Source organism: Skermanella sp. TT6 (genome assembly GCF_016653635.2).
Taxonomy (GTDB): Bacteria; Pseudomonadota; Alphaproteobacteria; order Azospirillales; family Azospirillaceae; genus Skermanella; species Skermanella cutis.
The window spans coordinates 115,343-170,266 of sequence record NZ_CP067423.1 but is presented as its reverse complement, the minus strand read 5'-3'; the positions used below and the strand labels follow the sequence as shown (position 1 = coordinate 170,266).

59 protein-coding genes and 2 pseudogenes (1 of these 61 running past the window's edge) are annotated in these 54,924 nt (G+C 62.8%); 48 read left to right on the top strand and 13 right to left on the bottom strand.

All coding sequences use genetic code 11. The features are described 5' to 3' along the window. Window positions 1–769: 769 nt before the first annotated feature. Entirely contained in the window at window positions 770–1,963 is a 1,194-nt protein-coding gene (locus tag IGS68_RS34450; RefSeq protein WP_201083629.1) for a hypothetical protein, read from the top strand. A gap of 182 nt (window positions 1,964–2,145) precedes the next feature. Continuing rightward, window positions 2,146–2,319, top strand: coding sequence for a hypothetical protein (locus tag IGS68_RS34445; protein ID WP_201083627.1), 174 nt, complete (start codon window positions 2,146–2,148; stop codon window positions 2,317–2,319). 83 nt (window positions 2,320–2,402) lie between these two features. Here IGS68_RS34445 and IGS68_RS34440 read toward each other — a convergent pair whose 3' ends face one another. Then, window positions 2,403–2,924: a MarR family winged helix-turn-helix transcriptional regulator gene (locus tag IGS68_RS34440; RefSeq protein ID WP_201083624.1), complete on the bottom strand. Its 522-nt coding sequence runs from the start codon at window positions 2,922–2,924 to the stop codon at window positions 2,403–2,405. Window positions 2,925–3,088: 164 nt separating this feature from the next. Between IGS68_RS34440 and IGS68_RS34435 the strand changes: the two genes are divergently transcribed. Then, window positions 3,089–4,183 carry an IS630 family transposase gene (locus IGS68_RS34435; RefSeq protein WP_201083622.1) on the top strand — a complete coding sequence of 365 codons (1,095 nt, stop codon included), beginning with the start codon at window positions 3,089–3,091 and terminating at the stop codon, window positions 4,181–4,183. Window positions 4,184–4,204: 21 nt separating this feature from the next. Continuing rightward, window positions 4,205–4,732 (top strand): DUF417 family protein, encoded by a 528-nt coding sequence (locus IGS68_RS34430; protein ID WP_201083619.1) that lies wholly within the window; start codon window positions 4,205–4,207, stop codon window positions 4,730–4,732. Between the two features lie 106 nt (window positions 4,733–4,838). On the opposite strand, the gene IGS68_RS34425 is transcribed toward IGS68_RS34430, so the two are convergent. Beyond that, a complete protein-coding gene (locus IGS68_RS34425; RefSeq protein ID WP_201083617.1) occupies window positions 4,839–6,002 on the bottom strand; it encodes a PEP-CTERM sorting domain-containing protein in 1,164 nt (387 codons plus the stop codon). A gap of 475 nt (window positions 6,003–6,477) precedes the next feature. Here IGS68_RS34425 and IGS68_RS34420 point away from each other — a divergent pair, with 475 nt between their 5' ends. Continuing rightward, the gene (locus IGS68_RS34420) at window positions 6,478–7,491 is read left to right on the top strand and encodes a calcium-binding protein (RefSeq protein ID WP_201083614.1); all 1,014 of its coding nucleotides are present in this window, start codon (window positions 6,478–6,480) and stop codon (window positions 7,489–7,491) included. 117 nt (window positions 7,492–7,608) lie between these two features. Here the strand turns inward: IGS68_RS34420 and IGS68_RS34415 are convergent, their stop codons facing one another. The 3 genes from IGS68_RS34415 to IGS68_RS34405 all read right to left on the bottom strand — a co-directional run bounded on the left by IGS68_RS34415 (window position 7,609) and on the right by IGS68_RS34405 (window position 8,874). Beyond that, window positions 7,609–7,887: an HU family DNA-binding protein gene (locus IGS68_RS34415; RefSeq protein WP_201083611.1), complete on the bottom strand. Its 279-nt coding sequence runs from the start codon at window positions 7,885–7,887 to the stop codon at window positions 7,609–7,611. Window positions 7,888–8,096: 209 nt separating this feature from the next. Next, window positions 8,097–8,507, bottom strand: coding sequence for a hypothetical protein (locus tag IGS68_RS34410; RefSeq protein ID WP_201083609.1), 411 nt, complete (start codon window positions 8,505–8,507; stop codon window positions 8,097–8,099). A gap of 85 nt (window positions 8,508–8,592) precedes the next feature. Beyond that, window positions 8,593–8,874, bottom strand: a complete 282-nt coding sequence (locus IGS68_RS34405; protein WP_201083606.1) for a DUF4167 domain-containing protein — start codon at window positions 8,872–8,874, stop codon at window positions 8,593–8,595. A gap of 215 nt (window positions 8,875–9,089) precedes the next feature. Here IGS68_RS34405 and IGS68_RS34400 point away from each other — a divergent pair, with 215 nt between their 5' ends. Further along, window positions 9,090–10,040, top strand: coding sequence for an Rpn family recombination-promoting nuclease/putative transposase (locus IGS68_RS34400; protein WP_201083603.1), 951 nt, complete (start codon window positions 9,090–9,092; stop codon window positions 10,038–10,040). Between the two features lie 76 nt (window positions 10,041–10,116). Here the strand turns inward: IGS68_RS34400 and IGS68_RS34395 are convergent, their stop codons facing one another. Continuing rightward, window positions 10,117–10,443, bottom strand: coding sequence for a hypothetical protein (locus tag IGS68_RS34395; protein ID WP_201083600.1), 327 nt, complete (start codon window positions 10,441–10,443; stop codon window positions 10,117–10,119). Between the two features lie 766 nt (window positions 10,444–11,209). On the opposite strand from IGS68_RS34395, the gene IGS68_RS34390 reads away from it, so the two are divergent. From IGS68_RS34390 to IGS68_RS34315, 16 genes are all read left to right on the top strand, one after another. Then, a complete protein-coding gene (locus IGS68_RS34390) occupies window positions 11,210–12,040 on the top strand; it encodes a relaxase/mobilization nuclease domain-containing protein (RefSeq protein ID WP_201083597.1) in 831 nt (276 codons plus the stop codon). Next, window positions 12,037–12,312 carry a hypothetical protein gene (locus IGS68_RS34385; RefSeq protein WP_201083594.1) on the top strand — a complete coding sequence of 92 codons (276 nt, stop codon included), beginning with the start codon at window positions 12,037–12,039 and terminating at the stop codon, window positions 12,310–12,312. The genes IGS68_RS34390 and IGS68_RS34385 overlap by 4 nt, the downstream gene beginning before the upstream one ends. After that, window positions 12,288–13,892 (top strand): type IV secretory system conjugative DNA transfer family protein, encoded by a 1,605-nt coding sequence (locus IGS68_RS34380; protein WP_201083593.1) that lies wholly within the window; start codon window positions 12,288–12,290, stop codon window positions 13,890–13,892. Before IGS68_RS34385 ends, IGS68_RS34380 begins: the two co-directional genes overlap by 25 nt. Before the next feature lie 4 nt (window positions 13,893–13,896). Further along, entirely contained in the window at window positions 13,897–14,310 is a 414-nt protein-coding gene (locus IGS68_RS34375; protein ID WP_201083591.1) for an ATP-binding protein, read from the top strand. After that, window positions 14,307–15,386, top strand: a complete 1,080-nt coding sequence (locus tag IGS68_RS34370; RefSeq protein ID WP_201083589.1) for an ATPase, T2SS/T4P/T4SS family — start codon at window positions 14,307–14,309, stop codon at window positions 15,384–15,386. Before IGS68_RS34375 ends, IGS68_RS34370 begins: the two co-directional genes overlap by 4 nt. Next, on the top strand, window positions 15,383–15,685 hold the full coding sequence (locus tag IGS68_RS34365; protein WP_201083585.1) for a hypothetical protein: 303 nt from the start codon (window positions 15,383–15,385) through the stop codon (window positions 15,683–15,685). The genes IGS68_RS34370 and IGS68_RS34365 overlap by 4 nt, the downstream gene beginning before the upstream one ends. Further along, a complete protein-coding gene (locus tag IGS68_RS34360; RefSeq protein ID WP_201083584.1) occupies window positions 15,685–15,990 on the top strand; it encodes a hypothetical protein in 306 nt (101 codons plus the stop codon). Before IGS68_RS34365 ends, IGS68_RS34360 begins: the two co-directional genes overlap by 1 nt. 1 nt (window position 15,991) lies before the next feature. Next, the gene (locus tag IGS68_RS34355; protein ID WP_201083583.1) at window positions 15,992–18,445 is read left to right on the top strand and encodes a hypothetical protein; all 2,454 of its coding nucleotides are present in this window, start codon (window positions 15,992–15,994) and stop codon (window positions 18,443–18,445) included. Beyond that, window positions 18,442–18,723 (top strand): hypothetical protein, encoded by a 282-nt coding sequence (locus IGS68_RS34350; RefSeq protein ID WP_201083582.1) that lies wholly within the window; start codon window positions 18,442–18,444, stop codon window positions 18,721–18,723. The genes IGS68_RS34355 and IGS68_RS34350 overlap by 4 nt, the downstream gene beginning before the upstream one ends. Next, the gene (locus IGS68_RS34345; protein ID WP_201083580.1) at window positions 18,723–20,666 is read left to right on the top strand and encodes a right-handed parallel beta-helix repeat-containing protein; all 1,944 of its coding nucleotides are present in this window, start codon (window positions 18,723–18,725) and stop codon (window positions 20,664–20,666) included. Before IGS68_RS34350 ends, IGS68_RS34345 begins: the two co-directional genes overlap by 1 nt. A 9-nt stretch (window positions 20,667–20,675) precedes the next feature. After that, window positions 20,676–20,903, top strand: a complete 228-nt coding sequence (locus IGS68_RS34340; protein WP_201083579.1) for a hypothetical protein — start codon at window positions 20,676–20,678, stop codon at window positions 20,901–20,903. Next, complete coding sequence (locus tag IGS68_RS34335; RefSeq protein WP_201083578.1) at window positions 20,900–21,940, top strand: type IV secretion system protein; 1,041 nt, start codon at window positions 20,900–20,902, stop codon at window positions 21,938–21,940. The genes IGS68_RS34340 and IGS68_RS34335 overlap by 4 nt, the downstream gene beginning before the upstream one ends. A gap of 2 nt (window positions 21,941–21,942) precedes the next feature. Beyond that, window positions 21,943–22,638: a hypothetical protein gene (locus IGS68_RS34330; protein ID WP_201083577.1), complete on the top strand. Its 696-nt coding sequence runs from the start codon at window positions 21,943–21,945 to the stop codon at window positions 22,636–22,638. A 65-nt stretch (window positions 22,639–22,703) separates the two neighbouring features. Beyond that, complete coding sequence (locus tag IGS68_RS34325) at window positions 22,704–23,708, top strand: TrbG/VirB9 family P-type conjugative transfer protein (protein ID WP_201083576.1); 1,005 nt, start codon at window positions 22,704–22,706, stop codon at window positions 23,706–23,708. After that, window positions 23,705–24,838 carry a TrbI/VirB10 family protein gene (locus IGS68_RS34320; protein ID WP_201083575.1) on the top strand — a complete coding sequence of 378 codons (1,134 nt, stop codon included), beginning with the start codon at window positions 23,705–23,707 and terminating at the stop codon, window positions 24,836–24,838. The genes IGS68_RS34325 and IGS68_RS34320 overlap by 4 nt, the downstream gene beginning before the upstream one ends. Before the next feature lie 7 nt (window positions 24,839–24,845). Beyond that, window positions 24,846–25,205, top strand: a complete 360-nt coding sequence (locus IGS68_RS34315) for a hypothetical protein (RefSeq protein ID WP_201083574.1) — start codon at window positions 24,846–24,848, stop codon at window positions 25,203–25,205. Here IGS68_RS34315 and IGS68_RS34310 read toward each other — a convergent pair. Continuing rightward, window positions 25,169–25,414: a hypothetical protein gene (locus IGS68_RS34310; protein ID WP_201083573.1), complete on the bottom strand. Its 246-nt coding sequence runs from the start codon at window positions 25,412–25,414 to the stop codon at window positions 25,169–25,171. The genes IGS68_RS34315 and IGS68_RS34310 overlap by 37 nt on opposite strands. Before the next feature lie 620 nt (window positions 25,415–26,034). Between IGS68_RS34310 and IGS68_RS36475 the strand changes: the two are divergent. After that, window positions 26,035–26,698 (top strand): annotated as a pseudogene (locus IGS68_RS36475) (IS1634 family transposase); the annotation flags it as partial. Between the two features lie 424 nt (window positions 26,699–27,122). Here the strand turns inward: IGS68_RS36475 and IGS68_RS34295 are convergent. Further along, window positions 27,123–28,055 carry a replication initiator protein A gene (locus tag IGS68_RS34295; RefSeq protein ID WP_201083570.1) on the bottom strand — a complete coding sequence of 311 codons (933 nt, stop codon included), beginning with the start codon at window positions 28,053–28,055 and terminating at the stop codon, window positions 27,123–27,125. A 559-nt stretch (window positions 28,056–28,614) separates the two neighbouring features. On the opposite strand from IGS68_RS34295, the gene IGS68_RS34290 reads away from it, so the two are divergent. The 4 genes and pseudogenes from IGS68_RS34290 (at window position 28,615) to IGS68_RS34275 (ending at window position 31,834) form a co-directional block, all read left to right on the top strand. Then, a complete protein-coding gene (locus IGS68_RS34290) occupies window positions 28,615–29,247 on the top strand; it encodes a ParA family protein (RefSeq protein WP_201083569.1) in 633 nt (210 codons plus the stop codon). A gap of 19 nt (window positions 29,248–29,266) precedes the next feature. Beyond that, a complete protein-coding gene (locus IGS68_RS34285) occupies window positions 29,267–29,872 on the top strand; it encodes a DUF3102 domain-containing protein (RefSeq protein WP_201083568.1) in 606 nt (201 codons plus the stop codon). A gap of 111 nt (window positions 29,873–29,983) precedes the next feature. After that, a pseudogene (locus IGS68_RS34280) lies at window positions 29,984–30,775 on the top strand (IS110 family RNA-guided transposase); the annotation flags it as partial. A gap of 90 nt (window positions 30,776–30,865) precedes the next feature. Further along, window positions 30,866–31,834, top strand: a complete 969-nt coding sequence (locus IGS68_RS34275) for an IS5 family transposase (RefSeq protein ID WP_201083566.1) — start codon at window positions 30,866–30,868, stop codon at window positions 31,832–31,834. A gap of 292 nt (window positions 31,835–32,126) precedes the next feature. On the opposite strand, the gene repC is transcribed toward IGS68_RS34275, so the two are convergent. The 3 genes from repC to repA all read right to left on the bottom strand — a co-directional run bounded on the left by repC (window position 32,127) and on the right by repA (window position 35,883). Beyond that, a complete protein-coding gene (gene repC, locus IGS68_RS34265) occupies window positions 32,127–33,443 on the bottom strand; it encodes a plasmid replication protein RepC (RefSeq protein ID WP_154386551.1) in 1,317 nt (438 codons plus the stop codon). 166 nt (window positions 33,444–33,609) lie between these two features. Next, the gene (repB, locus tag IGS68_RS34260) at window positions 33,610–34,620 is read right to left on the bottom strand and encodes a plasmid partitioning protein RepB (RefSeq protein ID WP_154386552.1); all 1,011 of its coding nucleotides are present in this window, start codon (window positions 34,618–34,620) and stop codon (window positions 33,610–33,612) included. Window positions 34,621–34,695: 75 nt separating this feature from the next. Beyond that, entirely contained in the window at window positions 34,696–35,883 is a 1,188-nt protein-coding gene (gene repA, locus IGS68_RS34255; protein WP_154386553.1) for a plasmid partitioning protein RepA, read from the bottom strand. A gap of 615 nt (window positions 35,884–36,498) precedes the next feature. Between repA and IGS68_RS34250 the strand changes: the two genes are divergently transcribed. After that, complete coding sequence (locus tag IGS68_RS34250; RefSeq protein WP_154386554.1) at window positions 36,499–36,759, top strand: WGR domain-containing protein; 261 nt, start codon at window positions 36,499–36,501, stop codon at window positions 36,757–36,759. A 160-nt stretch (window positions 36,760–36,919) separates the two neighbouring features. Here the strand turns inward: IGS68_RS34250 and IGS68_RS34245 are convergent, their stop codons facing one another. Further along, entirely contained in the window at window positions 36,920–38,149 is a 1,230-nt protein-coding gene (locus IGS68_RS34245) for a Fic family protein (RefSeq protein ID WP_154386555.1), read from the bottom strand. Window positions 38,150–38,401: 252 nt separating this feature from the next. Then, window positions 38,402–39,106 carry an autoinducer binding domain-containing protein gene (locus tag IGS68_RS34240; RefSeq protein WP_185910480.1) on the bottom strand — a complete coding sequence of 235 codons (705 nt, stop codon included), beginning with the start codon at window positions 39,104–39,106 and terminating at the stop codon, window positions 38,402–38,404. Window positions 39,107–39,316: 210 nt separating this feature from the next. On the opposite strand from IGS68_RS34240, the gene traI reads away from it, so the two are divergent. The 20 genes from traI to IGS68_RS34140 all read left to right on the top strand — a co-directional run. Next, window positions 39,317–39,946, top strand: a complete 630-nt coding sequence (gene traI, locus IGS68_RS34235) for an acyl-homoserine-lactone synthase (RefSeq protein ID WP_154386557.1) — start codon at window positions 39,317–39,319, stop codon at window positions 39,944–39,946. Window positions 39,947–39,974: 28 nt separating this feature from the next. Next, complete coding sequence (gene trbB / locus IGS68_RS34230; RefSeq protein ID WP_154386558.1) at window positions 39,975–40,958, top strand: P-type conjugative transfer ATPase TrbB; 984 nt, start codon at window positions 39,975–39,977, stop codon at window positions 40,956–40,958. Beyond that, on the top strand, window positions 40,948–41,319 hold the full coding sequence (locus IGS68_RS34225; RefSeq protein WP_154386559.1) for a TrbC/VirB2 family protein: 372 nt from the start codon (window positions 40,948–40,950) through the stop codon (window positions 41,317–41,319). The genes trbB and IGS68_RS34225 overlap by 11 nt, the downstream gene beginning before the upstream one ends. Beyond that, window positions 41,312–41,611, top strand: a complete 300-nt coding sequence (locus tag IGS68_RS34220; protein ID WP_154386560.1) for a conjugal transfer protein TrbD — start codon at window positions 41,312–41,314, stop codon at window positions 41,609–41,611. The genes IGS68_RS34225 and IGS68_RS34220 overlap by 8 nt, the downstream gene beginning before the upstream one ends. Window positions 41,612–41,614: 3 nt before the next feature. Beyond that, the gene (locus IGS68_RS34215; protein ID WP_154386561.1) at window positions 41,615–44,050 is read left to right on the top strand and encodes a conjugal transfer protein TrbE; all 2,436 of its coding nucleotides are present in this window, start codon (window positions 41,615–41,617) and stop codon (window positions 44,048–44,050) included. Then, the gene (gene trbJ, locus IGS68_RS34210) at window positions 44,028–44,816 is read left to right on the top strand and encodes a P-type conjugative transfer protein TrbJ (protein ID WP_154386562.1); all 789 of its coding nucleotides are present in this window, start codon (window positions 44,028–44,030) and stop codon (window positions 44,814–44,816) included. Before IGS68_RS34215 ends, trbJ begins: the two co-directional genes overlap by 23 nt. 4 nt (window positions 44,817–44,820) lie before the next feature. Further along, window positions 44,821–45,081: a DUF2749 domain-containing protein gene (locus IGS68_RS34205; RefSeq protein WP_154386563.1), complete on the top strand. Its 261-nt coding sequence runs from the start codon at window positions 44,821–44,823 to the stop codon at window positions 45,079–45,081. A 3-nt stretch (window positions 45,082–45,084) separates the two neighbouring features. Continuing rightward, window positions 45,085–46,260, top strand: coding sequence for a P-type conjugative transfer protein TrbL (gene trbL / locus IGS68_RS34200; RefSeq protein WP_154386564.1), 1,176 nt, complete (start codon window positions 45,085–45,087; stop codon window positions 46,258–46,260). 29 nt (window positions 46,261–46,289) lie between these two features. Then, complete coding sequence (gene trbF / locus IGS68_RS34195) at window positions 46,290–46,952, top strand: conjugal transfer protein TrbF (protein WP_154386565.1); 663 nt, start codon at window positions 46,290–46,292, stop codon at window positions 46,950–46,952. Window positions 46,953–46,993: 41 nt separating this feature from the next. After that, on the top strand, window positions 46,994–47,815 hold the full coding sequence (gene trbG, locus IGS68_RS34190) for a P-type conjugative transfer protein TrbG (protein WP_246188832.1): 822 nt from the start codon (window positions 46,994–46,996) through the stop codon (window positions 47,813–47,815). Window positions 47,816–47,817: 2 nt separating this feature from the next. Beyond that, window positions 47,818–48,279 carry a conjugal transfer protein TrbH gene (gene trbH, locus IGS68_RS34185; protein WP_154386567.1) on the top strand — a complete coding sequence of 154 codons (462 nt, stop codon included), beginning with the start codon at window positions 47,818–47,820 and terminating at the stop codon, window positions 48,277–48,279. Window positions 48,280–48,289: 10 nt separating this feature from the next. Further along, window positions 48,290–49,597, top strand: a complete 1,308-nt coding sequence (gene trbI, locus IGS68_RS34180) for an IncP-type conjugal transfer protein TrbI (RefSeq protein WP_154386568.1) — start codon at window positions 48,290–48,292, stop codon at window positions 49,595–49,597. Further along, the gene (locus IGS68_RS34175) at window positions 49,597–50,223 is read left to right on the top strand and encodes a hypothetical protein (RefSeq protein WP_154386569.1); all 627 of its coding nucleotides are present in this window, start codon (window positions 49,597–49,599) and stop codon (window positions 50,221–50,223) included. Before trbI ends, IGS68_RS34175 begins: the two co-directional genes overlap by 1 nt. A gap of 181 nt (window positions 50,224–50,404) precedes the next feature. Next, on the top strand, window positions 50,405–50,617 hold the full coding sequence (locus IGS68_RS34170; protein ID WP_154386570.1) for a DUF6894 family protein: 213 nt from the start codon (window positions 50,405–50,407) through the stop codon (window positions 50,615–50,617). Window positions 50,618–50,927: 310 nt separating this feature from the next. Beyond that, on the top strand, window positions 50,928–51,497 hold the full coding sequence (locus IGS68_RS34165) for an STAS-like domain-containing protein (protein ID WP_246670854.1): 570 nt from the start codon (window positions 50,928–50,930) through the stop codon (window positions 51,495–51,497). Window positions 51,498–51,502: 5 nt separating this feature from the next. Then, the gene (locus tag IGS68_RS34160; RefSeq protein WP_154386571.1) at window positions 51,503–51,850 is read left to right on the top strand and encodes a hypothetical protein; all 348 of its coding nucleotides are present in this window, start codon (window positions 51,503–51,505) and stop codon (window positions 51,848–51,850) included. After that, complete coding sequence (locus tag IGS68_RS34155; protein WP_154386572.1) at window positions 51,844–53,016, top strand: DUF4417 domain-containing protein; 1,173 nt, start codon at window positions 51,844–51,846, stop codon at window positions 53,014–53,016. The genes IGS68_RS34160 and IGS68_RS34155 overlap by 7 nt, the downstream gene beginning before the upstream one ends. After that, window positions 53,013–53,837, top strand: coding sequence for a hypothetical protein (locus tag IGS68_RS34150; protein WP_154386573.1), 825 nt, complete (start codon window positions 53,013–53,015; stop codon window positions 53,835–53,837). The genes IGS68_RS34155 and IGS68_RS34150 overlap by 4 nt, the downstream gene beginning before the upstream one ends. A 205-nt stretch (window positions 53,838–54,042) precedes the next feature. Continuing rightward, on the top strand, window positions 54,043–54,177 hold the full coding sequence (locus tag IGS68_RS36100) for a hypothetical protein (RefSeq protein ID WP_256438744.1): 135 nt from the start codon (window positions 54,043–54,045) through the stop codon (window positions 54,175–54,177). 88 nt (window positions 54,178–54,265) lie between these two features. Then, window positions 54,266–54,924: the 5' end (the start) of an ATP-binding protein gene (locus IGS68_RS34140; RefSeq protein WP_246765470.1), read on the top strand. 2,365 nt of this gene lie beyond the right edge of the window; 659 of the gene's 3,024 nt are visible here — the first part of the coding sequence; it begins with the start codon at window positions 54,266–54,268; its stop codon lies beyond the right edge, outside the window.

Genomic DNA, 54,924 nt, shown 5'->3' with positions numbered 1-54,924 from the left:
ACGTGAGCGGAGACCGGCGGCGAAACGGGCCAGCGAGCGCTGTACGGAACCGTCCAGCAGTTCCAGCGATCCACCCCGCAAATCGGCTGGGTTTAGCCAATAAAGTGCAGGAAACAGGCCGAATCCACTGAACCGCCCAGCAGCGACACTGTAGGTCAGAGCCGCAGGCGGCGTCTTCAACCATTTTACCAAACTCGCAGCTGCCAACAAATGGCCGTTTGGTGAAATACCTAAGCGTCACGGCGGTGGTGATGCCCGGTGTGCCCCTGCTGCCGGTGGGGACTGGCCGATCGGGACGAGATGAACCGCGAGGGCGTTTCGGCGTCATGATGCGGCGGGATGTCGGGCAACAGTCAGGTCCCTGGACGGGCTACGTCCTCAAGCTTCCTTTTTGGAAAAAGGCTTGTTTTTCAACAGCGTGCGGTGATGCCCCGCGTCCGGGTGGCGGGCTTTTCGCATGAACGGCTCAAAACATTTAGCATGATCCGGTCTGCAAAACAGGGCCTGACAGGGTGCCCAACCGCGCAGAATCCGGCTTTTCTCACGAACTGACCGACAACGACATTGGCCGCCACGTCGTCATGTCCGATAATTGAACATTATCGGACATGACGACGTGGCAGACGGAAATCAGCGGACTATCAAGTTAAATGCGGTTACGGTAGAATTTCTTGTCTACTCAATTGATATGACAAGGAAGTTCTTATACAAGGACGCTGCCCGATTCCCGGAGCCGTGCCGGATCCCGGTCGATGAGGAGAGAGCAGGAATGGCCGAACTGTTCGTCGCGGGCCCGGTCGCCGGGGCGCTCGAAGCCGCCGCCACCGCCGTCGGCCGCCTAGACGCCGCCCTGGCCGACACCCCGCTGCGGCCGGCCTGGGCCGTCTGGAGCGGCCTCGACGCCGCGTGTCGCCACGCCGGGGCGGACGGCCACAAGGTCGATCCCTACCGCCTGGCCGCCCACCTGCACGGCCTGCCGCTCCGGACCGATCCCGCCGCGCCGCCGATCGACCGCGGCCGGGAGATCACCGGGCTGAACCACGCGGTCGGCCTGCGGGGGTGGCTGGCGGCGCCCGATGCCGGGCAGGCGGCCCTGCGCGACGCCGCCCTGGACAGCCTGCGCGCCAGCGGCCGCGACCGGCCGGCCCTGGTCGCCGCCGCGCTGGGCATGCTGGAGTGGCTGGCCGGGCAGGGCAGCCGGCCGGCAATCCGCGCCGCCGTGCCGCTGTACCTGCGTGAGCGCGGGACCACCATCCACCTGCTGGCCGCCGTCACCGGGGGCGACGCGCTGCGGGCGGGTGCCGCCGATCCCGACGGGTTCACGGTGCGCTTCCTCGAGGCGGTCCTGCGCGAGGCCGCCGACGGCCGTGACCTGCTGCTGACGATGGAGCGGGAGTGGCGCGAGGCCCGCAACCGGGTCGACCGGCGCGCCGGCGGCCGGTCCAACTCCCGGCTGCCGGCGGCGGTCGACCTGCTGGCCGCCTCGCCGCTGCTCAGCGTCTCGGCCCTGGCCGACGCGCTGGGCTGCTCGGTCGAGGGCGCGTCGCGGATGCTGGACGCGCTGGTCGGGCTCGAGGTCGCCGCCGAGGTGACCGGCCGGGCCGGGCGGGGCGCACGCCGGCTCTACGGCCTCAAGCGCCTGCTGCCGATCCGCGCCGAGACCACCGCCGCCCGGCGCCGGGCCCGGGGCGGACCGCGGGGCCGGCCCAGGCGGGTGCTGACCCCGCCGTTCGCGGAACTGGCGACCGACCCCGCGGAAGTCGCGGTGCGGCCGGACGCGGATCCGGTCGAACCCGCGCGGCTGGCGCCGGTGAGCTTCGACTTCGACGCCCTGGACCGGCTGGTCGCGGCGGCCGACGAGCGGACCCGCGGGGTACGCCGCCTGCTCGACCGCATCGCCCGGGGCGAGAAGCCGTTCCCGCCCGGTGATGGAGCCGACGGACCAGCACCTGACGAACCCTGATTGGGGAGCCGGTTCACGCCGACATCCCAGATCCGGATCTGGCACCAGACCAGCTCCCACAAGCCTGGCCCGGCATGCAGCGTTGTCCACCCGGTCCGAACTCGCGGCGCTCGCGAAAGGCGCGGGAAACGCCAGTGATCAGAAGCGCGGGAAACAAGGTGCTTCGCGCCTGTTGTCTACGGATGGAGACGCGTCTCATTCCCTATGTCCTCAACGAAATCCTGGCCATGGTCGGCCTCGCCGAGACCGGCGGCCACCCCGCTCTGCTCCTGCACGTGTCCACGCAGCTCCGGGAACTGGGGGTAGGCATGGAAATCGCCGCGATGGATCTGAGCGACACTGACCGCGAGCGATAGAGACGACTCACCACCTGTCCAACAGTCGCCGGGACAGAACAGGTTCTCGCAGAGGGTAGAGAAAAGATCTCGCCCCGGAAATTTCAGCCGATCGCGTTGGGGGGCCCCAATGCGCTGGCGGCGGGGCAGTCCGCGCACACGCTCTCGTCGCAGAGCCGGCAGACCGAGTAGGCCTGGTCCTCGGTCCCAACGAGTCCGCGCAGCAGCTTCTCGGTCAGCATGCCCAGAGTGGCGCGTTCGTCCGCATCAAGCAAATCGAGCACCTTCGTGAGGCTGTGCAGCCGCGCGCCCCGAATGTTCGCGCAGGTCCTTCGGCCCGCTTCGGTCAAGTGAAGTGCGACGGCACGACGGTCGCGATCAGAGACTTCCCGGACCACGGCCCCATCCGCCACCAGGCGGTCGACCAGACGAACCGCACCGGGATGCGACAGACCGAGTGCGCGCCGCAGCCGGTCGATCGACATGCCCGGATCGTGGGCAAGCAGCGATATGGCGGCCGCGGCGGGTCCCGGCTCCGGCGCCGCGGCCTGGGCTTCGCGGAGCAGGGTGTCGACGACGGCCAGGGCGAGTGCACCGACGATGTTGGCAGTTCTGTCATTGGTCATGCGTCAAAATTATATGCGCAACGCATAGACATCAATCCCCCATTCCTGTTATATGCTTCACGCATATAAATGCATGGAGGGACCTATTGTCCCGCTTCAGAAATAACTATACATGATTCTGGTGCCGTGATTCACTTTCCCAATACCGGATTTGGGAGGTTGGCATGGCCTGGGGAGCCGCGGTTCACATTAACCTGAACGAGGCAGAGCGGAACGAACTGGAGGCGCGGGCGCGCCGCCGGAAGACCGCCCGGGCGGATGCGATACGGGCGCAGATTGTTCTGCTTTCGGCGGAGGGTCTGAGCAACGTTGCCATTGCCGACCGGCTCAACATCACCCGCCTGACGGTGGCGACATGGCGCAAGCGTTTTGCCGAGCGGCGGCTGGACGGCTTGGCGGAGGAACCCCGTCCGGGCGCGCCGCGGAAGATCGGCGACAACAAGGTCGCCGAGGTGGTGACGACGACCTTGGAGGCACTGCCGCCCACCGCCACTCACTGGAGCACGCGCTCGCTGGCCAGGGCTTCCGGCCTGTCGGCCTCCAGCGTGCATCGCATCTGGCGGGCTTTCTCCCTGCAACCCCACCGCAGCGAGACCTTCAAGCTCTCTACCGACCCGCTGTTCGTCGAAAAGGTCAGAGACATCGTCGGCCTTTACTTGGCCCCGCCGGAGCGTGCGCTGGTGCTGTGCGTGGATGAAAAGACGCAGATCCAGGCCCTTGACCGAACCCAGCCACTGCTTCCTCTGCGCCCAGGGCAGATCGAGCGGCGCACTCACGACTACGAACGCCACGGCACCACGTCCTTGTTCGCCGCGCTGGACGTGAAAGCAGGGACAGTGATTGGCCGGTGCATGCCGCGTCATCGGGCAGCGGAGTTCCGCAAGTTCCTGGACGAGGTCGAGCGTAACGTGCCGGCCGACCTGGACATCCACGTCGTGATGGACAACGCCTCCTCCCACAAGACCAAGCTGATCCGCGACTGGTTCGCCAAGCGGCCGCGCTGGCATGTCCATTTCACTCCGACCTCGGCATCCTGGATCAATCAGGTCGAGCGCTTCTTCGGGCTCCTCACCGACCAGCAGATCCGGCGCGGCGTGCACCGCTCAACCGAGGCCTTGGAGGCGGCGATCACCGCCTACATCGACGACCGTAATGCTGATCCCAAGCCCTTTCGGTGGACAAAGTCCGCCGACGACATTCTTGCCTGTATCGAACGGTTCTGCCGCCGAACCATCAATGTTCAGACCAAATGTGATTAGAAACTTCTGAAACGGGACACTATGTCGAACAATCCCGCTTACTCCGCCGCTGGCGTGGCCGCCTTTCTCTCTCGGACGGAACTGCCCAGCCGCCTCACGGTCACCGGCCGGGGCGTGGCCCTCGCCGGTGTCGTCCTGCCGCTCTTCCTGATCGGCATCCTGAAGTTCACCCAGGTCGAGATCGACGCGCTCAAGCCGCTCATCGGCGGGACACCCTGGCTTGCCTGGCTCTACCCCGTCTTCGGCGAGGCGGGCGCGGCGTACCTGCTCGGCGTCGTCGAACTCGTCACCGCGGCGCTGTTCACTGCCTCGCCCTGGTCGGCGCGCGCGGGTGTCGTTGCCGGGGCACTCGGCACACTGACCTTTGCCGTCACCGTCTCCACCATGTTGGCGTTGCCGATCTGGGAAGGCCCCCTGGGCGGCTTTCCGTGGCTTAACGCCACCGGCCAGTTCCTGATCAAGGATGTGGCGCTCCTGGGTGTCAGCCTTCTCGTGCTGGGTGAAAGCCTTGCCCGCCTTGATGCAGAGTCGCGGTCCGGCTTGAGCTGATCGTGTATCGAGCAGCGTAACCGGCGCCGGTCGGTTCAGAAGTCTTCCGGCGCCGGAGAGGTTCTTCCCCATCTGTTGGAAAATGGTGGGTTTCGGACAGGCTGTGTCACCTTTGGATCGTGCGATAATCGTATTGGCGCCTACGATGCCGCGCCAAGCCCAATCCAATGCCTCCGACGGCGATCAGTACCAGCGTTCCCGGTTCCGGGACCTCCGCGACCGTGACCGGCGTCAGCAGGAAGGCACGGCCTTGGCCACTGGGATTGATGCCGAAACCAGTGATCTGCCCGGCGTCGTTGATCCCTTCTCCACTCTGGAGGGTCCATCCCGATCCCGGAGGGATCAGGTCGTTCAGGTCGACCAAGCCCGTGCCATCCCACAGGAAAGCACGGTCGACGCTGTCCGCAGTAGTGCTTTGTCCCGTCACCTGGCCGCTGTTGTTGATGCCCCGGCCGGCGTTGAAGACCCCTTCGGCGAGGGCGCCTAAGTCCTGCATGCCGGTGGTTGGGTCCCACAGGAACGCATTGAAGACGCCTACACCGGTGCCGCTGCCTCCCGTCACCTGGCCTCTATCGTTGATATCATCGCCGAAGCTGTTCGCCCGGCCAGTCGGTCCCGCGAGCGTGCCAAGATCCTGCATACCGGTCAGCGGGTCCCATAGGAACGCATGGTTGCCGGTTTCCCCAATGGTGCTGCTTCCCGTCACTTGGCCGCTGTCGTTGATGCCGGAGCCGATGCTGATGCCGGGAAACTCCTCGCTTAACGCGCCGATGCTCCGCATGCCGGTTTCCGGGTCCCACACGAACGCATTGACGATGCTCGGGCCGAAGTTGCTGGCTCCTGTCACCTGGCCGCTGTTGTTGATGTCGGCACCATCGCTTATCTCATTCTCGCCGCCGCCGCCTGTACCGAGGTCCCGCATGCCGGTGGCACTGTCCCACAGGAACGCACGTTGGCTATCGTCTGCGTTGGTGCTGAACCCTGTGACTTGCCCGTTGTCGTTGATGCCAAAGGCTTGGCTGACGCCGCCGTTTCCGGCAAGTGACCCGAGGTCCCGCATGCCGGTCTCCGAGTCCCACAGGAACGCACGGGGGCCCGTAGAGGTCCCGCTGGTCCCTGTCACCTGGCCGTTATTGTTGATATCGAAACCGCCGCTGCCTCTACCGCCGGGGAGCGTGCCGAGATCGGTGATGGTGTAGTTTGGGACGGCGAGTGCCGGGACAGGAGCGAGAACAATGGAACCTAGAAGGAACAGGTGCCCCAGGTGCATGAACAGCCTCCGTGCAGGTATATGGCCTATTTTTACGGTTTTATTATGTGAAACTTAGAAAGTGCAGCTCAGTATGGTGGAGGAAGCGCATGGCGGGGTGCGCGCCGTAGGGCACTGTGCTTGAGGATAACGCCGTAGCGGTCTCTAGTCCAAAATCGATCAAGTGAGCCTCTGAACAGCCTATCGGAAAACGGCCGGTTTCATACAGCAAAAGCTCGGAAAATACAATGCATTGAAAATAATAGAATACTTCGGATCGTGGCTGCTAATTCAACCGACAATCGATATCGCCCTTTAGCGAAATAATGCGCGTAAAATTTATCACTATTTCTGTATTGTTGTCCTTCGTGCTTATGTTACCACGCAACAGTATCTCTTTCGATACTATCTCATTGATTCTGTTAACTTATACTTCAGGTGGTATAAATCTGTACTCACATCTAATAACAGATCACCAAGGGCAGGATTTAGTTCAATGGCAACTTACAATGGCACTTCTGCCGCTAACACGTGGAGCGGCACCTCTAGTGCCGACAACGCAAAGGGCAATGGGGGCAACGACACCCTGCGCGGCCAAGGCGGCAATGACATCCTGGACGGCGGAACCGGAGACGACGGACTGTACGGCGGCACCGGGAACGACACCCTCACGGGCGGTGATGGGATCGACGCCCTGTGGGGCGAAGCGGGAGACGACACCCTGCGCGGCGGTAACGGCGCTGACTACATCGTCGGCGGCGACGGCGCCGACGGTCTCTACGGGGACAACGGCAATGACCGCCTGCGCGGTGACAAGGGTGTGGATGCCCTGTTCGGCGGCGCCAATGACGATGATCTGTGGGGCGGCGACGGTAACGACTATCTGGACGGCGGCATCGGCAACGATCTGCTACGCGGTGACTTAGGAGCCGACCGGCTGCGTGGCGGGGACGGCAATGATACCCTCTATGTGGACGGCCTGGACGACGCCCAGGGCGGGGTCGGCAACGACACTTTCAACTTCACCGCCATCTCCTGGACTGCGCAGGACGCCGTGGAGCCTCCCAGCACCGGCATCCTGGACGGCGGCGCCGGGCGCGACATCCTGAATGTCGATGTCCGCGGCGCGTTCGGCCAGGATCAGGCAGGACAGATCTACCTGAGCGCAACCAGCAACTCCAGCCAGTGGGGCGGCAGCCTCGGCGTCGTGGGAGATCATGTTGAGCCCAGCGGCTACTGGTGGTCCAGCGTGTGGGGCTTCGAGGAATTGAACATCGTCTCGGGCGCCAATTCCGCCTACGTCTCCGCGAGCGGCAACATGACCGTCCGGGGCGGCGACGGGCATGACTACCTGGAGGGCTGGGTGGGCAACCAGACCATGACTGGAGGATACGGCCGCGACGACTTCCAGTTCGCCCACCGCGTCGATGTCGACCAAGGCTATGACGTCATCCTCGACTTCAACAAGGAGACGGCATCGGTCAGCGGGGCCGCGGCCCCGCTGACGTGACGGTCCCGCGATGGTAGTGCCGGACGACGCCTGCCAGTACTCGGCGCGGGCCTGGACACGATCCATGGAGATCCTTACCCTATCCCCGGCTGCTCCGGAGGGGCTGTGCCCGCCCGGTCAGCCGCCGTTGAGCGCGTCCTTGACCGCCTTGCCGGCGGTGAACCTGGCGGCCCGGGACGCCGCGATGGTGATCTGCGCGCCGGTCTGGGGATTGCGGCCCTGGCGCTCCGCGCGCTCGGAGATCGCGAAGCTGCCGAAACCGGCGATGCGCACCTCGTCGCCCCGCTTCAGCGCGTCGGTGACCGTGGCGACCAGCGCCTCGACGGCTTTTCCGGCATCCGCCTTGGTCAGGCCGGCGCGCTCCGCGACGGCGGCGATCAGTTCCGCCTGGTTCATGACTGCAAATCCCCCTCGAATAGGCTGCCCCCATCGGCAGGTCCTTTCCCCTTGCCACTGGCTCGGCCGGGTGACAAGGCAAACGCGCTCGCCGGCCCGCATCCATGATGCGAATTCACGGGTGGGGTTGCACCCGGGCTACACTCGCCACAGCCGGCGCCCCGGAATGGAGCGTGCGCCGGGCGGGGGATCCGGGCGACCCGACGGCATCAGGAAGCGGAAGTCTTCGGCCTGTTGTCCGGATCGGCGGACAGGCGGCCCGCCTGGAAATCGTCATAGGTCCGGTCCAGGGCGATGCGGACCTGCTCCCTCAGCTCGGGCGTGGCGGCGATATCCCGGGCGGTCCAGTCGGCCAGCCCGGCGATCCGGTCCGTGAACGCCAGCGCCACCGCCCACGCCCGGATCCGGGTGACTATGGCCAGCCCGGAGGGCAGGTGGGTCACCGCCCAGCTCCGGGATCCAGGCTCGCCGTCGGCGCGCTCGTCGATGCCGAACGGCGACCGCACGATGCCCTCGACTTCGAGCCGGCCGGCGGCGGTGATGATATTGTAGGATCCGGCACGCCAGTCGGCCGTCTCCGGTCCCTGCACGTCCCGCCCGTCCTGTCCGCCCGGTGTCATGTCAGAAGGCCCACAGGGTTTGTGAGAAAGAAGCGGGGTCCGCGCCCTTGGGCCGGTCTTGCGCCGGCAGCGCTCCGGCCGCGCCTCAGTCGGCAAGGATCCCGCCATCGACCGCCGCCGGGGCATCGCTCCCGGTTCGCCGGTCGGCCATCGCCGTGCGGTACCAGTGCTCGGCATGCTGAAGGTTATGCTGCGCCGCGACCTCGTCGCCGGCGGTCCTGGCCAGCTGGGCAAGCTCCAGGTAGCGGGCGTGCTTCGCCAGGGCACTGCCGCCGCCGCCCGTACGACCGCCGCCGTGTTGGGATGGCTTGCGGCCAGCCGGGAACCTGTTCCGGGATCTTGATCGGTGCTGATCAGGTGGCGTCACTCACACCCTCGTCGTCTACGCATGAAATTGAAAGAGGTACGCTCCGAACCGAAGGCATATCACGTGTCTGTGGAAAGAGCCACGAAGCGGGTACGGGAACGAGGGTCAGGTCCATGATGCCTCACCGGCACTGTGGGACCGGTGAGAAATCCGGCTGGCGTGGCTGGTGCCGGCGCGGCATGATCCGACCTCCGACACTCAGGAGCCGCCCGTCCGTGCCCAATCTCCCGGTCACCCACGATGCCTTCTTCCGGGCGCTGATGGACGAGCCCGGCGTGGCCGCGGCCGTGCTGCGCGAACACCTGCCGGCCGAGGTGGCGGCACTGCTGGCGCCGGAGGCGCCGGAGCTGCTCGATGCCCACTTCGTCGCGGCCCACCTGCGCCACAGCCAGGCCGACCGGCTCTACCGGGCTCGGACCCTGGACGGCGGCGAGCTCTACATCTACGTGCTGCTGGAGCACAAGAGCGCGCCGGACCCGGAGGTCGGGGTCCAGCTGCTGGGCTACCTGGCCGAGATCTGGCGCCGGCTGGACCGGCAACGGCTGGAGCAGGGCGGGGTGGCCGGCAGCGAGCGCCCGCCGATCGTGCCGCTGGTGATCTACCATGGTGCCCGGGAGTGGACCGTGCCGCTGTCGTTCGGCGAGACGGTGGCAGCATGTCCGGCATTGCGGCTCTATCTGCCAGACTTCCGCTACGCCCTGCTCGACCTCGGACGGGTGCCGGACGAGCGGCTGTCCGACCAGCGGGTGGCGCGCGGCGGGCTGCGGGTGCTGAAGTACAGCCATCGGCCCGACGGGCAGGGGGCGGCGGTGCTGGCGGCGGTCGACGATCTGCTGGGTAGCGGAATCCTGGTCAGTGCGTTCATATATATCAACTGGGCGTACGATGCGGTCGACCGGCGGGCGATCGAGGGGGCGCTGGCCCGGGCGCCGGATGAGCAGAGGGAGGCGGTGATGTCGGTCATGGCGCAGGAACGCAAACAGGGACGCATCGAGGGCAAAGCCGAGACCCTGCTCCGGCTGCTCGAGCGACGCTTCCACGGTGTTCCGGAGCTTTACCGTGCCCGGTTATTGGCGGCTGATGCGGACCAGCTGGATACCTGGATCGATGCGGTGCTTGAGGCCGACAGTGTCGATGCCGTCTTCGGCAGACCGACAGCGCACTGATCCTCTCAACCGGAACTGCTCCCGTCCCGGTTTGACCCGGTTTGAGGCGCATGTCTGCCCGGATCCGGATCATCCGTCAGCGTCCTGCCTGCCCTCTATATTCACAACCCGCTACCGCGCGGGCCGTGTTGTCCGGCGCAGTACTGGTCCGCCTGCGAGAGGCGTCGGCTTCACCCGCCCGTTCGCCGAGGGCGCGTCCAGCTAACCGGGCAACACAGGTAACAAACGTGGTTGGCTTGCTGAAACTGACGAGTATCGGCCCCACCCAAAACCATGCCTGTTCAGCGTAATCAGGATTATGATCCTTGTCGTCGGCAGCTTTCTGCCTGTCGGTGCTGTTCATCTGACGCAGGACCGGCATCATCAGATGGGCAAGGTCGATTACATCAATCAACACATGCAAGGCCTCCGAGCTGTAAGCTCTACGGATTCACCGGCCCAACAATCCCAACTTCGAGCCTTTTCTACATACCACGCTACATAGTATGGCTGAAGCTTGAACAGGGTCCGTCGGCTGGCAATCTGCCCCAGTGATATCGATAGACATGCTGATGTGAATGACCCTGCCTATAGATGTGAGAGTTCAGCACAATGCGGTAATGTTAATTATACTCAGTATCGACTGCTGGTAATGTTAAATCCGCAAGGTGCTCCAGAGAAACGCCGGCAAGTTCTCCTGCAAGCGACGTCGAGCAACTCTCTCCAAATCGTAAAACGCCGGACAGCCACAGCGGCCGCAGCGTACATCATCGCTCCGGCAAATCCGACACGCGGGACCTCAGCCATTCTGACGGAAGTTTCCCGCTACTCATAATTGTCCATGAGTTCGGCGTCGGGAGCTCAGTGGCCCCTCTCGCAGTGGAGGGCGCTTCCTGCGACGAGACAGCTCTTCCGGCCCTGGATTACCGATCGCACAGCCATAGGCGCCCTGTGACATCTTTAGGCCCTCTGGTCGAAAGGGGACCGGGCAACGCCGGATCAGGGGTGCGAAGCGGGGGTGCAAGATAACTCCCTACGGGAGCCATGATAAACCTTTGATCTTCTACGCAATCCTGCGCCGGATCTGCTGCTCCGGACATCCGGAGATGTTCCGGGTCGTGCTCCGGTCTGTACCGGGCTTCGTTCTGCCGTGAAATTGGGATATGATGTATATCATTCTCGGGGAGGGAGTGAATGGACGGGATCGGATCGAGGAGGCGGCGCCGGTTGCCGAGGCGCCGCTGATGCGAGCTCCGGTGACGCTGGGCCGCCCGGCCGGGCTGCAACTACGACCTGTGCGCCATCACAAGACGCCAGAGGCCCAGGCGGTGCGCCGGGTGCCGATGCCGGCGACGGGCGTCACGGTGCGCGGTCGGTGGACCGTCAAGCCTGGGCGGTTCGCGCAGCGGGTCATGGTCAAGGTGAAGTACCGGGCGGCGCACAACGGGCAGCCCGCGTTCAAACGGTCGCTTCGGGACAACATCAGGTACATCACCCGCGAGGGCGAACTGAAGGGGATCGACCAAGACGGCAATCCGGCGACCCGGGATGAGATGTTTGCCCAGGTCCATGGCTGGGGCGAGGACAACAGGTACTACAAATTCATCCTCTCCCCGGAGGAAGGACACCGGCTCGACCTGGAGGCCTACACCCGCGAGGTCATGGGCAAGGTGGAAAAGGATCTGCTGACCGAGGACGAACAGCGGCGCGGCGTGAAGCTCGAATGGATGGCCGTCCAGCACTGGGACACCGACCATCCGCACACTCACGTGGTGATGCGGGCCAGGGTGGAAGACAGGAATTTACGCCTGTCGAGTGGGTACGTCTCGCATGGCCTCCGGGCCAGGGCGAGGGAGGTTGCGACCCAGCATCTGGGATACCGGGCAGAGCGCGGAGTCGACCCGGACGCGAAGTGCAAGGCGGTCCAGGAGCGCCGGCAGCAGATGGGGCTGGACCCGAACACCGGCGTGCCGGTCCGCCAGGCCGGGCGGTCGCACGGCCGAGAGGGAGGGCTGGAGTGATCCGCGAATGGTGGGTCTGGGCGCAGGTCGCCCAGCATGAATGGTGGTTCGTTCCGGCCGGGCTGGGGCTGCTGGTCGGCATGGTCGGTCTCGTCGTGGTCGTGAAGATCGCCGCCACCCGGATCACCAGCCGGCTGCTCAATCCGCGAATGCGGGGCACGGAGGACCAGGTCGAGGCGGCCTGGGCAACCGAGGCCGACCTGGTGCAGTTCGGGCTGATCAAACCGATGAAGAGGGGAATCTCGAGATGGATTTCGAGAACCGGCCGGTGATAGCCGACCCTGGCGGGATCACCGTCGGAGCGACGGCAGACGGGCGCCTGCTGATTGACCGGCACCAGATGCATGTTCGGGTTACCGGTCCGACAGGGTCGGGCAAGACCGCCTCGTTCTTCCTGCCGACGCTGATGCGGACCTGGCGGGGCAGCGCCATCGTGCATGACCGCAAGGGTGACTTTTGGCTGCTGCTCCAGGGTTCCAGCCGGTGGCGGCATAACCTGCTGTTCGCGCCGACCCTGCCGGACAGCGTCAGGTACAATCCCATGGCCCGCGTCGGAACTGGAGTGGATCAGATCGCCGGGTTCCAGAACCTCGCTGCCCTGCTCCCGCATACCGACACGAGCCAGGCAAAAGAGCCGATCTGGGACGAGAACGCCAAGGCGCTCGCCACGGCCGAGATGATGTTCCTGGCCAACTTCGGCGACCCGAAGGAACGGAACCTGGGCGGCTTGCGGCGCTTCCACGCCACCGGCCGGGAGGGCGGCGACCGGATGATGCGCCAGCAGCACCCGAACCCGATCCTCCGCGAGGAGATCGCCAGTGCGGCCCGGAAGATCTGGCAGAACAACAACGAACGCTACGTCGGTAGCATCCTGGCAACGATAGATAGCTATCTGAACGTCTACGCCGACCCGTGCGTCGACTCTGCAACATCGTCGTGCGAGTTCTCGCCGGAAGACCTGATGTGCGGGCCGAACCCGGTGCTGCTGAACCTGCATCTGCCGCCGGAGCACTCGGCCAGGCTGGCGCCGCTGGTCCGCATGATGACGTCACAGATCCTGAACGCGATCATGGGGCACCAGGACAGGATCGGTGCCCGGTGGAAGCGTCACTGCATGCTTTTCGCGCTTGACGAGTTCAACCGGTTCGGCAAGGTCGACGCCATCGAGGGCGCCATGGCCGACATGCGCTCCTACCACTGCCGGGCCATGCTGGGCGCCCAGTCCGACGGCGTTCTGGCGGTGATCTACGGCGAGAAGTCGCTGATCTTCAACAATAGCCGGCTGGTCGCCCTGCGCCCGTTCGACAGCGGCGAGGCCGAGAAGCTGTCGAAGGCGATCGGTTTCGTCGAGGTCACCGCAGAGTCCGACAACGCCAGTTACGGCGCCGGCGGCGAGCGCCGGGGCGCCGGGCTGACACGGTCCCGGGTGCGCAAGCCGATCCTGCCGACCGAGGCGGTGTTGCGGCTGTCGGAGGACGACGTCCTGGTCTGCGGCTACACCAAGCCGATCAAAGTCAGCCGGCCGCCGCTGAGCAGCTGGCGCTCGCTGGTCAACCCAGCGCCAAGGTCCTGGTTACCGCTAGACGTCGAGTTCCTGCCGGTGCGCGACGACAAGGGTGCCTTCCTGGATCTGCCGCTCGAGGTGGGTGCCCGAAACCTGTGGGACGCCATTTGCTTCGAGGAACCGTCGGTACGGGGTCCAGCACCTGAGCCCGGGAAGGCCGAGGAGAAGAAGAACAAGAGGTTCAAGGCCAAGGTGCCGGTGAAGCCGGCGGCAAAACCAGACCCCGTGCCCGAGCCCATCCAGACACCAACCCCGATACCGGCCGACGATGTTCCGCTGATGATGTGAGGTGATGATGGACACGAATGTACTCGCGACGGCGGCAGAGCGCCGGGCACGACGCCCGAGGGGCAACCGCTACGTCGGCCGGAAGGCCCGGGAGGTGCTGTTCGCCGAGGAGCAGGACGCCTGGATCGAGGCGCAGATGCAAGGCAAGTGGTCGCGCAACGCCATCGTCGAGCAGTGCATCAACATCGCCATGGGCAAGGTTGACGCGGCTGCCGATCAGTCGGACGCGGTCGCCGCCACCCTGGTCGAGATGCGCGGACAGATCGACCGCATGGCTCACCAGATCCGCACCCTGCTGGCAATCGCCAACTTCGAGACACGGCTGCGCTACCTGCCGCCGGAGCAGCATCCCGTCACCCAGGCCGATCACGTGCGCCAGGTGCAGGATCTCGTCCAGAAAATGGAGGCGGCAAAATGATCCCGCTTTCCGATCGTGAGCGGGGCGAGGCCGAACGCCTGCTGAACAATGCTCTGGGCGCCGAAATCCAGACCCTGGCAGCGCAGGCCGGTACCGAGGACATCGCCATCAACCCGGATGGTCGAGCCTTCGTCTATGGCTCCGTCGGCAAGCGCCGGCTTGAGACCCAGTTTGATGCTGACCGGCGCCAGCAGATCGTGACCCTGGCCGCGCGCTTCGCCGGCATCGTGGCCGAGGGCAGGGGACGGTTGAGCTTCGCCGCCGATCTTCCCGGGCAGATCCGGTTCCAGGGCGGCATCCCGCCCCGAGCCGTGGGTGGCCCTTATGTGGTTCTCCGCTTCCTGCCCAGGACCATCCGGTCTTTTGGGGACTACGTCGCCGACGGCGTGGCGCCGATCGCGGGTCGCGAGGTCCACTTCGCCCAAGAGGAGACCGACACGATCGGCCAGGGCCTGCCGACCATGGACTGCATCGCCGCGGCCTTGGCGAACAAGCTGACAGTCGCGGTGTTCGGCGAGACCGGCAGCGGCAAGACCAGTCTCCTGACCAGCATGGCCAATCATCCGGCGGTGCAGCCGGATCGTCTGGTCACGCTGGAGGATACGCCGGAGATGCAGTTTCCGTGCGTGGCCGACGTGCTGCGCCTGTCCAGCATCGGCCTGGACATGGCGGATCTTCTGAAGGATGCGCTGCGCTGCCGGCCTGACCGCATCATCCTCGGCGAAGCCCGCGATGGCGTGCTCTGGGTTTTCATCATGGCCCAGTACACCGGCCATACCGGCGGGTTGGTGACATTGCACGCAAGCAACCCGGCCGATTTCTTTGACCGCATCGAGCAGATGGTGGCGCAGGCCGGCATCGACCCGGTGCCGCAGCGTCGCGTGCTGATGAAGACCCTGCAGCGCATCATTTGGATTAGGCGCCGGGCGGGTGGTGGCCGCGACATCGTCGGGGTGTTCCGGCCCGGTGGCTGCGATGAAACCACAGGTTACAGACTGACCCGTGTTGATGTCCCCCATCAACTCAATACAGGCTATAATATATCCGGCAATTCTTCTTCGGAGTTGATCCAATGAAGACGAACCAGTCCCTTTCCGCCGCCATCGTCCTGGGCCTGACTGCTTTCGCCGGCCCTGCCCTGGCGCAGATCCCTGCCAACGGCATCGAGACGTTCACCCAGGACATCTGGGACTTCATGATCCAGAACGTCGGGTTGATGATTGTCGGCCTGGCCATCATCGGCGCCCTGCTCGGTGCCATGGTCGGAGATCCCGGCCGCGGCATCGGCAAGGCCATCGTCGGTGCCGCGATCGGCGCCTTCATCGGTGGCGTGCCGCTGCTGGCCGAATACGTCCTGGGCCTCGGCGGGGCCTGATGGCGTCGCTGGATTACGGCATCGAGATCCGACGGAGTGGACAGCATCCTTACATGCCGGGGAGCTGCCGACTCTCGACGGTCCTGGTAATCGCCCTGTGGTGGATCTGCGGGACGGTTTTCACGATGTATGCCGTCACCCCCAGCGGCCGGAACATCATCTCCGTGATCGTCGTGCTGTGCCTGGGCACGGGCGCGATGTGGTACGGCGGCGTCATGCTGGCCAAGGACAATCCCTTCTATCAGGAAAACCTCTTGCGCTTTGCCGTGCGCGCTCTGCGCCGTCGCACTGACTTGGAGACCTGACATGACAAGGAAGCGTTACCTGCGCGACGAGGTGCCCTGGCTGACCATGCTGCCGCATGCGGGTCGGCCGCGCGTCGTGGCGTGCAGCCAGTTCGGCTGGCTGATGGCCATGGCACTGGCACCACCGGACCTGTCCACGGCCAGCGATGAGCAGCGTTTGCGCCATGCTGCCCGGTTCGCGGTGGCCTTGCAGACCCTGGGCGGTGGAAAGTGGATCTGGGTCGAGGAGCGGCGTGGTCCGCTCCCTGGTATCCAGGTTCAGACGACGGAGAACCGAGCGGCCCGCCTCTACGGTATCGACCGGACCGCGGTGCATGGCGACGGCACTCACTTCGGCAGCCGGCATTATGTTTCCGTACGGCACAATCCACCGGCCGGGCTGGCGGTGAGGCTGCGTAATGCCCTGCTGTTGCCGGAGCCGGGCGAGACCCGGGGCGATTACGGCCCGATGTTCGACGACTACGTCCGGTCGGTGGACCGGATGGCCGCACTCCTGCGCTTCGTGGGGGCGGAGGTTCTGGAAGGCGATGACCTAGCCACGTACCTGCGGTCGACCATCTCCGTCAACGACAGGCCGATCTCGATCGATCCTTACGAGTTCCTGGCGCCGCAGCTGATCGACAGCCCCCTGACCGGCGGTCGCCCGCTGTGGCTGGGTCATGAGCACAACCGCCTCAACGTGCGGTCCGTCCAGATCAACACCTATCCGCGGAGCATAGAAGCCGGCGCCCTGGACTTCGGTAACGACACGTTCAACGGCCTGTCCGAGCTGGGCTACCGCATCCGTCGGGTTAAGCGTATCCGGACCCAGTCCAAGGCCGAGTCCGTGCGTGAGCTGGAGTGGCTGGTCCGCAAGGCGGCGCTGACCCAGGAAAGCATGCTGCTCCAGGTGATGCGCCAGTTCCAGAAGGATGCGTTGAGCCCGCTGAACAACAAGGCTGCGACCGTCACCCTGGAGGAAACCGACGCCATGCTGCTGGAGTTGCAGCGGGGCGGCGTGCTCCGGTGCCAGACCACGGACAACGTCCTGGTCTACCACGAGGACCGGGGCGAGGCGAAGACGCAGGCCGGCAAGATTGAGGAATTCCTGCTCGACCACGGGTTCGGGGTCGAGATCAACGACCTGACGACTCACGACTGCGTCCTGGGGGCGATCCCCGGCAAGACCGACGTCGACTTCGTGCGACCCGGCGTCAACCTGCTGGCCGCCGCGGTCACCGCGCCGCTGACCAAGGCCTGGGCCGGAGATCTAGGGTCAACCAAGAGTCCGATCCTCCTCCATGGCCGGACCAGCTCGACCAGCCGGTTCGCGTTGTCGCTGCACATCGACGGGGCCACCCGGCACTGCTTCCTGTGCGGCGGCACGGGCGGCGGCAAAACATCAGGTCTCAATGCCCTGGGCCTCGGGCACATCACCGCCGTCCCCGGTGGTCGTGTCATGCGGGTCGAGTCCGGCCGCTCCGGCTATGTCGCGGCCAAGCTGGTTGGTGGGGTGACCTTCAACATCGGCGAGCAGGGTTGCGGCGTGCAGCCTTACCGCCAGATCGACAAGCCTACCGACAGAGCCTGGGCGCATTCCTGGACGCTGGCGCGCATCCGCCAGCAGATCGGCGCCGCGGCCGACAACTCCGACATCTCCCAGGCAGTCGACGCTGCGCTCCGGATCATGGCGCGGATGCCACCGGACGACCGGACCATGACAACGTTCTGCCTGAACGTGCCGTCGGAGGACGCGGCCAAGGCGATGCGGATCTACACTCACGACGGTCCGCTCGGCTACATCTTCGATGCCGTTGACAATCGCAGTTACGAGGCCGACTGGATCAACTTTGAACTTTCAGCCATCACGGACGACGACGAGGCCGTGGCGGCGCCGGCCCTGATCTCCTACCTGTGGCGGCACATCATGCGGCTGTCCAGCTCGCGCCGGCCGCTGATGCTCCAGCTCGACGAGGCCAGTGCCTATGTCGCGGGCGGGTTCGTGAAGGGGCTTGGCTGGGGTCTCCGGACATACCGCAAGCTCAAGACCCAGGTTGTCTTCGCCACCCAGTCGGTCCTCGACCTGTCCAGGTCGGACATCTCGCACATCATCCTCAATTCGTGCCCGACCCAAATCTACGTGCAGGACACCGCGGTGACCACCACCGAGGGTCTGCAGGTCCTGGGAGAGCTGAAACTGAGCCAGCACGATGCCGAGGTGATCGCTGGCATGGCGCAGGCCGGTGAATACTTCGTCCACCGGCCCGGCGTCGGGAAAGCGGTGGTGACCTTCGACCTCGGCTCCCCGATCGCCTCGGCCATGGTGCTCCAGACCGACGATCACCATTACCAGCACGCCCGCCAGGTCGAGCGCCGGGGCGGCGACTTCCTGACCAGTTGGATGGCAGAGCACGGCGTCGACGTCGGTCCGCTCCTGGGCGATGAACCCGAAACCATACTGAGGGCCGCAGAATGAACGGGTATCCCGCCGAGATCCTGAAACGGTCCATGGTTTACCTGCTTCCCGGGTTGGCCATCGGCGTCGCCGGCTCCCTGGCCCTTCTCGGCATCGGGGTCCTGATCCTGACCGAAGGGGTGCCGCTGGTCAGGTGGTTAACCGCCGACCTGCCCCAGCCGTGGCGGTCATTGACGCTGCTGGTGAGCCTCGGTGGAGCGCTGATCGCGGTGGGCTATGCGGGGCGGGCAATTATGGGATCTCTCATATCCTGTATACGGCACAAAGGAGAGGTGTGATGTGGCGAGGAGTTTTCGCGGGGATGTTGCTTGCGGGAACGGTGCTCGGCACACCGGCGCTGGCTGCCACGATCGAGGTCAGGCCGGGAGACAACCTGGAGGCCAAGATCCGTTCGGCCAGGGCGGGCGACACCGTCGCCGTCTACAGCGGCACCTATAACGGCAGCCTGGACCTGAGCAACCTGCACGGCGATCCGGGCGCACCCATTCGAATCTTCTCTGTCGACGGCAAAGGTGCCGCGGTGATCCGGGGCAGCCGCAACCAGGCCGCCGTGCAGGCCAACCGCATCACCAACGTGGAGATCGACGGTTTCCACGTGATCGCCGACGCACCAAGCGGCGGTGACGTCGGCGGCTTCAAGCTGTGGGGGTCTTACGGGAACATCGGTAACCTCAAGGTCACCAACAACCTGATTACCGGCGAAGGGCAGGACGGCTTCAAACTGTTCAACATGAGCCCGACCGACCAGCAGTCCGTCCTGGTGGCCGGCAATACGATCGACGGCCACTGGCGCCAGGAGGCCATCGACAACGTCTCGGTCAGGAACGTCCGATACGAAGGGAATACGATCAAAGGCAAGGCCGGATTCGCAGGCATCACCTGGAAGGCCGGCAGCGACGGCGTGCAGCTGGTGAACAACACCATCGACATTGATGCCGACACGGCGGTGTCGGTCGGTGGCTACGGTAACAGCCGGCTGAATCGGATGGACCAGTTCCCCGACGAGTTCCAGGATAACGAGGCGGAGAACAGCGTCGTCACCGGCAACGACATCCGGGGCGACGTGCGGGTGGTCTCGGCCGAGAACAACCGCATCGAGGGCAACAACATCAGCGGTGGTATCAGCAACGGCCAGAACAGCCATATGCCGGGCTCGATCACCAGCCGGAACAACACCATCGAAAACAACCGGGTGGCCGGCGGCACCGGAGCCTCGGCCTGGGACGGCAGCACGGATAGCCAGTTTGAACGCAACGTCGACGGCTTGGCGGACAACTTCTACAACACGGACGACCAGTTCTGGCGGGCGGTGGAACGGGGCGAGGCCGGTGCTGTGCGCCGGCTGAACGACCTGGTCTCCGGCGGCATCATCGTGCGTGAGGGCAACCGGATCATCAACCGGGCCACTGGCCAGGTGACCAGCGCGGTCAACAACACCATCGGCGACGCCGTCGATACCGTGCTGCAGCCGATCGAGGACTACGTCGACAGCGCTGTCGAGACCGTGAAGTGCAACATCGGCGGCGCGATGATCGGCGGCGCCGCATCGGTGGTCAGCGGGATTTTCTCGGGCGGTCGGGCGACGCTGACGGCGCAGATCGCCCAGCAGATGACCGCGATTGCCGGCAACCTGTGCCTGGGCAAGCAACTCGCCGCCCAGCAGCGCCAGCTCGCCGAACAGCGAAAGATGACGCAGAGGCTTGGTGCCAGTGCCGCAGCCGGTGCCTCGACCGTCGAAGAGGCAGCCCGGCGTCAGCTGGGCAGCATTGATCCCGATCTCTATGGAGTCGATGCTGATGGTGTGATGCAGGAACGCTACCAGGAGGGCATGCCCGAAAGCTGGACCTTCGAGGATGCCGGACTGCACATGGACGAGGTCCGCACCAGGACCAGCGACGCCACGCGCGAGGCTGCCCGCACCCAGGCAGCGGCCCAGGCCAGCATCGATGCTGCTCTCGACATGTCTGACGAGGTCCTGGGGCTGAGTCAGGGAGCAGTCGGCCAGACTCAGGCTATCCAGGCGCAGACCCAGATGCTGCGCACCCAGATCGCTGTTGATGCCGCCAGGCAGGCCGGTGATGCGGCGATGGCGACGGCGATGCTCCGGACGACCGAGGAGCAGCGCGTCCAGGAGATCATCGCGGACCAGAAGGTCCGGCGCCTCTATGGGCCGGGATCCCTTGAGCCCCGCACTCCTACCGGTCGCGCTCTTTTCCAGTGAGGTGACGACATGGACATCTGCGCAATCCTGCTCGGCATCGGCCTGACCGTGCTGTGCCCCGCCCCGCACCCCGACCCTGCGGCCGAGGAGCTACGGATCATGCAGGAAGAAATCAGGCGCCAGGAACAGCAGGCGCAGGAGAAGATCGATCGGCTGTACCGCGGCCTCGGCGACTGTCCCGAATGCGGCCAGCGCAAGGTGGACCCGAAAACCCTGACCCAGAAGCATCCGCCATGAGCGTCGTCGATGAAGTTTTCTTCATGGTCCTAGGCATCCTGGACGCCGGCTTCGAGCTGATCATGCCGGTGGTGCTGGCGACCTTCGCCCTGGCGTTCGGATGGGCCGTCACCCGGCTGGCCTTCGCCTGGCTGGCCGGTGCCATGGACAACATCATCGGCGACCTGATCGGGATGTTCGTGATCTTCTGGCTGTTCCTGGCCATCGCCTGGTCGGCCAAGGAAATCGTCGACGCTGCCGGCAACTTCGCGCTGGCACTCGGTGGCGGGATCGTCGGTGCCGATGGCGCGACCGCGGACCTGTTCACACCATCCGCCCTCTGGGGCATCGGCGATGGTCAGGCCGACAAGATCCTGGCCACGAAGCAGGCCCTGTGCTCCGGGTGGATCGAATGCGGCAAAACCCTGGACGACAGGCTTATGCTGGAATTGGCGGCGTTGTTCATCTACGTGGCATTCGCCTTCCTGGTGTTCGAGATGGCGACCACGGCGATCGGCTATAAGACCAACGGCCTGTTCATGCTGCTGTTCACGCCGATGGCCGTGACGCCGTTCACGAAGAACATGGCCGAGGGCGCGATCCAGGGTTGGCTGAACAACCTGGTCAAGCTGGTCATCATCGCCATGGTCGCCGGCATCGGTTCGCGGGCATTCGAGCTGATGGACCTGCCGCCAACGCCGGTCTTCGACGACATCATCCCGGCGGTGCTGCTCGCCGTGTTCATCGCGTGGCTGGCCTGGCAGTCCCGAACGCTTTCCGCCGGCATCATCAGTGCCGTGCCGCAGCTGTCATCCCAGGCCATCACCCGGGGCATCGGCAACGTCGCAAGGTCCGTCACTGGCACCGGGGCGATGGTCGAGCGCGGGCGCTCCCTGGCGCAGCGCGAGGTCACGCACATGACGAGCACCTGGCGCGGCATCGGCCAGGGCGCCCAACGGGTGGCCAGCGGCGCCAGGACGACGGCATCGGCCGCAGCTCAGAGCCAGTACTGGTCCCGCGTCGCCAAGGCCGCAGCCGGCCAATCCAGGAGAGTATAAGAATGTTTGACAAGATCCGCATGCGCCGCACCCAGCCAGAGCCGACCGTCGAGCAAACCAAGCCGTTCCGCCCGGGATGGCTCGCCCAGCAGCAGCGGGGCGCCTTGCGCGCCCTGGTCCTCGCCCTGGCGGCAAGCCTGGGGCTGAACGGCTTTCAGGTCTACAAGCGCGAACAGATCGCGGCGGCGCCGCCGGAAGTGTTCGCCGCTCTGCTCGACAGCGACTTCACGTCCCTCAAGGTGATCAGGGCCGGCGACCTGAAGGCTGATGAGTTCGAGGCAGCGGCCCGCGCCGAGGTCAAGCGCCTGGTCTACAGGCTGCGTCGGATCGACTCCTCGGCCCAGGTGCAGGAGATGATTGACACCCTGTACTGCTCCGTCACCGGCCCGGCCGCGACCAAGGCCAACCGGTCGTTCGAACGATCTGCCGGCGTCGAGATGGTGCGCCGCGGCCAGAAGCGCATCCTGTCGGAGAAAGATGTGCGGGTGGGGCGCCGCCCTGGCGAGCGCAGCAACACCGAGGGCATGTGGATCAGCGCGGCTTGGTCGGAGACGTTCGACGACGGCATGCGCAGGACCGTGGTGCCGAAGTCGGCGGAGTTCCGGGTGCAGCGGTTCCCCAACGTCTCGGCCGAGATCCGGGACTGTAACCCGATGGGCATCCTGATCACCGACTATGAAATCCTGGGCACCGAGTGAGGCTCAACTGAGGTTGTTTATGGGATATAATACAGCCCATAAATCGCGATTGAGGACGGCTGGAAATGTGTAAGTTTCTGCTGATGTCGGTTGCGGGGGTGGTGTTGGCGGGCTGCGCAGGCGGTCCATCGGGTGATGCTCCGTCACTGACTTACGACTACCTCCAGGCCCAGGAGGTTCAGCCTCCCGGGCCGGGCACGCTGCAGGTGCCCGTGCCTTTTGGTGGTGTGGCGACCGGGCCCGCCAAACCGGAAAAGAAGTTCACGTCGCCAGCCGCCAAGACTGCGGCCATGGTCAAGAGGTCCCGGCGCACCGCCCTGGACTGCAGCTTCGAGGGATCAATCATGACCTGCCCGTTCCAGAACGGTGTCCGACAGCAGGTTATCATGGACGGCCCATCTGCCGACGGGGAAACCGACAGCGATGTGACCCTCTTCTACTTGGAGCCGGGCGAGGCCACGCCGGAGGCTATCTTGGGAAACCCGCAGTGGTTCATGGTTGAGGTGACCGCCGGGGGCGTCGACGGTACGTCCATGCGAGCCAAACGGGAACGGGCCAACAACAGGAAGTCCGCCAGCGCCCGGTTGATCGTCACCGTCAAGGCCTACAAACAGGGTGAGCGGACATCGCTGTCCATCGCTACCGGCAGCAGGGTGTACCTCTACGATCTCGTAGTTCCGTCCTGTAAGCCGGCCGAGGACGCCGCTCCCCGCAAGTGCCACGCAGCATATCATCCGGTCGTCCAGCATACCTACGGGTCCGATCAACCGAGGGTGACAGCCGCTACGGTGCATAGGCCTGACGCGACCGCCGTCTCGGATACCCGGTACGTCTATCACGGCCCTGCAGAATTCCTGCCCGGCGAGTGGTCGGCCTACAACGATGGCGTCAATACCTACATCCTGCCGCCCGCCCGGCTATCCAGCCGGCCGGTCCCGTTCCTGCCCAGGGGATCGGCTCCCTCATTCTGGATCGACCCCACCTCTCGCCACTACGTCATCCGCGGCCTGCCCGGAGAGGTCCGGTTCGTGCGCGGTGACCTCGTCATGACCGTTCGGAGAGAACGATGAGAAGCTACGACAAGGAGCGTCATCCCGGAGAGGATGGCATCGAGGAGCCTGTCCGCGAATACAGCGGGCGCTTCAACAAGCGGACCCTGCTGTTGGGTGGAACCTCCGTCGTTGCGGTCCTCGCCATGCTCTACGGCGTGGCCGGGATCACGACCGAGTCGGAACGCGAGGAGCCCAAGGGTCTAGAGCCGGCGGCCATCAGCGCGCGGGCGCCCGAACCCAGGCCGCAAGTTGCCGAGACACCGCCACCGGAAACAGGCGAGCAAGCGCCGCCTCCCGGACACCGGCAGGAGCGGAGAAGCGAAGTGCCACGCAAGCAGCCGGTCAGGAACTTCAAGGTGTCGGTTCTGGCGTTCGACAACAAGCACATGGGCGCCGTGATGAACCCGCTGTTGGGCGGTAGCAGCATGGCCCAGGGGAGCGGAGATGTCGCAGCGACACCTGTGGCAGCCGGGACAGGTGGCGAGGGCGGCAACGCCAAGTCTGACTTCTACACTCGGGGCGGTGGTCGCAGTGGCCAGGGCCTTTATCACCCGCACAGCCTGCAGCCCGAACTGACCGGCTGCATCCTGAAGGCGGGCGAGGAGTTGGTGATCCAGAACCCGAACCCGGTTCGCACCGAGTTGCCCGGCCAGGTGCGCGGCATCATCATCGAGGACGCCTTTGGACGGATTTTCCTGGGCAACGGTCAGGTCGAGGAGTGCCTGGCCATCCCCGCCGGCAGCACCGTCATGACCGAGCTGAACGCCACCGGCGTCAGCCGAGGCGACCTGAGGGTCCAGATGTGTGCCACCCGGGTCGACCTGCTGGGGGGTGGAATCATGCCGATGGCATGTTCGCCGGCGCTCGGCCAGGACGGCGCCAGCGGCGTCGAGGCGGAGAGCGACTACCCCTGGAGCGGCATCGCCACCGGCATCCTGATCGAGGGAGCGCTGTCGTTCGTCGGCGCCTTGGGTGGATTGATCGAGGGGCCGGCCGGTGTCGCGGTAAATGTCGGCACTCAGGGCATCCGAGGCGTCGGCGGTGAATACGTTAACCGGGAATTAATGAGACCGCCGGTACTGACGATGAGATCCGGCGCTATCTATCGAATTCAGATAAATAGTGATATTCCTTTTCCGGAGACGTAACAAATCAATGGAAATTGCGACGGTGCCACGACCTGCCTACCCGACGACCGAGACCAGCGTGACGGGGTTGTCGGACGAATTGATGAATGTCGTGCGTGCCTATGCGAAGCAGCGGTGCCAGCCGCTGCGGGCCATCTACGACGAAGCTGTCAGCGCAATGGTCGAGCGGCTGGATAGTGACGAGGAGATCATCTTCGTTGCCACCATCCCCGGCCGCAAGATCCGGACCCGCCACATCCGACTGACCCCCGAGGTGGCCGCTGCCATGGCGGAGGCGTGCGGCCGTGCCCGGGTACATCAGTCCGTGTTCTTCCTGCGCTCCTTGCGGGACTACTTGTCCAGGAGAGGGATCGACGCGCCGGAGTGATCCGGCCGTCCAGCTGCGCGGCGGCGGTTCCGGCGCCACCTGGGCCGGACCGCCCAGTGGTCCAGCCAGGTGTTGAACCGGTCACCCAGGTGAAACATCAGCCCGGCGAACAGAAGCCACATTGCCACGTCGACATAGGGCCGGGCGCCCAGGTCCACATTCCAGATCATGCCGAGCACGGCAATTCCGATGATCATCAGATGCAGCATGGACCTCGCCCCAGCTAGTGTGACTCTTGAGCAACATCACCATCGATCGCTAATCAGTACTAACATGCCTGACGTCTACTGTTTGCGCTAAGGTTCACGGGAATCCGCGCGCACAAGCGCAGAGCGGAGCGTGGGCGGAATCCTGTTGACCCCGTCCCACCAAATATTCTCCTGGCTTCCCTCCGGCTGCCACCAGCAACCGGAGGAGATGCCGGCCTGACGAGGGCACTGTCTTTGCTCCAGTCAAAGTCCTGAGAAAGGAACGCCGTCGGGCTGACAAGGTGACGTGGAGCGGGGTATCCTGGCTTGCGGTCAGGTCGACGAACCCACCTAACACGGCCCGCTTTCCCCAACCACGAGGCTGGCGGTCTACCCTGATCAACCTGCTTCCGTTATTCGGTTATGAGGAAGTGAGATTTTAGGATCCCTCGCCGGGAGGGCATCCCTGGTTTAAGGATCAAACCAGGGAGCTATTAGGATATCAGAGCCGTGGGGGTCAACGGGGTTCCGCCCACGCTCCGCGCTGCGCTTGTGCGCGCGGGTCCCCACGAACCCTGTTGACCTCGACCGCTGACGAGCCGATCGCCGCATGATGGCGGCTCAGCTCACGAACGCGTCGGGAGGGCGAGCGGCGCCGGCGCTACGTGCTGTGCATGAACCCGCGAGAGGCCGAAAGCCAGCGTCAGCACCACGAGCAGGTCCTGGCCGAACTCGAGGTGGTCATCACGCTGCTCGACGAGTGGGATGTCGATCACCCCAAGGCAGCCTGCCGGCTGATAGCCTCGCGCCGGTACGGCCGCTATCTCGGCACCAACTGACGCAGACGGCCAAAGCTGAATACGGGCAAGGTGAAGACGGCTGAGAAGTTCGGCGACAAGTTCGTGGTGATCACCAACGACGATACGCTGTCGTCCGAGAACGTAGCCCTGGGATACAAAGGCGCTTGGATCATTGAGTCCTGCTTCCGCCGCATGAAGCAGAGCGAGCATGAAGTGCGGCCGATGTTCCACTGGACGGCGCGGCGGATCGAGGCGCACGTGAAGCTGTGTGTTGGCCTTGCAGATGCAGCAGGCCGCCGAGATCCGCTGCGCGCTGCCGTGGGCGCGCATCGCCCATGCGCTCGACTGCCTGAAGGCGGTGCGCTATCGGACGGAAAGCCGGGCTATTGTTCAGCGCACCCGGATCGGCTCGGAGCTGGCCAAGCTGCTGAAAAAGCTCGGCGTATCAACGCCCAAACTCGTTCTGAGTGTTATCGAGGCCGCAGCACGCCCGGAAAATTCCTAGACACACGCCCGGAATCTGCCCGGTACAAGGCGCGAAAACCAGAAAAATTCAAGGCGTCTGCCCAGAGAACGCGAACACGGGCTTGAGGGTCTTCTGCCTGTGGGCGTCAAGCAGCTTCCACCCATCTTCGCCCGGAGCAAATCGCCAATTCCCCAGCTAGCGGAAGCCGAGCTGCAGATGGGTCCCTGCGAAGCTACTTGACGTCCGACGTCACGAAACTGGTCGGCCGCTCGTTGGCGGCCTCAGCCGACCGACTTTTGGCATCAGTTGTGTTTCTGACGACGAGAATACTCAGTGATGCCTGTTACGGTATAAACACCACGAGTGCGGGGCAGATCGTGTTGCTAGTTTGTTCAAGATTCAGCAGCGTAAACATTTGGTAATACAGAATACGGCTGATTACCGTTCCCGTACACCCTCACGATTAGCTTGGCAGTTCCGATACAGGGAAGTCGTCCTCAACCTCTGGCGCTGTAGCAAACGGAGGCATACTCGAGAGGCGATCAGTTCTGAAAAAAAACACCATCCATGATTTGAGCGGAGTGCGGCCGGGTGGCGGCAACGCTTTTTTATCCACCGACAACTTGACGCGTGGGTCGACCAGCATAAAGCCATACTCGGGTAGCGGGTTTTTCCGCTTTGCCATCTTTACCAGTTGCGCCTTAAAGAACCGTGGCTCCATCGCCGTACCGATCCGGCGGTGAAGCTTCAGCAGGTTGATCTTAAAACCATTTTGGTTGCCGCAGTGCGCTCGGGCGATTTCATAGAGCCGCTTCTCAAGCGGCGCTAACTTGAAGTATCGTGGATCATAGGTCAGCATGCGCCGATCCTTAACGATGGCACGGAATAGCCAATCGCAAATCCTGACTTGTACGGCCTTCATGATCTTCTCGCCATCGCGGCCGCGACGGTACTGGATCTTATAGCTGTCGATCCAACCGAAACCTTCCGACTCTCCTTCGCCTCCCGTCTCGATGTTGGTGCGGATCAGCGTGCCTCGCAATCGTGCCAAGGCTTCCTCAAGCCGGTCATAGGAACTGCCGCCCGGCTTCGTCTCAGTGATACGGAAGAAATCATGTGCAGCGAAACTCACCAATGGCTCAGGTACTACACCAAGGTTGATACGTTCCTGAATGATCGAAGCTAGATAAATAAGCAGCTCAGCATCCCAGATATTAGCGATCCCATGCTTCGTACCGGTAACTTCGATGCGAACTTTTCCATCGTCGTAGATCGGAAGCTCAGTTTGCTTTTCACGGTTCAAGCCGAACCACGCGTAAACCATCAAATTGCGATCATTCTTTGCCTTGCCCATAAGTGGGCTGTCTAGCTGAAGGGCAAGCTGGTCAGGCTGCATGGGGCACCAATGATGTGGACGTAATGACGATAACTGTCTCCAACATCTACCATCATGCCTCTAGCCCTCCCAAGCGGCACGGATAAACGTAACGATGTGGATCAAATGACGAACTTTTTGGGTTTGTCGGGTCTTCGGAGGCTGCCCACACCAAGGTGGCTCGTCATTACATCCACGTTTCTCGTCAGCAGACCCACGCTCCTCGTCATTTGATCCACATTCCAATCCAGACTAGCCACTTATCCACAGTCGCGATGTCGTCATTTGATCCACGTTAGAAAGGAGGATGTCGCGACGCTCACCTCAACTCGTCATTTGATCCACATCAATTAGGCATGACATCCACAGAGACTCGTCGTTTGCTCCACAAGCCTTCGTCATTTGATCCACGCAATTAGGTATAAGATATTGATTTTGAAAATTGATTCGGCTCCGTAACGGCGTAGCCGTTTAACCGCTGAACTAGATAACTATCATCGTTCTTATCAGCTCCCAACGCTTGACACTCAATGGTGAGAGACGCAGGGTGGCATAGGAATCAGGCGCGGAAGTTTAGGACATGATCATTACGGTTGCTTCCACCAAGGGTGGCCCAGGAAAAACCACTCTGACACTGTGTCTGGCAGATCATTGGCACCGAACGGGAAAATCCGTAGAGGTTCTGGATGTCGATCCCAATCGCAACTTGAGTCAGTGGCTCAAGGGAGCGAAATCACCCATTCCATGGACTGTCGTAGACGAAGATGACCTCGTCGATGCTGCGTCTGAGGCTGAACAGCGTTCTGAGGTGGTTGTTATTGACGTCGCCGGAGCACTAGCGCGCGGACTAGTCTACGCTATCGGGGTAGCAAGCGCCGTTCTAATTCCAGCCCGACCTGACCAGAAAGATGCTATCGAAGCAGCACGGACGTATCAGCATGTCACCACCGCAGAACGGCAGGCACAACGATATAAGCCTAATATCATGATCCCAGCGGCTGCTGTGCTGATGCAGGTTAATAAGCGAACTCAAGCCGCAGGGTTCGCTCGCGAGCAACTTGCTGCGTTCAAAGTGCCGTTGCTCAGCGCTGAGGTGCCGCTTCGCGCAGCTTATCAGAACTACTCGTTCTTCGGGATGCCATTGGACGATGCTGCAGTTCGCAACGATTTCGCCGAGTTGGCCCAGGCGGTAGAGGCTATGATCCATGGCTAGGAAACAAACGCCGCGTATCATGACGACTGAGGACGCCGGAGAGATCCTCGCCCCAATTGGCATACTGGCACCACGTCTCACACCTCCACGCGATCCAGCTAAACTCCTCGCACGCGAGGAATTTGCTGCGGAAATTCGACGTGCTTGGACGGAAAGTCAAGAAAGCTTTCTACTCATCGGGCGCTACCTACTTGCCGCGAAGGACAGGCTGCAGCACGGCGAGTTTATGGCGATGGTAGCATCCGACCTGCCATTTAGCCACCAGTCCGCTAATAAGCTGATGAGTGTAGCTCGGTTTATCGAAGCTGAAGAACTGCCGTTAAACTTACTGCCCAATGCTTCGGAGACGTGTTACCAAATTACGACTCTAACTTCAGAGGAACGTGTTCAAGCGCTGAAAGAAGGCATAATACAGCCAGAGATGCGGCGAGAGGATATTCTGCAATTCAAACGACGCGTCCGTGCTCCGCAGCCTATTGATTTAGAAGCACAACGTCATCAGCTTAAGCTGGAGCGCATCAAACTGCTAAAACGCTTGGAGGATATCGATCGAGCGCTTGAAGCTCTTAACGGAACAGAAGACGAGAAACGCGTGGTAGAAGAGCGTGAGCACGCTTCCAACTGAGCTGAAATAATGTTACCGGTTCACCTTGGAGTGATGAGGTGGACGGCCTCCCGCATCTGGCACGTCAGTGCCACGTAACGGATAGGTCCCTTTCATCCCGGAGAGTGTGCGATGTCCGCGGCATTCATCGGTCTCGATCTGGCGAAGTCGGTGTTTCAGGTTCATGGCATCGACGTTCAGGGCAAGGTGGTGGTGACGAAGCGTCTGCGGCGAGACGCGGTGCTGGCGTTTTTCGCCAACCTGACGCCGTGCGTGGTTGGAATGGAGGCGTGTGCCGGGTCGCATTTTTGGGCACGGGAACTTACCCGGCTCGGCCACACGGTGCGGCTGATGGCGCCGCAGTACGTCAAGCCCTACGTGAAGCGCCAGAAGAACGACCGGGCCGACGCGGAAGCGATCTGCGAGGCGATGCAGCGACCGAGCATGCGCTTTGTTGCGGTCAAGACCGAGGAGCAGCAGAGCACGCTGGCGATCCACCGGGTGCGCGAGACGCTGGTCGCCCAGAAGACCCAGCTGATCAACGCGCTGCGCGCCCATCTCGCCGAGTTCGGCATCATCGCCCCCGAGGGCGCCGGCAAGGTCGCGCAGCTGACCGCCGTGGTGGCCGACCTGGAGGACACCCGGGTTCCCGCTCTGGCGCGAAGCATTCTTCAGAGTCTTGTCGACCAGCTGCGCGACACCGAACGCCGGGTCGAGGACCTCGACGCCCGGCTGGCTGAGCAGGCGAAGGCGGACGAGGCGTGTCAGCGGCTGATGACGGTTCCCGGCATCGGCCCGATCACCGCGACGGCGCTGACGGCGACGGTCGGCGACGCCACGGTCTTCGAGTCCGGTCGCCATCTGGCGGCCTGGCTCGGCCTGGTGCCGCGCCAGACCTCGAGCGGCGGCAAGGAGCGCCTGGGCGGGACATTGGTGCGAAAATGGTGATCGAGCTGGCGTCCGGGAGTCAGGTCGCGTATAGGGGCCGCCCGCCTGTCGCCCCTCGAGATTTGCATGCCCTACAAGGCGAACGAACCCCGCCGCCACAAGATCCCGAAGGCGCGCTACAAGATTGACAACTGGGCCGAGTATGATGCCGCACTTCAGCGACGGGGCAGCCTGACGGTCTGGGTGACGCCCGAGGCGCTCGCGGCCTGGACACCGGCCCGGTCAGGCAAACGCGGCCGGCCGCGAAGCTATTCGGACATCGCCATCGAGGCCGGGCTGATGTTGCGCCTGGCCTTTGGTCGTCCATGGCGTCAGACCGAAGGCATGCTGAAGTCGGTCATGGGGCTGCTCGGCCTGGAGCTGCCGGTCCCGGACCATACGACCTTCTCGCGCCGCGGCGTCGACCTGGGGATCGCGGCGGCGCTGAAACGGGCGAACGGATCGGTGACCGTGGTGATCGACAGCACCGGCCTGAAGGTGTTCGGGGCCGGCGAGTGGCTGCACGAGAAACACGGCGGCAAGCCGCGACGGACCTGGCGCAAGCTCCACTTGGCGATCGATCCCGACAGCGGCGAGATCCTCGCCTCGGAGCTGACCACCATGGACGAGGGCGACGCGTCGCGGGTCGGCCCGCTGCTCGATCAGATCGACCGCCCGATCTCCGCGGTGTTCGCCGACGGCGCATACGATGGGGAGCCGGTCTACCGCTCCGTCGCCGGGCACACTCCCGACGCCGCCGTGGTCATCCCGCCCCGCTCGACCGCGGTGCCGAGCGCCGCGGCGGACACCGAGCCGACCCAGCGCGACCGCCACATCCAGCTGATCGAGGAGCGTGGTCGGCTGGGATGGCAGCGGGCCGTCGGCTACGGGAAAAGATCCTTGGTCGAAGTGGCGGTGTTTCGGTACAAGGCCCTGATTGGCCGCAGCCTGCGGGGTCGGAGTCTGCCTGCCCAGAAGGTCGAGGCAACCGCCGGATGTAAGGTCATCAACATCATGACCGGCCTCGGCATGCCGGTGTCCCGCCGGATCGCCTGACCGCCGCGGGAAAGGGGGTAATCCGGCCCCATCCTGATTTCTGCACCAACGTCCGTCAACAGCCGCGACGATTTCGCCCAATGGGCCATCGAGCGAACCAAGTCGATCCTGACCGAGCAGGGTTCGGAGCTCGCTTCTGCGGCGCGGTGCGGAGACGATGCCCGGATGGGCGAAGCTGCAAATGCCCTTGGCCAATCGATCATCGATGCACTGCTCGAAACTTTTGACGGTCTGATCGACGACGACAGAGACTGACCGAGTTGCCGCCCGCGGAATTCAAATCTATCAATCATCACGATCTGGGCTTGTTCAGCGACCGCAGAAGGGCTTCCGAGACTTCGAGCCGCCCTTCCCCGCTTTCACCGCCGCTTCGCGGTTCGTGGCCGGTTTTCTCCGCCGATTTGTCGGCGTCCAGCTTGGCGCGCAGCAGTGCCATGATCATTGGCCAGGTCGAGAATTTGCCGTCCCTTGCCTTGTCGGTCAGGCTGCGCAGATAGCCGCCGGCGCTGTTGATCTGGTCTGATCGCTGGTAGATCGCGGCAAGGGTGATCGCCGCGTGCTGTTCGCCCATGACCTCGCAGGCGTCCCGCCACGCGCTGGGACTGATTGCCAGCATCGGCCGGGCCAGTTCCGCCGCGGCCAGAAAGTCGCGCCAGTGACGGATTTCCCCGCCTTGCGTCAATTCTCGCAGGTTGGGGCAGGCGTCCAGCACAATGCCCAAAGGCAATTCTCGCTTCGGCAAGCTCCGTACGTTGTCGGTTTCCGCGGCGCTGCCGCCCGCTTCATTCTTATTTCGAGAGCGGTCTTCAGATTCAAATATGGAGTCTGGGTTTGAATTCTGTATGTGGCGACCAGAATGGGACTCATTGGCGTCCGGATTCTGTGTTTTTGCAAATGATTCCAATACCTCGAGGATCTCCGTGTAGAGGCCGTGAAGATCGCAGCAGATATCCTCGATGAGTTGCCTCGGCGCTGAGCGCGGCAAGCGGCAGACGATGGCCTGATAGGTCTGGTAGACCCTGCCCCAATTGCCCGGAACGTTCTCCTCGATGCCAGTCTCGATGAGCTTGACGATATCGCGGCGCAGGAGCGTGAGACGCTCCTTGGCGATCCGAAGGGCGTTCTTCTCGGCCCGGACGGTGTCCGCCAGCTCCTTGAATTCCCCGGCCCGGGCAACGATCGGCGCCAGGTCGAACCCGTAGGCCTGTTCGACTTGACCTCCCCTGCCCTTGCGGGCGAAGCGCTTGCCGTTCGGACTATCTCTGCGGATGATCAGCCCGCAGTCGACCAGGACGGCCAGGTGGCGCCGTAGCGTCGTCGCCGGCATTCCGTTCGCACGGGCCATGAGTTGCTCGTTGGACGGCCAGACGATCAGTTCGCCGTCGCCTGTGAGCTCCGTTTCCGGATGAAACGAGAGCAGCGCGTTGAGAATGGCGAGTGCGCGGTCCGTAGCGCCGATCAGCTCGCGCGCTTCCCGGATCGTCTGGAACACTTTCCATTTCTGGACCTGGGCGCCAGCCGGTGCCGATTTTGCCACAGCCTGGCTTGCCATCATGCCAAGTGACATCGTTCGCCGCCCAAAGGGCGTCGTTGGGGTATGCGTCTGCATTGTCCTTCACCTATTGCTAGGCAAAAGAAACCTGCTCGCCGAATCGGCGCTCAAACCGACCTGAATGGTCTTGACTATGATTCGCGGAAGTGGGATTCTCTCAGTCGCCAAACTTAAAGAGAAGGTCTTCCGGAATTGCCGTTTCGGGGGCCTTTTTCTTTTGCGCTCAATCTCCGTTCGTGGTTGCTCGTTTTTCCCGACGGAAAGCCTCATACAACTCGCTGAGATTTTCCGAGAGGTAGTCACCGAACGCTGCTGCGTCGGTTCCCTTCGCCTTGAGGGCGATGGTGAATTTCTTGCCACTGGCCACCATCTCCGCGGCGATACGCCCATCAGACGGCGCCCAGTTGCGTTTGGATGGCGCCTGCGCGGCACGGCGGCGCGGCTTGGATGCCTTCAGCTTCGTGACGACCGCATCGAACCGCGCTTCGCTTGGCATCCCATGCCAATCGGAACTCAATGCCAGAGCCAGGGCAGTGTCGAGATTGCCCGGCTTGTCGAGGAGGAGCTTGAGCTCATACCAGCGATCACGACCGACAGCCTTCGCGCGGCCGATCGCCTCGAGAAGTTCCTTGGGCATCGAGGCGACAGAGAGCATCTTTGAAAGCGTCGGCCGATCGACACCGATTGCGGCGAGGGCTGTGGCGTTGTCCTCGTCGAATTTCCGCTCAACGATGTCGGCGGCAAACAGTGCTTTCTCGATGAAGGACGTGTTCGCTCGCGCGTTGTTTTCCTGTCCCTGGGCGATCACATGATCGCGCTCGGAGATATCCTTGATGACAGCGCGAAGCTTGAGACCAAGCTCTTTTGCGGCGCGCCAGCGGAGGCGACCGAAGACCAGCATGTAGCGGCCGGGCCGCTGCGGGTGAGGGCGAAGGAGCGCCGGGGAGTTCTGGCCGGAACCACGGATCGACTCCAACACCTGAGCGTAGTCGGCCTCGTAATCTTCCTGATCGACGTTGAGCCGGTCGTTGGCGAAAGATTGGTCCACCAGGTCGGGGTTAACCTCGATTATCGTCTCGCCCTCGAGCAGCTTGCCTGCCTGAGCCGCCATTTCGTCGATCGAGCTTATGAGCGAGCGTGATGCCCCCTTGAAGGTGTAGTCTTGCGCGACCGGGCGCTCGGCGGGAGCGTCGCCGTTGTCCATGATGCTGGCAAAGGGATTTTTCCGCGCCATTTGACTAGCACCCCCTTAAGCGGCTTATGCGCTTGAAACCGTGGGTTTTTTTGGTGGTTTTGACGGCAGTCAACATCACAACCGCCCCCATGCCTGGTGGATCAGTCCCTGAATCTCGAAGTTCACGGCATCCATGCTGTCGATCGCCCGATCATAGGTATCGCGATTGAAGTTCGATCGCTCGACCTCATAGAGCGTCTGCTTGGTGAGGCCGGCGTCAGAAATCGCCGTGGATTTGAGCATTGGGCTTTTCAGAATTTCCTCGGCAAGCATCGACTGCATGAAGCCGACCATCTGTGCCTGGGGAATGTCCGTGGGCTCGTATCGGGTGATGAGATAGCGCAGCCAGTCCAGCTGGACCTTCGCGCCAGCATTCTTGATGGACTTCATGATATTGCCCAGCATCAGCAGAAACTGACTCATAGACATCAGATCCAGCATCTGCGGGTGGACGGTAATCAGAACCGAGGTGGCGGCCGACAGTGCCGACAGCGTCAGATAGCCGAGCTGTGGAGGGCAATCGACGACCACGACGTCGTAGCGCTCACTGACCGAATCCAACGCCCGGGCGACCCTCGTGAAGAACCGCTTTCCTTCCTGAGACGGAGACTGCATGGCAAGCGGAGTCTCGTACTCATATTCCTGCAGCTCCAGGTTCGCCGGGATGATATCGAGCAAGGGGAAGTTCGTCTTGCGGATGACATCTTCGGCCGGGGCGGGGTTGTCGTACCGGATCGCGTCGTAGAGCGAGGGGTTCTTGTCGAGCTCCGGCTGGAAGCCATGGAGGGCTGAAAGCGAAGCCTGCGGATCGAGATCCACCGTCAGGACCCGGTGACCGGTGAGCGCCAAATGCTGCGCGAGGTGCGCCGTGGTGGTGGTCTTTCCCGATCCACCCTTGAAGTTGACGACCGCAATGACCTGCAGCTTCTCGCCAGGTTTGCGGTAGGGCACATACTTCTTGGAATCCGATCGCCCGTGCTTGTCGAGATAGTCCCGAAGCTCGGTCATCTGCTCGGCCGCGTAAAAGCGCCGTCCGCCGGCACCGACGAAAGGCTCAGGACCTTTCTTTTCAAGATGGAGGCGCTTCAGATTGTTCGGACTGATACCAAGATAGTGGGCGACCTCGGCCATCGAGAACCGCCGAAGGGTCTTCTGCCCCTCGGTCGGAAACTTCTCGACGCGCAATTGGTCGAGCTTGCGCGAGATCTCGGCCCCCTGGGCAAGGATCTTGTCGTCAAACTCAAAACTTGGGAGAAATGCCATCTCCGCTTTGTCCCCCAAACGAGAAAATAGCGCCATATTCGACCTTTCGGCCAATCTGGCGCCAGTATGAGCGATTCCCGTTCTCTGGCAAGGGATTTTAGGTTAACGAAACCTTAACGACATGCCCAGGTCCACGCCAACAAGATCACTCAGCGGAGCCTCACAGTCCGGAATCGCGGCGTCGGCGCGTACATTTTCCATCGATTTTTCAATCGCTTAGTTTCTCCGCGGTTGGTCAATCCGCGAGAACCTTCAATGCCACATGCCGCTGGCTCGGTCCATGCAGCACCCTGAGAAGTTTCACAGTGGTGGATGGCGTCAAACCGAGTGAGTGGGCGTGACCGCCGCTCCTTTGGGGCGACTCACCTTCACCCATGAACAGATGACTCTTAGCCGGCTATGCAGCGCCCAGCGTGGTGGCTCAAAATTGCCCAACGCGTGTTTGTCAGGCTGCCACAAGTCCATGGGCCGACGGGAAACGGAAGCAACTAGACAACCCTCCGGTCGATCGTCTTTCCCGTCAGAGAGGCAATTATCACCGACGTGAATCCCTCACGCCCAAACGATTCAGCCAATGAATTGGACGTGGGTACCGGAAGTCGATGACAATCAGACATGGTCGAGCCGAAGCTTCAAGTTGTCCTTCAACGCCGCGATTGCGCTCGCAACGTTGCGCGGTTTTATGTACTCGCGATAGAACCGTCACTGTACGGTGATGCGGCGCTTATGCGCGCGTGGGGGCGGATCGGCTCGCTCGGCCGACAACGCCTTGACCTCTATGCGTCGGCCGCTGAAGCCGGCGAAGCGCTCGAGGCCTGGCTCGCCCGTAGGGTCGGACGGGGCTACACGCCCGTCACTGCCAAGGTCACATTCTAGTCCAGGGGCCCATAATCACGGCAATTGTTGCCGCGGCTACAACGGGCTTGCACAGCAGCATAGGACCGGCATTGTCGATATTCGGCTGACCGAAGGCAGTGTTCTACTCTCTGAGCGGGGACGGCCGGAGTCATTCCGGTTGTCACTCCTGAAATTCCACTCATCTGAAAGACAGTGAAGGCGGTTCCGGGACATTGGGTTCGACATCGGTGAAGAGATTCGGAAACAGCCGTTCCCTGAAATCGAGGGGGAAGGCAATACGTACCGGTGCCTTCGGAGTTTCAGATTTCAGAAAACCGCGCTCGACAAGATCCGACAGCGTGCTCCGTGCCGTGCGCTCGGATGTTTTCAGCACGAAATTGGCTTCACCACGGGGCAACCTGCCGTGCCGCAACACGGCCGCCACCAGATCAGGTGCTCGTTTATCGTCGACGACATCTTTTATTAGGGCGCGGTAGCGAGCATCGAGCCGCCCGAGGTCGAACATTGCGGTCGAGAACCGCACCTGGTCGAGCGCGACTGTAAGGAACCATTCGACGAAATCCTTGAGTGCCGATTCCGAAAGATTTCCTCGTCCATCACGATCGCCTTGTCTGGGACTGTCGGCGTGATCCATCATGCGCTTGTATTCGCCACGATCTTTCAGGCCACGAGCGAGGCCACGAGATATCGACCACAGGCCGTTGCCTCCAATACCGGCCTTGAGCGCCATGGCGTGAGACATCAAGCGACTGACGCGGCCGTTGCCGTCTGGAAACGGGTGAATGTAGTTGAGGCGGTGATGAGCTGACGCAATCGCGATGATCCGCAGGCTGGCCTGCTTTTCGGCCATGGCGAACCGCTTCTGGAAATACTCCATGAAAGCTATCACCCTGTCAGAAGATGGCGGCTGATGGCGCCCGACAGCGACATCATGTTCCGCGGACGTCCGGAACTCGCCGGGTAGGATCTCGGCCTTGGCGCCATCAGGTTTGTCGATGAACCGGAATTCCTCGGGCATCTCGTCGTAGAAGGCGCGATGAACCCACCGAATGAAATCGATCGAAGTCGGGCTCGGCAGCTCGCCGCGCAACCCGAAGCCGTCAATCATCCTCTGAACTTCGACATGGGCCTTCGCCTCGAGGGCGAGGGGACGACGTTCGGGATCTATCTCGGCGCCGGCCAGGGCGCTCTCGATATCTCGAGGTCGTGTGTTGTGGCCTTCGATCAAATTCGAATAGTAAGAATTCATGACTCGTACGAGATCGGCCAATTCGTCAGCCGACTCCGGATGCAGGCCTCGGCCGAGTTCATCGGCGGCCTTCTGCAGCTCGATCGCAAGATCGGCCAGAACGGTCGGCACCGCGTCGTCAAAAAACAGCGGCTCGATGCGGGCAGGGGTTTCAAGCATTCTTTTGCCGATCTCAATGGTGCCTCAACGGATTGCAATGTAAGGCATTGGACGCAATAAGTCAGCACAATTGCCGATATTAGTTGCCGATCTCCCTGCCGATATCGGCCGCCGATCAGGACGCGAAGCCGAATAAGCCTCAAAACAGCCGGGCAGGGTAGGGGGCGACGGCGCCATCGCGGATGACTCTTTTGCCGCCGGCAAGCACAACACGAAGTAGAGGCGGAAAGGCCCTCCCGCGACCGGCCTGGATCAGATCAACTGTTGACGCACTGCAAGCGCGACGGCGTGGGTGACGTTGGTGGCATCGAGCTTCCGCCGAGCATTTTGCAGGTGATACTCGACCGTCCGGACTTTCGTCCCGACGATTTGCGCGATTTCGGACATGCGCTTGCCTTTTGCCATCCAGCTCAGGCAGAGCCTCTCTCTAGGGCTTAACTTGACGGTGACAGCAGGCATTGGCTCGAGCATCCAGCGCCGCGCATAGACATCCACGTGCGATGCAATCGAAGCGGCAAGGAAGGGGCATTCTACCAGGCAATTGTCACACCGGTTCGACGACGCAAGCGTGAATAACACAGTCCGGCCGAACCCGGCCGACACGGGCACAGATATCCCCGATGCGATACCATGATCCCCGGCTTCTCCGAGGAAGCGCACCTGATCCGGCGATAATGCCCGTGCAATGTCGCGTTCGGACCACGCAAAGCAGCGTTCAGAACGGCGGGCTTCCTGCACGACGGGATCGATGCTCGCGTATTTCTTGTTGATATAGTGGCCTTGCCATGCGCGCGGGTACGTCGAAAACGTGTCGATCTCCGGCCCACAAACCGAGAGATAGGCGAACCAGTCAAACCCCAATTGGCCGGCGAACTCCTTCACCGCGGCTTTGACAGGCGCCATCCCATGGGCCGTTTCTAGTGCGTCTCGCAACTGGTCGAAGGCTTTGCTCGGCAACGATCCTCTCCGGGTGTTTTTGTCCTCAATTCGGGTAGTCGCAATTTCGCGTTGCATCGCAATTCAGCCATAAATGCGGCAACGGCCCCTCGGCACTCCCCCCTGTCTATCACGGCGACGACTGTCGATCCCCTGTGACTTTTCACAGCTGGTGGTGCGCGGCCGTACGGGATTCAAGAGACCGCAATTCAATGGGTTAAGGATTGGGTCATGCGCGTCGTCGCCATTTGCCGTACGAGGGCTACAAGTAGTGAGCAACGTCTGCTCGAGCGCATGCACGAACTGCGCGCAAGGGTCTTCAAACACAGGTTAGACTGGGACGTCCACGTAGAGCACAACCAGGAAAAGGACGAGTACGACCGGCTCGATCCGACCTATCTCGTGCTCGTCGGCAACGATGGTCACGTGATCGGTTGCGCCCGCCTCCTTTCGTCCACCGGACCGACGATGCTCGGTCAGATATTTCCGTTTCTGGCGGGCGCTGCTCGCATGCCCCAATCGAGCCGCGTCGTCGAGAGCTCGCGCTTTTGCATCGACACCGAACGCAGCGAAATCGTCTCCGCGAGCGGACTGCGCGACGCCACGCATACCTTGTTCGCCGGCATCATTGAATGGTCGATGGCCAATGGGTACGACCGGATCGTCACGGTGACGGACGTTCGGTTTGAGCGCATTCTCAGCCGAGCGAAGTGGCCACTGGAGCGGCTCGGGTCTCCACATCCTATTGGCAATACCATTGCTGTCGCGGGCCTCTTATCTGCCGACGAACCCAGTCTCGAGCTGGTGCGGCCGTCGAGCTACGTCTCCCTCTTCCCGGCCGCTGTGGAAGCCGCGGCCTGACCAAAGCAGCCGGGCAGGAGGGCGGTTCATGAGCGAGTCGAAACGACGGCTGATCCTCGGTCTGCAGGACGCACTTGGCGCCACGGTCACGACAGCGCTCCATGACCCCGACGTTGTGGAGGTCATGCTCAACCCCGACGGCAATCTATTTATCGAGCGGGTAGGGCAGGGGATAGCGGCGGCGGGGCGGATGGCCTCCCATGACGCCGAGACCGTCATCGGCAAAGTCGCCCACGCCCTCAAGACCGAAGTCGACCAGGACCGACCGATTATTTCCGGGGAATTGCCCCTTGGCGGACATCGCTTTGAGGGGATTTTGCCACCGGCCGCGCCTGCGCCGATGTTCACGATCCGCAAGCGCGCGTCGATGCTGATCCGCCTCGATCAGTATGTCGCCGACGGCATCATGACGCCCGAGCAGGTTGATGTGATCCGCGATTCGATCGTGAACCGGCTCAATATCGTAGTGTCGGGAGGCACTGGAACGGGCAAGACCACGCTCACCAATGCAATCCTGGCGGAGCTGGTCGAGACGACGCCGGAGCACCGGCTGGTGATCCTGGAAGACACTGCCGAGATCCAGTGCGCGGCGGAAAATCATGTGATCCTGCACACCACAGACACGGTCGATATGGGCCGTCTATTGAAGTCGACGATGCGGCTGCGTCCGGATCGCATCATCGTGGGCGAGGTTCGCGACGGCGCTGCCCTCACTCTCTTGAAGGCATGGAACACCGGCCATCCGGGCGGCATCGCGACGGTTCACTCGAACTCGGCCGGCGCCGCTCTTACCCGTCTTGAACAGCTCGTTGCCGAAGTCAGCTCCCAGCCTATGCCGGAAGTCATCGGAGAGGCGGTCGACCTGATCGTCTCGATCGAGCGCGCGCCCGGCGGGCGAACCGTTCGCGAGATCCTGAAGGTCGAAGGCTTTCGCGACGGGCGATACCTCACCTCGCCGGTCGGCGCGTCGAAATCCGAATCCATCCAGGGAAGAAATCTTCATGTCGTCTAAGAAGGCTTTCACGCTCCTGCTCGGCCTCGCGGCCGCATCGCTCGTCATGATCGAACCGGCGCTCGCCAGCGGCGGGGGAGGGGGCCTGCCCTGGGAAGGGCCTCTGGAACAGATTCAGGAATCCATCACCGGCCCGGTCGCTGGCGCTATCGCGCTCGCCGCGGTCGCCATTGCCGGCGGCATGTTGATCTTCGGCGGCGAGTTGAACGATTTTGCGCGGAGGCTCTGCTACATCGTACTCGTCGCCGGCATCCTGCTCGGTGCAACGCAAATCGTCGGCCTGTTCGGCTCCAGCGGTTCGTCCATCGGCGTCCCGCTGGAGGCGCACGAACAAGAGCCGGTGGTTGCCCCGCATGGCTGAAAGGGAAAGCCGGCTGGCGACGGCGCGGATACACCGTGCCCTTTCGCGTCCGACGCTGCTCTTTGGGGCTGACCGTGAGCTCGTGCTTCTGACCGGGCTCGCCGCGGTCATTCTCGTCTTCGTCATCCTGACGACCGTATCGGCGCTGCTCGGCACGGTCATCTGGATCGTGGTTGTCGGGCTACTGCGCATGATGGCGAAAGCCGATCCCCTGATGCGCCGCGTCTACCTGCGCCACATCAGATACCGCCCCTACTACCGGCCGACCTCCACGCCCTGGCGGACGTTCTGACTTATGGTTGCACTCAAGCGATTTCGTCATTCCGGCCCGTCCTTCTCCGACCTGCTGCCCTATGCGGCCCTGATCGATAACGGCACGCTCTTGCTCAAGGACGGGAGCCTGATGGCCGGCTGGTATTTCGCCGGTCCGGATAACGAAAGCTCGACCGATTTCGAGCGCAACGAGGTCAGCCGCCAGATCAATGCCATTCTCGCCCGGCTCGGATCGGGCTGGATGATCCAGGTCGAGGCCGTGCGCGTGCCGGCGACGGCCTATCCGGCCCGGGACAACTGCCATTTCCCCGACAAGGTAAGTGCGCTGATCGATGAGGAACGGCGCAAGCGTTTTGAGGCGGCGGACGGGCACTATGAGAGCCAGCACGCCATCATCCTGACCTATCGCGAACCGGAGAAGCGCAAGTCCGGCCTCGTCAAATATGTCTATTCCGACGATGAGTCCCGCGCGACCACCTTTGCCGATCGCGCGCTCGATCACTTCCGGCGTTCGATCCGCGAGTTCGAGCAATATATGGGAAACGTCGTCTCGATCCGCCGCATGGTTACACAGGAGACCGAGGAACGCGGCGGAACCCGTACCGCCAAATATGACGATCTGCTGCAGTTCGCCCGCTTCTGCATTGTCGGCGAAAACCATCCGGTCCGCCTGCCCGACATTCCGATGTATCTCGATTTCGTCGTCACGGCCGAATTCCATCACGGTCTCTCGCCGCTGGTCGACAACCGCTATCTGGCGGTCGTGGCGATAGACGGCTTTCCGGCCGAGAGCTGGCCAGGGATTCTCAATTCTCTGGACCTGATGCCGCTCACCTATCGCTGGTCGAGCCGCTTCGTCTTTCTCGATCCGATCGAGGCCCGCCAAAGGCTCGAGCGCACGCGCAAGAAGTGGCTGCAGAAGGTCCGGCCATTCATGGACCAGCTTTTCCAGACCAATTCGGGGGCGATCGATCAGGACGCTGCGCTGATGGTGGCGGAGACGGAAGACGCCATTGCCGAGGCAAATTCGCAGCTTGTCGCCTATGGCTACTATACGCCGGTCATTATCATGTTCGACGACGACGAGGCGCGCCTTCGCGAAAAGACCGAAGGCGTGCGCCGGCTGATCCAGGCCGAAGGCTTTGCCGCTCGCATCGAAACGCTGAACGTCACCGAGGCGTTCCTTGGGAGTCTGCCCGGCAACTGGTACGCCAACATCCGCGAACCGCTGATCAATACCCGCAACCTTGCCGATCTGGTGCCGCTCAACTCGGTCTGGTCGGGCTCACCGGTTGCGCCGTGCCCGTTCTATCCCGACGGCTCGCCGCCGCTGATGCAGGTCGCAAGCGGATCATCGCCGTTCCGCCTGAACCTCCATTCCGGCGACGTGGGTCATACCCTGATCTTCGGTCCGACCGGATCGGGCAAGTCGACCCTTCTGGCGCTGATCGCGGCACAGTTTCGCCGTTACCGGCAAGCACAGCTCTTCGCTTTCGACAAGGGCAAGTCGATGTACCCGCTGACGGTGGCTGTTGGCGGCGATCACTACGATGTTGGAGCAGGGGAGGCGCTGACCTTCTGCCCGCTTTCCCAACTGGACGACGATGGCGACAAGGCCTGGGCGGCCGGATGGCTGGAAACCCTTGTCGAGCTGCAGGGTGTGAAAGTCACCCCCGATCATCGCAACGCGATCGCCAGACAGATCGCGCTCATGGCCGCCTCGACGCGCCGGTCGCTCTCCGATTTCGTGTCGGGTGTGCAGATGCGGGAGATCAAGGACGCGCTGCGTCATTACACAGTCGACGGTCCCATGGGGCATCTGCTCGATGCCGAGGAGGATGGCCTGACCCTCTCGGATTTCCAGACGTTCGAGATCGAGGAATTGATGAACCTCGGCGACCGCAATCTCGTGCCGGTCCTGCTCTACCTGTTCCGTCGCATCGAAAAGCGCCTGACCGGCGCCCCCAGCCTCATCATCCTCGATGAGGCCTGGCTGATGCTCGGCCATCCAGCGTTCCGCGAGAAGATCCGCGAATGGCTGAAGGTGCTGCGCAAGGCCAATTGCGCCGTCGTTCTGGCAACGCAGTCGATTTCTGACGCGGAAAAGTCCGGCATCATCGACGTGCTCAAGGAAAGCTGCCCGACCAAGATTTGCCTGCCCAATGGCGCGGCACGCGAAAGCGGCACACGCGAGTTCTATGAGCGTATTGGCTTCAATGAGCGGCAAATCGAGATCGTCGCAACCGCTCTTCCGAAGCGCGAATACTACGTCGCTTCGCCTGACGGGCGGCGTCTGTTCGACATGGCCCTCGGGCCAATCACCCTGTCTTTCGTCGGCGCGTCCGGAAAGGACGACATCAAGCGCATCGATGAGCTGCGCGTCCACCACGGCGACGAATGGCCCGTCCACTGGCTCAAGCAAAGAGGTATCGAAAATGCCGAAGCTCTTCTTGCCTAGTTCTCTCGCAAGCGTCCTGATCGCTGTCAGCCTTGCCGCGCCAGCCCAAGCCAGCGGGGCGCTCACCGGCGCGACCGAGTTTACGCAGATCCTCAACAATGGGGAACTGATCGCGCTCGGCGGACAGAACGCCGAGCAGATCGCAAATCAGGTGACGCAGATCTCCAACCAGGTGGAGCAGATCGCAAACCAGATTCGCATCTACGAGAACATGCTGCAGAACACCATGCAGCTTCCCGATCATGTGTGGGGGCAGGCTCAACAGGACCTCGCCAACCTGCAAGGCATCGTGCAGCAGGGGCAGGGCATGGCGTTCTCGATGGGCAACCTTGACGATGTGCTCAAGCAGCGCTTCCAGAGCTATACCGATTTCCAGAACGGTCTTCCGAACGGGCAGGATTTCTCGTCGAGCTATCAGTCCTGGTCGGACACCAACCGTGACACCATCGGTGGAACACTGGCGGCGGCTGGCCTCACGGCCGATCAGTTTGCGACCGAAGAATCCACCATGGCGCAACTGCGCTCCCAATCGGAGTCCGCCGATGGCCAGATGAAGGCGTTGCAGGTCGGGCATCAGATCGCGACGCAGCAGGTCGAGCAGATGCAGAAGCTTCGCGGCCTCGTCTCCCAGCAGATGACCATGATGGGCACCTGGTATCAGTCGGAGCAGGCTGAAAAGGATCTCGCTCAGGCTCGCCGCGACGCATTTTTCGGCTCTACCGCTCCGTCCACCTCCGGCGGCCAACAAATGCAGCCTCGGTGGTGACCCCATGGCAACGCTCAAACTCCCCGTCGTCGTCGCGATCGCGATCGTTGCCGCCCTTGCGGGCGGCGCGGCATCCTATGTGTTCATCCCGAACGCCGATCCGGAAATGAAGGCGCTCCTCGAGCGCCAGGTCGAACTTGCCGAGCAGGAAGCGGCGGCACGCGAGGAAGCCGCCGAGCGGGCAAAGGACTTTTTCAACGCAAATCCCGACGACTACCCCACGTCGGGAGGCCAGCAGATGGCGCCCCGCTGGGGCGACAACTGAGTCATGCGCGCTTCGATGCTTTTGAGATTGGCTGGGCTGATGATCGCCGGGCTTGCCATGGTCGATCCGGCCTTTGCGCAGGACGGTTCGATCCTGACCGATCTCGAAAACCAGGTCGCCAGCGCATCGCAGGGCTGGCAGGACACCGTCATCGATGCGGCAACCTCGCTGTTCTGGATACTGGCCGGCATAGAAGTGGGTATCGCGGCGATCTGGCTCGCGATCCAGGCGCCATCGCTCGACACATGGTTTGCAGAGCTTGTGCGGAGAATTCTCTTCATCGGCTTCTTCCTCTTTGTTCTGCAGCAGGGTCCGGCCTTGGCCAAGTCGGTTGTCGATAGCCTGTTCCAGATCGGCGCGGATGGCGGTTCGGCTTCGCCGGCCGACGTCTTCAATGCCGGCGTCAAAGTGGCATCCGAACTCTCGGAAAACGCCCGGTTCGGCCTTTGGGAGGACAATGCCCTCGCCATGGCCTCGGTCTTCGCGATGATCGTCGTTGTCATCAGCTTTGCCCTCGTAGCGGCGATCTTCGTGGCCGTGCTGGTCGAAATGTATGTCGGTCTGCTCGCCGGCATGATCATGCTTGGCCTTGGTGGCTCGTCCTTTACCAAGGATTTCGCAGTCCGCTACCTCGTTTACGCCTTCTCAGTCGGCATGAAGCTGATGGGCCTCGTGATGATCGCGCGCATCGGCTCCGAGGTGCTAATCGGCCTTTCGAACGATACGGCTTCCGACGATCAATTCCTCACTACCCTGACGATCGCGGGCATTTCGGTCGTCGTCTTCATGATCTCCATGTACGTGCCGAACATCATTCAGGGCGTCGTCCAGGGCGTTTCCGTCGGCAACGGCATGGAAGCCATCCGCAGCGGTGTCCAGGTTGCCGGGTTCGCGGCGGTCGGTGCTGGCATGGCGGCCGGCGGCGCCGGCGTCGTCAAAGGTGGGATGGCTGCCGCCTCGGCGGCATCGCAAGCCGGCGCATCGCGTGGCGCGGCTGCAATGGCCGGGTTGAAAGCCGCGGGTGGCGCGGTCGGCTCCGCGGCGACCGACAAGTTGATGGGCATCCCCGGCGCCAAGATGGGTTCGACCCTCGGCCTTGCCAACGACAAGCTGCGCCAAGGCACCAATCCGGGCACCAGTTCCAGAAGTTCAAACAAAAAGATGGACGCCGACTCGTGAGGTCGGCCGGCCGTATCAGGCGAGGCTAGATGGCGAAGCGAAAATACCCCGACAATCCGTATCTGGCCGCCCGCTATGAGTGGAACGAGCGCTACGGCAGCTACATGCGCGCGGCCTCGGCCTGGCGCACCGTCGGCCTGCTTTCGATGAGCATGGCGGTGATCGGGTTCGGCTATGCCCTCTATCAGTCGACACAAGTCAAGCTCGTTCCCTATGTGGTCGAGGTCGACAAGCTCGGCGCGGCTGTCCTGGCCGGCTTCCCCGCGCAGATCGAATATGCCGACGAGCGCGTTGTGCGCTCGATGCTCGGCGCCTGGGTGTCGAACTTCCGGTCGATCACCCCGGATGCGACCGTGCAGAAGGGATATATCGACCGCACCTACGCGATGCTGAAGCAGCAGGACCCGGCGACCGAGAAGGTCAACAACTGGTTCCGCAACAATTCGCCTTTCGATCGCGCCCGCACCATGACGGTCTCGATCGAGGTCAACAACGTCGTCGCCCTCTCGAACCAGAGCTACCAGGTCGACTGGAGCGAGATCGAGCGCGACCGCGCGGGCAAGGAACTACGCACCCGCCGCTTTCGCGGCATCGCCACCGTGACTCTTTCGCCGCCCCAGGACGAGGCGGTCATTCGTCTGAACCCGATCGGCCTCTACCTCGAGGATTTCGATTGGACAGCCCAGCTTTGAGAAACGCTCGCGGAGTAAGAGTAATGTTGAACCTCAAGAAAATGCACGCGGGCGTGTGTGCGGCAACCCTGTTGCTGGGCACGTTCGCCCTCAATGTCGCCGTTGCGGCCGATCAGCAGGGCCTCAGCGGCAACGAAGCGCGGGGAACCGGACTTTCCACTCAGTGGCAGGGCACGGCCGCGGTGATGACGCGGGGGCCGGACGGCAAGGTCATTTACCTCTACGGCCAAACGCAGCCGTCCGTCGTTTGCTCGCCCCTCCAGCTCTGCGAAATCGAGCTGCAGGCCGGAGAAGCCGTGCGTGACGTGCTGGTGGGCGACACGGTTCGCTGGAAGGTCGAGCCGGCAACCTCCGGCTCGGCCGAAGGCCAGAAAATCCACCTGATCGTCAAGCCTTCGGAACCCGGGCTCGAGACGTCCATGGTGGTGACGACATCGCGGCGCACCTACCACATCCGGCTCAGGTCGCATCATCGCGACTACATGGCCCGCGTTGCCTTCGAATATCCCGAGGACGTGCAGGCCAAGTTCGATGCCCTCAACGCGCGCGTCGAGGCGAGCATCATTCCCGGCGCCGGCGTCCCGGCCGAAAACCTGAGCTTCAATTTCACTATCAGCGGACAGGCCCGCTGGCGCCCGACCCGCGTCTACACCGATGGCGCCAAGACCTACATTCAGTTCCCCGGCCAGATGATGAGCGGCGATGCGCCGGTGCTGTTCGTCGTCTCGGGCGGCGAAAACCGTATCGTCAATTACCGGCTCAACGGCACGATGATGATCGTGGACTATGTGTTCGATCGCGCCGTGCTGCTTTCCGGCGTCGGCTCCCGCCAGCAGAAGATCACCATTTCGAGGAGGGGCTGATCATGCGCGCCATCCACCGACTTTCCCGTGTTCTGGCACTCGTTCTTCTCACCGGCGCAACAACCGGATGCACCACCACGGGGGGAGGATACTTCACGCCGACCGTCAGTGCCGATGCCGCCGATCTATCGCCGGCCGCGGCTGCGGCCGTCGCCGGCGACATGGTCTCCAAGCTCGCCGAGCATGTTGGCCCGGGCACCGGGACGATCGTCATCAAGCCCGACGATTCCGCATTCGGCCTCGCGCTCGAAGAGTCGCTGCGCGGCTGGGGCTATGCCGTTGCTTCGAACCAGGAGGCCTCCGGCGACACGATGATCCCGCTCGCCTATGTCATCGACACGTTCGAGGGCGCCGTCATGACCCGGATTTCGACGCCTTCGGTGGAGCTGACCCGCTCCTATGCGATGTCGGCGACCGGCGCGACACCGACAAGCCCGCTGTCTGTCATGCAGCGTACGACCTGAGGGGGGAGCCATGAGTTCGCTCGATCTCTCTCCCGGCGCCGAAGGCGGCGACGAGAAGCCCAAAATCCGGCGCTTGAACAAGCTGCCGGTCTTTCTCTTCATCGGCCTGGTCGTCCTTTTCTTCGGCGTTATCATTTGGGGCCTCTCGATCCGCGGCCTCAACCGGAGTGGGGGCCCGCTCGATACCTCGACCGGCGCGCCGGCGACCGATTTCGCCGACCAGCTCAAGCGCGGCGTTTCGGATGGCGTGATCGAGGAGCCGCGCCCCGCGCAGCAGATCCAGGTGGTGCAGCCGGTCGAACTGGCGGAAGACGAGCCGCAATCCACCAATCCTTTCCAGCGCCAGCCGACAACACCGCAACAGCAACAGGCGACGCCGGTCGAAAGTGAAGCCGACTGGCGAGAGCGGCTGCAAAGGGAACAGGACGAGCAGATGTTTCGCTTGCTGCATCAGCAGCGTATGGCCCGGCTCCAGGCCGACGATGCCGCCTATGACAGCCCAATCGCGATCGATATCGGTAACGTAGGGCAAGCCGCACAAACGGGAACGCCACAATCGACAACGGGGCAGGGGGCGCTTGGCGATCGCGCCGGCATGGCCGATCTCTATGCGGCTGCGCTGCGCGCTGGCGGCGCCGGGCAACAGGCCGATCCGAACAATCAGGCCGGAAAGGCAGACTTCTTCAATCAGAACATTGCCGATCTCGGCTACCTGCCGAACCGCGTCGTACCGCAGCAGTCGCCCTTTGAGCTCAAACGCGGCTCGGTGATCCCGGCAACGCTCGTGACCGGCATCAACTCCGACCTTCCCGGCCGTATCACCGCCCAGGTCAGCCAGAACGTCTATGACAGTGCGACCGGCCACCGGCTGTTGGTGCCACAAGGGGCCAAGCTCTTCGGCCGGTACGACTCCAATGTCTCGTTCGGGCAAAGTCGCGTGCTGGTGATCTGGACCGATCTCATTTTCCCGAATGGATCGACACTGCAGATCGGTGGCATGGCCGGCGTCGACGCGCAAGGCTATGGCGGCTTCCGCGACCAGGTCGACAACAAATACCTGCAGACCTTTGGCTCGGCGATCCTCATCGCATTGATCGGGACGGGCATCGACATGGCCGTGCCGGAAAGCTCGACCCTTGCGACGCAGGACACCGCCTCGGATGCGGCACGAAGGAATTTCGCGGAAAGCTTCGGGCGGGTAGCGGATCAAACCATTTCCCGGAATCTCAATGTCCAGCCGACCCTCACCATCCGCCCGGGCTATGGGTTCAACATAATTGTGGAGCAGGACATCATTTTCCCGGGAGCCTATCGCTGATGGCGAAGCTGTTTTCGCTCGCCCGCAATGCCGCCGCGGCTATCGCGGTTGGAGTGTTTCTGACCGGTTGCCTCGTGCTGGAAACCATCGACGCCACCATCGTGCTCGAGGGGTACGAGTACGACATGCGTGTCGAAACCCGCCTCGCTGATCCCCGTGTCGTTAAGGCGCTTGCCGACGGCCACGTGCTCACAGAACAGGAAGAGGACCGGATGCGGGCGGAAGAGCGCAAGGCGGCTCGAATGCCCGGCTTTGAGAGCTTCACCTACGCCGGGGAAGGGCGCTTCGATCTCATCGTCAATCTCACCGGTGAGTTGGATGCAAACGGGTCCGCAATCGGCGTCCCCAACACGCGGGCGAAGTCGCAAGCCGACAATTTCTTGAGCATTCGGCGCATGGACGACGCAACCATTGAAGTCAGTACCCCGGAGATCCCGGACCGGGCCCGCGCCGAGCTCGATCAGATCGCCATTGTGCCCAACGGAACGCTGAATGTGACCGTGTCCGGCACGGTCATTGAGACCAATGCCGACGAAACGCCCGGGCTCTTCGGTGGAGCGTATCGCTGGAACATCTCGTCATGGGATGACCGCGTGTTTCTCAAGTTCAACCCCGCTGTTGACTGACACGGGAGGAAAGTCCTTTCAACATCCCGATGCTCTAACATCCATGGAGAGCGTGCTTGGGCCCGCGAAGGCGGGCCGCTACCGTGACCGGTTAAAATTTCTGCGCACCGTCATCGCGAGCGAATATTTCAACGACGCGAGCGCATGGCTCGATGACCCCGCGTGCCGCGAAGGAGGATGAATGCCCCGCTACTATTTCCACATCTTTAGCGACGACGTGGAATATCCCGACCGAAAAGGTGAGCCCCACGATGACGACGCTCGAGCGATCGCCATGGCACGCCAGATCGTGTCAGAAATCGCCGAAGAACCGGAGCATCGCGAGATCGAGGTAAAAGTGGTTGGCCGAAATGGACGGGCGGTCGCAACGGTCGATATAAAGGGCCTAAAATAGCGACGCAGCAAGTTGTCAAAGTGCCTTTAGGCGTCGACCTATGAACCTTTCGCCGCCCGTTCCGGTCATAAATCTCGACGTCCACCGCGATTGCTTCGCCGAATAACCGTTCCTGACTTGGTTTCTCTGTCGCCGCCTGAAATTGCCTTCGTCGTCGCGGCGGACGATCCTCGAGTGATGCGACCATAGCAATTTCTGCTCACACCTTGCCCCCAAAAACACGCGGGTAGGCAGCATTCCACCGGACCATTGACTCCGAATGCAGCACTCACTATCTATCTCACGTGAACAACGTGAGGAACGTGATTCTATGAAGATCGACATGCTGGCCATTGGTGGCAGCGACGTCCTCGCCGGGGCGCTGAACGGCAGGTCGGCGCTGAACGAGCTTTTGAATACGTCGGCCGCCGAACCAGCAAACCCGGAGCCGGTCTTTCTCGATTTCACCGGCATCGAGGTCGCGACGGCTAGCTTTCTGCGCGAGAGCGTTCTTGCCTTCCGCGATATTGTCAGGGGGCGACGCTCGAAATTCTATCCGGTGGTCGCCAATGCCAATGATACAGTGCGTGAAGAGCTGCTGGAGTTGCTGATGCCCCGCGGAGATGTATTGATGTTGTGCGCGCTGGATGAGGCGGACGCAGTAACAATGGCCGCCCCGCTCGGTGAACTTGATCCGAAGCAAAGGCTCACTTTCGACCTTGTTCACGAGCACGGCGAGACTGACGCCGGCGCATTGATGCGCGAGTACGGCAAGAGCGAGGGGGTAAAACACACGACGGCTTGGAATAACCGGCTGGCTTCCCTCGCATCTCTTGGCCTCGTCATCGAAACGAGCCAGGGCCGCGCCAAGCGCTATCGGCCGCTGTTTGAAGGAGTGTAGAGACCATGGGGGCTGAATTCATCGAAAAGGCGGCGCCGAGCTTCAAGAAGGCGTGGGACCGCGCACGGGTAAAGCTCGCGACGGCCGACCTGTTCACACGCGTCCCCGATAGCGCCGCAAGGACGGCGGAAGCCGACATCATCGGCAACGCCAGGCTCAGCACCGGGGACCAGCTTACCGTCGAAAACAAGAACGGGACGCTGATCGCCCGACGAGGCATGAGCGATGTCGCGCGCTTCACCAATCCCGCGCCGGAACTCGTACTGGCCGTGGCCGCCTCCTGCGGCATAGCCAAGGGCACGGTGCTGGATGTTCATCCCATCGCAGGGGTCGCGGAGATCTCACTATGCTGACCCGTTCCGATCCCGCTAAAGTCAAGCCGCAGGCACCCCGCCATCGGCGCAATCCGCGTCGCGAGCGCCGCCTCTGGCACGATCCCGAAGTGGCGAGCGCAGCCCTCGGCTGCGCCACCTGCCCGGAGAAGGAGATTTGCGGCGGGCTGCGGCTGAACACGCCCTTCATGGACTGCCTGCAGTTCTGCTGCGGCAATCCGGAAGGTTGCGACCGCGTCTGCCGCAACCATCCTGACTTCGCCGATCGCTACCGTGAAATCGGCGGCTTCAACCTCTATAGCGTGCCACGCGCCCCTTTGCTCAATGCGGTTGGCCTGCCCCGCCTTGTCCCAGTCATCTATCACCCCACCGCGCGCAGCATGCCGCCCACTGCCGCGACCGTAGCGCTTCCGCTTTACCGTATGTTCGACCGGCGTACCGGCCTACCGCGCTTTGTGAGCCGCGACGCGCTCGGCGAGGCATTCGGCATTGGCCATCAGGCGTCGGTGATGCTGACCGGTACTGACATCGACCGCCCGCTCGAGCGCTGGTGGGGGCTCGGCGAAGCCGGCCGCCGGCCGATCATCCAAGCCCTCATCGCCGCCGGCGTCGGCATGGTGACGACGCCGAACTACAGCCTGTTCATCGACCGGCCGCGGTGGGACGACTTGCACGCGATGAAGCGCATCGCGATCGTCCATGAAGAGTTCTTGCGCGAGGGCCTGCCGGCCGCGCTCCATGTCAACGGGCGCACTGAAGCAGACTTTGCCCACTGGATCGCCTTCCTCGCCGCCCGGCCTGAGGTCACCCATATCGCCTATGAGTTCACCACGGGCACCGGCTGGTCCGGGCGGCGCGAGCAGCACGCGGCTTGGCTGGCAGGATTGGCCCGGGCCGTCGGCCGCCCGCTGCACATCATCGTACGCGGAGGCACCGACGTCCTGCCGGTGATTGCCCGCGCATTTTCGGGGATCACCGTTCTCGACACGTCAGTGTTCATGAAGACGATGATGCGCCAGCAGGCCTATCCCAAGGGCAACGCTGCCCTTGGCTGGCGAGGCGCGCCGACAGCACAGGGGGCCCATGTCGACCATCTGCTTGAAGCGAACTGGCAGGCGACCGACGCGTGGATTGGCGATCTGATCGCCTCCTCACGTTCGGCTGAATCGGCGCCGATGGCCGGATGACGGAAACCGAGCCCGCGATATTGGATTTCAGGATGCTCGACGGGCTGGCCTTCGCGGCCGCGCGGGGCCGCTTGAACGAGGCCGCCATTCCCGCGCTCACCGCGTCCGAGATCGGCCCGCTCTTCGAACTCTCGAACCTTGCCGACGACGGCTTACTTCCCGCACCGCACGTTGCCCTCTGGCTGACCACAAATCTTTTTGGTCCGATGCTGGACGCCATCAGGCACGGCACGCGAGAGTGGGTCTGCCCGCAAACGCGGCGCGCGGGCTTCCTAAGCACCGCCACGCCGCACGACATCAACGCATGGACGACCTTCGGTCTAGCCGCCCAGCAAGCTGCAACGGCGGAAGGATTTCCCAAGGCCATTGCCGCCCAGCTCACTGCCGCCATGGGCGAGCTTCACAGCAACATCTACGAGCATGCGCAAGAGCCGCAGAGCGGCATCGTCGCGTTCCGCGCCTCAAAGGGAAAATTTGAGTTCATATCATCCGATCGCGGCATCGGAGTTCTGAATAGCCTGCGCAGCAACGCGGCCTATGCTAGGCTCAATGATCACGGCGAAGCGCTGCGCTTGACGCTCACCGACGGCATCTCGCGGTACGAACACCAGGCGGAACGCGGCCACGGTTTTCGGCCGCTATTCATCGGCCTTGCCAACCTGAACGGCGCGCTGCGCTTCCGCTCCGGCGACCATGCCCTACTGATCGACGGCAAACAGCCCACACTTATGACGGCTCGCCCGGCACAGAAGCCCCAATTGAGAGGATTCTTTGTGTCGGTAAGTTGCGCGGTGAACGGCCATCCTCGACACGGCGCCTGATCATCACCAGGCATGCTGCTGGGAATTTCGGTGGAACACAGCGTGAAAACGGATTGGCAAGGCTGTCCCGAGCAATTCGACAATTGTTTTAGATAGGCCGTCACTCTAGACTGAGGTGATAGGTTCCTATCATAGCGCGGTGAACGGGATGACGGGTCGCATAAAGGCACGTACTAGCAAGCCCATCATCAAAGAGAAGCGACAAATGCTGCTTCATCTGGACAGCGACGTGATCAAGGATCTGAAAAAAGCTGCTGTTGATCGCGAATCGACGGCATCGGCGATCGCAAATGAAGCGATCGAGACTTGGCTCAAGAAGAACGAGCTTCGCGGAGGGTGACCGATCGGTCTAAGCCGGCGGTCAAATCGGGGTTGGGGTAGGCATGACAATTCCAAATGTATTTGAGCTTTGCAGGCCTCGCGAGGACGTGGAAAAGGGAACAATTGCTGACAGCGACTATGCGGCCAATCTCGCGAATGTCCTGACCGGTCGCGCCTCGCGCGACTACACCGACGCTCCAACGTTCTTCACGAACACTTATCCCACCGAGGGGCTGAAAGAGCTTCTTGTCAACGTCTGTGGCCGACTGTCTGGCCGCGGGGAAAGCGTGTCAGCTGTTTTCCGCCTCGATACCTCGTTCGGCGGCGGTAAGACGCACGGCCTGATTGCCCTTGTACACGCAGCAGCAGGGATGCAGGGTGTCTCGAATACCGCGGAATTCCTCGATCCAACCCTCGTGCCAACCCAGGCCGTCCGCGTTGCAGCCTTCGATGGCGAGAATGCCGATCCGGCGAACGGTCGGCCGATGGGCGAGGGAATCCGCGCCCACACGCCTTGGGGCGAGATCGCCTACCAGCTGGCTGGGAAGGCTGGATACGAGATCGTGCGCCGATCAGACGAGCAGCGAATTGCTCCGGGTGCCGACACCATAAAGGAACTATTCGGTTCCGATCCAGTGCTCGTCGTTCTCGATGAGCTGGGCGAGTACCTTCGGCGAGTTCAAGGCATGGGTGGGCGCGATCAACTGACCGCCTTCCTCAAGGCGCTGCTGACCGCGATCGAGAGCACCCCGCACGCGGCAATCGT

Coding starts and splice junctions, on each gene's coding strand:
- IGS68_RS34450 (WP_201083629.1), top strand. CDS start 770: ATGGCCGAACTGTTCGTCGCGGGCCCGGTCGCCGGGGCGCTCGAAGCC.
- IGS68_RS34445 (WP_201083627.1), top strand. CDS start 2,146: ATGGAGACGCGTCTCATTCCCTATGTCCTCAACGAAATCCTGGCCATG.
- IGS68_RS34440 (WP_201083624.1), bottom strand. CDS start 2,924: ATGACCAATGACAGAACTGCCAACATCGTCGGTGCACTCGCCCTGGCC.
- IGS68_RS34435 (WP_201083622.1), top strand. CDS start 3,089: ATGGCCTGGGGAGCCGCGGTTCACATTAACCTGAACGAGGCAGAGCGG.
- IGS68_RS34430 (WP_201083619.1), top strand. CDS start 4,205: ATGTCGAACAATCCCGCTTACTCCGCCGCTGGCGTGGCCGCCTTTCTC.
- IGS68_RS34425 (WP_201083617.1), bottom strand. CDS start 6,002: ATGCACCTGGGGCACCTGTTCCTTCTAGGTTCCATTGTTCTCGCTCCT.
- IGS68_RS34420 (WP_201083614.1), top strand. CDS start 6,478: ATGGCAACTTACAATGGCACTTCTGCCGCTAACACGTGGAGCGGCACC.
- IGS68_RS34415 (WP_201083611.1), bottom strand. CDS start 7,887: ATGAACCAGGCGGAACTGATCGCCGCCGTCGCGGAGCGCGCCGGCCTG.
- IGS68_RS34410 (WP_201083609.1), bottom strand. CDS start 8,507: ATGACACCGGGCGGACAGGACGGGCGGGACGTGCAGGGACCGGAGACG.
- IGS68_RS34380 (WP_201083593.1), top strand. CDS start 12,288: ATGGATTTCGAGAACCGGCCGGTGATAGCCGACCCTGGCGGGATCACC.
- IGS68_RS34375 (WP_201083591.1), top strand. CDS start 13,897: ATGATGGACACGAATGTACTCGCGACGGCGGCAGAGCGCCGGGCACGA.
- IGS68_RS34370 (WP_201083589.1), top strand. CDS start 14,307: ATGATCCCGCTTTCCGATCGTGAGCGGGGCGAGGCCGAACGCCTGCTG.
- IGS68_RS34365 (WP_201083585.1), top strand. CDS start 15,383: ATGAAGACGAACCAGTCCCTTTCCGCCGCCATCGTCCTGGGCCTGACT.
- IGS68_RS34360 (WP_201083584.1), top strand. CDS start 15,685: ATGGCGTCGCTGGATTACGGCATCGAGATCCGACGGAGTGGACAGCAT.
- IGS68_RS34355 (WP_201083583.1), top strand. CDS start 15,992: ATGACAAGGAAGCGTTACCTGCGCGACGAGGTGCCCTGGCTGACCATG.
- IGS68_RS34350 (WP_201083582.1), top strand. CDS start 18,442: ATGAACGGGTATCCCGCCGAGATCCTGAAACGGTCCATGGTTTACCTG.
- IGS68_RS34345 (WP_201083580.1), top strand. CDS start 18,723: ATGTGGCGAGGAGTTTTCGCGGGGATGTTGCTTGCGGGAACGGTGCTC.
- IGS68_RS34340 (WP_201083579.1), top strand. CDS start 20,676: ATGGACATCTGCGCAATCCTGCTCGGCATCGGCCTGACCGTGCTGTGC.
- IGS68_RS34335 (WP_201083578.1), top strand. CDS start 20,900: ATGAGCGTCGTCGATGAAGTTTTCTTCATGGTCCTAGGCATCCTGGAC.
- IGS68_RS34330 (WP_201083577.1), top strand. CDS start 21,943: ATGTTTGACAAGATCCGCATGCGCCGCACCCAGCCAGAGCCGACCGTC.
- IGS68_RS34325 (WP_201083576.1), top strand. CDS start 22,704: ATGTGTAAGTTTCTGCTGATGTCGGTTGCGGGGGTGGTGTTGGCGGGC.
- IGS68_RS34320 (WP_201083575.1), top strand. CDS start 23,705: ATGAGAAGCTACGACAAGGAGCGTCATCCCGGAGAGGATGGCATCGAG.
- IGS68_RS34315 (WP_201083574.1), top strand. CDS start 24,846: ATGGAAATTGCGACGGTGCCACGACCTGCCTACCCGACGACCGAGACC.
- IGS68_RS34310 (WP_201083573.1), bottom strand. CDS start 25,414: ATGCTGCATCTGATGATCATCGGAATTGCCGTGCTCGGCATGATCTGG.
- IGS68_RS34295 (WP_201083570.1), bottom strand. CDS start 28,055: ATGCAGCCTGACCAGCTTGCCCTTCAGCTAGACAGCCCACTTATGGGC.
- IGS68_RS34290 (WP_201083569.1), top strand. CDS start 28,615: ATGATCATTACGGTTGCTTCCACCAAGGGTGGCCCAGGAAAAACCACT.
- IGS68_RS34285 (WP_201083568.1), top strand. CDS start 29,267: ATGACGACTGAGGACGCCGGAGAGATCCTCGCCCCAATTGGCATACTG.
- IGS68_RS34275 (WP_201083566.1), top strand. CDS start 30,866: ATGCCCTACAAGGCGAACGAACCCCGCCGCCACAAGATCCCGAAGGCG.
- repC (WP_154386551.1), bottom strand. CDS start 33,443: ATGCAGACGCATACCCCAACGACGCCCTTTGGGCGGCGAACGATGTCA.
- repB (WP_154386552.1), bottom strand. CDS start 34,620: ATGGCGCGGAAAAATCCCTTTGCCAGCATCATGGACAACGGCGACGCT.
- repA (WP_154386553.1), bottom strand. CDS start 35,883: ATGGCATTTCTCCCAAGTTTTGAGTTTGACGACAAGATCCTTGCCCAG.
- IGS68_RS34250 (WP_154386554.1), top strand. CDS start 36,499: ATGGTCGAGCCGAAGCTTCAAGTTGTCCTTCAACGCCGCGATTGCGCT.
- IGS68_RS34245 (WP_154386555.1), bottom strand. CDS start 38,149: ATGCTTGAAACCCCTGCCCGCATCGAGCCGCTGTTTTTTGACGACGCG.
- traI (WP_154386557.1), top strand. CDS start 39,317: ATGCGCGTCGTCGCCATTTGCCGTACGAGGGCTACAAGTAGTGAGCAA.
- trbB (WP_154386558.1), top strand. CDS start 39,975: ATGAGCGAGTCGAAACGACGGCTGATCCTCGGTCTGCAGGACGCACTT.
- IGS68_RS34225 (WP_154386559.1), top strand. CDS start 40,948: ATGTCGTCTAAGAAGGCTTTCACGCTCCTGCTCGGCCTCGCGGCCGCA.
- IGS68_RS34220 (WP_154386560.1), top strand. CDS start 41,312: ATGGCTGAAAGGGAAAGCCGGCTGGCGACGGCGCGGATACACCGTGCC.
- IGS68_RS34215 (WP_154386561.1), top strand. CDS start 41,615: ATGGTTGCACTCAAGCGATTTCGTCATTCCGGCCCGTCCTTCTCCGAC.
- trbJ (WP_154386562.1), top strand. CDS start 44,028: ATGCCGAAGCTCTTCTTGCCTAGTTCTCTCGCAAGCGTCCTGATCGCT.
- IGS68_RS34205 (WP_154386563.1), top strand. CDS start 44,821: ATGGCAACGCTCAAACTCCCCGTCGTCGTCGCGATCGCGATCGTTGCC.
- trbL (WP_154386564.1), top strand. CDS start 45,085: ATGCGCGCTTCGATGCTTTTGAGATTGGCTGGGCTGATGATCGCCGGG.
- trbF (WP_154386565.1), top strand. CDS start 46,290: ATGGCGAAGCGAAAATACCCCGACAATCCGTATCTGGCCGCCCGCTAT.
- trbG (WP_246188832.1), top strand. CDS start 46,994: ATGCACGCGGGCGTGTGTGCGGCAACCCTGTTGCTGGGCACGTTCGCC.
- trbH (WP_154386567.1), top strand. CDS start 47,818: ATGCGCGCCATCCACCGACTTTCCCGTGTTCTGGCACTCGTTCTTCTC.
- trbI (WP_154386568.1), top strand. CDS start 48,290: ATGAGTTCGCTCGATCTCTCTCCCGGCGCCGAAGGCGGCGACGAGAAG.
- IGS68_RS34175 (WP_154386569.1), top strand. CDS start 49,597: ATGGCGAAGCTGTTTTCGCTCGCCCGCAATGCCGCCGCGGCTATCGCG.
- IGS68_RS34170 (WP_154386570.1), top strand. CDS start 50,405: ATGCCCCGCTACTATTTCCACATCTTTAGCGACGACGTGGAATATCCC.
- IGS68_RS34165 (WP_246670854.1), top strand. CDS start 50,928: ATGAAGATCGACATGCTGGCCATTGGTGGCAGCGACGTCCTCGCCGGG.
- IGS68_RS34160 (WP_154386571.1), top strand. CDS start 51,503: ATGGGGGCTGAATTCATCGAAAAGGCGGCGCCGAGCTTCAAGAAGGCG.
- IGS68_RS34155 (WP_154386572.1), top strand. CDS start 51,844: ATGCTGACCCGTTCCGATCCCGCTAAAGTCAAGCCGCAGGCACCCCGC.
- IGS68_RS34150 (WP_154386573.1), top strand. CDS start 53,013: ATGACGGAAACCGAGCCCGCGATATTGGATTTCAGGATGCTCGACGGG.
- IGS68_RS36100 (WP_256438744.1), top strand. CDS start 54,043: ATGCTGCTTCATCTGGACAGCGACGTGATCAAGGATCTGAAAAAAGCT.